44 protein-coding genes are annotated in these 57,671 nt (G+C 53.5%); 26 read left to right on the top strand and 18 right to left on the bottom strand.

Annotated features, from left to right (window positions below; all coding sequences use genetic code 11):
- The first annotated feature begins 27 nt into the window (after nucleotides 1-27).
- Nucleotides 28-3,216, top strand: coding sequence for a SusC/RagA family TonB-linked outer membrane protein (locus tag F0P93_RS25960; RefSeq protein ID WP_150880645.1), 3,189 nt, complete (start codon nucleotides 28-30; stop codon nucleotides 3,214-3,216).
- Between the two features lie 22 nt (nucleotides 3,217-3,238).
- Complete coding sequence (locus tag F0P93_RS25955) at nucleotides 3,239-5,014, top strand: RagB/SusD family nutrient uptake outer membrane protein (RefSeq protein WP_150880644.1); 1,776 nt, start codon at nucleotides 3,239-3,241, stop codon at nucleotides 5,012-5,014.
- 180 nt (nucleotides 5,015-5,194) lie between these two features.
- Here F0P93_RS25955 and F0P93_RS25950 read toward each other — a convergent pair whose 3' ends face one another.
- Complete coding sequence (locus F0P93_RS25950) at nucleotides 5,195-6,295, bottom strand: hypothetical protein (protein WP_150880643.1); 1,101 nt, start codon at nucleotides 6,293-6,295, stop codon at nucleotides 5,195-5,197.
- A 170-nt stretch (nucleotides 6,296-6,465) separates the two neighbouring features.
- Between F0P93_RS25950 and F0P93_RS25945 the strand changes: the two genes are divergently transcribed.
- Together F0P93_RS25945 and F0P93_RS25940 are read left to right on the top strand one after the other, a co-directional pair.
- The gene (locus tag F0P93_RS25945; protein WP_150880642.1) at nucleotides 6,466-7,080 is read left to right on the top strand and encodes a Cj0371 family chemotaxis-regulating polar lipoprotein; all 615 of its coding nucleotides are present in this window, start codon (nucleotides 6,466-6,468) and stop codon (nucleotides 7,078-7,080) included.
- A gap of 134 nt (nucleotides 7,081-7,214) precedes the next feature.
- On the top strand, nucleotides 7,215-7,775 hold the full coding sequence (locus F0P93_RS25940) for a hypothetical protein (RefSeq protein ID WP_150880641.1): 561 nt from the start codon (nucleotides 7,215-7,217) through the stop codon (nucleotides 7,773-7,775).
- On the opposite strand, the gene meaB is transcribed toward F0P93_RS25940, so the two are convergent.
- The 6 genes from meaB to accC all read right to left on the bottom strand — a co-directional run bounded on the left by meaB (nucleotide 7,776) and on the right by accC (nucleotide 13,754).
- On the bottom strand, nucleotides 7,776-8,750 hold the full coding sequence (gene meaB, locus F0P93_RS25935; protein ID WP_150880640.1) for a methylmalonyl Co-A mutase-associated GTPase MeaB: 975 nt from the start codon (nucleotides 8,748-8,750) through the stop codon (nucleotides 7,776-7,778).
- Between the two features lie 105 nt (nucleotides 8,751-8,855).
- Nucleotides 8,856-9,536: a 2-C-methyl-D-erythritol 4-phosphate cytidylyltransferase gene (locus F0P93_RS25930; RefSeq protein ID WP_150880639.1), complete on the bottom strand. Its 681-nt coding sequence runs from the start codon at nucleotides 9,534-9,536 to the stop codon at nucleotides 8,856-8,858.
- A gap of 82 nt (nucleotides 9,537-9,618) precedes the next feature.
- Entirely contained in the window at nucleotides 9,619-10,662 is a 1,044-nt protein-coding gene (gene queA, locus F0P93_RS25925) for a tRNA preQ1(34) S-adenosylmethionine ribosyltransferase-isomerase QueA (RefSeq protein ID WP_150880638.1), read from the bottom strand.
- A 187-nt stretch (nucleotides 10,663-10,849) separates the two neighbouring features.
- Nucleotides 10,850-11,221, bottom strand: coding sequence for a hypothetical protein (locus F0P93_RS25920; protein ID WP_150880637.1), 372 nt, complete (start codon nucleotides 11,219-11,221; stop codon nucleotides 10,850-10,852).
- 138 nt (nucleotides 11,222-11,359) lie between these two features.
- Entirely contained in the window at nucleotides 11,360-12,028 is a 669-nt protein-coding gene (locus F0P93_RS25915; protein WP_150880636.1) for a 3-keto-disaccharide hydrolase, read from the bottom strand.
- 226 nt (nucleotides 12,029-12,254) lie between these two features.
- Nucleotides 12,255-13,754 carry an acetyl-CoA carboxylase biotin carboxylase subunit gene (gene accC / locus F0P93_RS25910; RefSeq protein WP_150880635.1) on the bottom strand — a complete coding sequence of 500 codons (1,500 nt, stop codon included), beginning with the start codon at nucleotides 13,752-13,754 and terminating at the stop codon, nucleotides 12,255-12,257.
- 224 nt (nucleotides 13,755-13,978) lie between these two features.
- On the opposite strand from accC, the gene F0P93_RS25905 reads away from it, so the two are divergent.
- A complete protein-coding gene (locus F0P93_RS25905; protein ID WP_150880634.1) occupies nucleotides 13,979-15,289 on the top strand; it encodes an aminotransferase class I/II-fold pyridoxal phosphate-dependent enzyme in 1,311 nt (436 codons plus the stop codon).
- Nucleotides 15,290-15,447: 158 nt separating this feature from the next.
- A complete protein-coding gene (locus tag F0P93_RS25900) occupies nucleotides 15,448-15,627 on the top strand; it encodes a BF3379 family histone-like protein (protein ID WP_114408473.1) in 180 nt (59 codons plus the stop codon).
- Between the two features lie 79 nt (nucleotides 15,628-15,706).
- Here the strand turns inward: F0P93_RS25900 and F0P93_RS25895 are convergent, their stop codons facing one another.
- Nucleotides 15,707-16,114 (bottom strand): MaoC family dehydratase, encoded by a 408-nt coding sequence (locus F0P93_RS25895; RefSeq protein ID WP_150880633.1) that lies wholly within the window; start codon nucleotides 16,112-16,114, stop codon nucleotides 15,707-15,709.
- A gap of 16 nt (nucleotides 16,115-16,130) precedes the next feature.
- Entirely contained in the window at nucleotides 16,131-16,562 is a 432-nt protein-coding gene (locus tag F0P93_RS25890; protein ID WP_150880632.1) for a YybH family protein, read from the bottom strand.
- A gap of 157 nt (nucleotides 16,563-16,719) precedes the next feature.
- Between F0P93_RS25890 and F0P93_RS25885 the strand changes: the two genes are divergently transcribed.
- Together F0P93_RS25885 and F0P93_RS25880 are read left to right on the top strand one after the other, a co-directional pair.
- Nucleotides 16,720-17,595, top strand: a complete 876-nt coding sequence (locus F0P93_RS25885; RefSeq protein WP_150880631.1) for a diacylglycerol/lipid kinase family protein — start codon at nucleotides 16,720-16,722, stop codon at nucleotides 17,593-17,595.
- Nucleotides 17,596-17,704: 109 nt separating this feature from the next.
- Nucleotides 17,705-18,052 (top strand): translation initiation factor, encoded by a 348-nt coding sequence (locus F0P93_RS25880; protein ID WP_150880630.1) that lies wholly within the window; start codon nucleotides 17,705-17,707, stop codon nucleotides 18,050-18,052.
- A 105-nt stretch (nucleotides 18,053-18,157) separates the two neighbouring features.
- On the opposite strand, the gene F0P93_RS25875 is transcribed toward F0P93_RS25880, so the two are convergent.
- Nucleotides 18,158-19,648, bottom strand: a complete 1,491-nt coding sequence (locus F0P93_RS25875) for a peptide MFS transporter (protein ID WP_150880629.1) — start codon at nucleotides 19,646-19,648, stop codon at nucleotides 18,158-18,160.
- A 138-nt stretch (nucleotides 19,649-19,786) separates the two neighbouring features.
- Here F0P93_RS25875 and F0P93_RS25870 point away from each other — a divergent pair, with 138 nt between their 5' ends.
- Nucleotides 19,787-20,428 carry a peptidoglycan DD-metalloendopeptidase family protein gene (locus F0P93_RS25870; protein ID WP_150880628.1) on the top strand — a complete coding sequence of 214 codons (642 nt, stop codon included), beginning with the start codon at nucleotides 19,787-19,789 and terminating at the stop codon, nucleotides 20,426-20,428.
- Here the strand turns inward: F0P93_RS25870 and F0P93_RS25865 are convergent, their stop codons facing one another.
- On the bottom strand, nucleotides 20,429-21,013 hold the full coding sequence (locus F0P93_RS25865) for a hypothetical protein (protein WP_150880627.1): 585 nt from the start codon (nucleotides 21,011-21,013) through the stop codon (nucleotides 20,429-20,431). It abuts the gene before it with no gap.
- A 120-nt stretch (nucleotides 21,014-21,133) separates the two neighbouring features.
- Here F0P93_RS25865 and F0P93_RS25860 point away from each other — a divergent pair, with 120 nt between their 5' ends.
- The gene (locus tag F0P93_RS25860; RefSeq protein ID WP_150880626.1) at nucleotides 21,134-21,853 is read left to right on the top strand and encodes an SIMPL domain-containing protein; all 720 of its coding nucleotides are present in this window, start codon (nucleotides 21,134-21,136) and stop codon (nucleotides 21,851-21,853) included.
- A gap of 18 nt (nucleotides 21,854-21,871) precedes the next feature.
- A complete protein-coding gene (locus F0P93_RS25855) occupies nucleotides 21,872-22,825 on the top strand; it encodes a polysaccharide deacetylase family protein (RefSeq protein ID WP_191908920.1) in 954 nt (317 codons plus the stop codon).
- Nucleotides 22,826-22,886: 61 nt separating this feature from the next.
- Here F0P93_RS25855 and F0P93_RS25850 read toward each other — a convergent pair whose 3' ends face one another.
- Nucleotides 22,887-23,480, bottom strand: coding sequence for a DUF4136 domain-containing protein (locus F0P93_RS25850; protein WP_150880625.1), 594 nt, complete (start codon nucleotides 23,478-23,480; stop codon nucleotides 22,887-22,889).
- A gap of 222 nt (nucleotides 23,481-23,702) precedes the next feature.
- Between F0P93_RS25850 and F0P93_RS25845 the strand changes: the two genes are divergently transcribed.
- Both F0P93_RS25845 and F0P93_RS25840 read left to right on the top strand, forming a co-directional pair.
- Entirely contained in the window at nucleotides 23,703-26,171 is a 2,469-nt protein-coding gene (locus F0P93_RS25845) for a zinc-dependent metalloprotease (RefSeq protein WP_150880624.1), read from the top strand.
- A 190-nt stretch (nucleotides 26,172-26,361) separates the two neighbouring features.
- Entirely contained in the window at nucleotides 26,362-27,777 is a 1,416-nt protein-coding gene (locus F0P93_RS25840) for a hypothetical protein (RefSeq protein ID WP_225309646.1), read from the top strand.
- Nucleotides 27,778-27,854: 77 nt separating this feature from the next.
- Here F0P93_RS25840 and F0P93_RS25835 read toward each other — a convergent pair whose 3' ends face one another.
- Both F0P93_RS25835 and F0P93_RS25830 read right to left on the bottom strand, forming a co-directional pair.
- A complete protein-coding gene (locus F0P93_RS25835; RefSeq protein WP_150880623.1) occupies nucleotides 27,855-28,496 on the bottom strand; it encodes a YceI family protein in 642 nt (213 codons plus the stop codon).
- A 51-nt stretch (nucleotides 28,497-28,547) separates the two neighbouring features.
- Nucleotides 28,548-29,603 carry a ligand-binding sensor domain-containing protein gene (locus F0P93_RS25830; protein ID WP_225309645.1) on the bottom strand — a complete coding sequence of 352 codons (1,056 nt, stop codon included), beginning with the start codon at nucleotides 29,601-29,603 and terminating at the stop codon, nucleotides 28,548-28,550.
- Nucleotides 29,604-29,846: 243 nt separating this feature from the next.
- On the opposite strand from F0P93_RS25830, the gene F0P93_RS25825 reads away from it, so the two are divergent.
- Nucleotides 29,847-31,232 carry a sialidase/neuraminidase family protein gene (locus F0P93_RS25825; protein WP_150880621.1) on the top strand — a complete coding sequence of 462 codons (1,386 nt, stop codon included), beginning with the start codon at nucleotides 29,847-29,849 and terminating at the stop codon, nucleotides 31,230-31,232.
- A 106-nt stretch (nucleotides 31,233-31,338) separates the two neighbouring features.
- Here the strand turns inward: F0P93_RS25825 and mdh are convergent, their stop codons facing one another.
- Entirely contained in the window at nucleotides 31,339-32,274 is a 936-nt protein-coding gene (gene mdh / locus F0P93_RS25820; protein WP_150880620.1) for a malate dehydrogenase, read from the bottom strand.
- A gap of 169 nt (nucleotides 32,275-32,443) precedes the next feature.
- Between mdh and F0P93_RS25815 the strand changes: the two genes are divergently transcribed.
- The 3 genes from F0P93_RS25815 (at nucleotide 32,444) to gatA (ending at nucleotide 34,818) form a co-directional block, all read left to right on the top strand.
- Nucleotides 32,444-32,878 carry a YkvA family protein gene (locus F0P93_RS25815; RefSeq protein WP_138991384.1) on the top strand — a complete coding sequence of 145 codons (435 nt, stop codon included), beginning with the start codon at nucleotides 32,444-32,446 and terminating at the stop codon, nucleotides 32,876-32,878.
- Nucleotides 32,879-32,962: 84 nt separating this feature from the next.
- Nucleotides 32,963-33,172, top strand: coding sequence for a Sec-independent protein translocase subunit TatA/TatB (locus F0P93_RS25810; RefSeq protein WP_114408458.1), 210 nt, complete (start codon nucleotides 32,963-32,965; stop codon nucleotides 33,170-33,172).
- 203 nt (nucleotides 33,173-33,375) lie between these two features.
- Nucleotides 33,376-34,818, top strand: a complete 1,443-nt coding sequence (gene gatA, locus F0P93_RS25805) for an Asp-tRNA(Asn)/Glu-tRNA(Gln) amidotransferase subunit GatA (RefSeq protein WP_150880619.1) — start codon at nucleotides 33,376-33,378, stop codon at nucleotides 34,816-34,818.
- Between the two features lie 237 nt (nucleotides 34,819-35,055).
- On the opposite strand, the gene F0P93_RS25800 is transcribed toward gatA, so the two are convergent.
- Nucleotides 35,056-38,883: a PVC-type heme-binding CxxCH protein gene (locus tag F0P93_RS25800; protein WP_150880618.1), complete on the bottom strand. Its 3,828-nt coding sequence runs from the start codon at nucleotides 38,881-38,883 to the stop codon at nucleotides 35,056-35,058.
- 205 nt (nucleotides 38,884-39,088) lie between these two features.
- Here F0P93_RS25800 and F0P93_RS25795 point away from each other — a divergent pair, with 205 nt between their 5' ends.
- The gene (locus F0P93_RS25795) at nucleotides 39,089-40,987 is read left to right on the top strand and encodes a cyclic nucleotide-binding and patatin-like phospholipase domain-containing protein (protein WP_150880617.1); all 1,899 of its coding nucleotides are present in this window, start codon (nucleotides 39,089-39,091) and stop codon (nucleotides 40,985-40,987) included.
- A 204-nt stretch (nucleotides 40,988-41,191) separates the two neighbouring features.
- Nucleotides 41,192-41,887: a lipid-binding SYLF domain-containing protein gene (locus F0P93_RS25790; protein WP_150880616.1), complete on the top strand. Its 696-nt coding sequence runs from the start codon at nucleotides 41,192-41,194 to the stop codon at nucleotides 41,885-41,887.
- Between the two features lie 50 nt (nucleotides 41,888-41,937).
- Here the strand turns inward: F0P93_RS25790 and F0P93_RS25785 are convergent, their stop codons facing one another.
- On the bottom strand, nucleotides 41,938-42,714 hold the full coding sequence (locus F0P93_RS25785; RefSeq protein ID WP_150880615.1) for an NUDIX hydrolase: 777 nt from the start codon (nucleotides 42,712-42,714) through the stop codon (nucleotides 41,938-41,940).
- Nucleotides 42,715-42,843: 129 nt separating this feature from the next.
- Between F0P93_RS25785 and F0P93_RS25780 the strand changes: the two genes are divergently transcribed.
- From F0P93_RS25780 to F0P93_RS25765, 4 genes are all read left to right on the top strand, one after another.
- Nucleotides 42,844-46,617 carry a ThuA domain-containing protein gene (locus F0P93_RS25780; protein ID WP_150880614.1) on the top strand — a complete coding sequence of 1,258 codons (3,774 nt, stop codon included), beginning with the start codon at nucleotides 42,844-42,846 and terminating at the stop codon, nucleotides 46,615-46,617.
- Nucleotides 46,618-46,678: 61 nt separating this feature from the next.
- Nucleotides 46,679-47,053 carry a hypothetical protein gene (locus F0P93_RS25775; RefSeq protein WP_150880613.1) on the top strand — a complete coding sequence of 125 codons (375 nt, stop codon included), beginning with the start codon at nucleotides 46,679-46,681 and terminating at the stop codon, nucleotides 47,051-47,053.
- Between the two features lie 201 nt (nucleotides 47,054-47,254).
- Nucleotides 47,255-50,590 carry a glycosyl hydrolase gene (locus F0P93_RS25770; RefSeq protein WP_150880612.1) on the top strand — a complete coding sequence of 1,112 codons (3,336 nt, stop codon included), beginning with the start codon at nucleotides 47,255-47,257 and terminating at the stop codon, nucleotides 50,588-50,590.
- A 73-nt stretch (nucleotides 50,591-50,663) separates the two neighbouring features.
- On the top strand, nucleotides 50,664-51,956 hold the full coding sequence (locus tag F0P93_RS25765) for an alpha/beta hydrolase family protein (RefSeq protein WP_150880611.1): 1,293 nt from the start codon (nucleotides 50,664-50,666) through the stop codon (nucleotides 51,954-51,956).
- Nucleotides 51,957-51,994: 38 nt separating this feature from the next.
- Here the strand turns inward: F0P93_RS25765 and F0P93_RS25760 are convergent, their stop codons facing one another.
- Entirely contained in the window at nucleotides 51,995-52,120 is a 126-nt protein-coding gene (locus F0P93_RS25760; protein WP_150880610.1) for a helix-turn-helix domain-containing protein, read from the bottom strand.
- Nucleotides 52,121-52,400: 280 nt separating this feature from the next.
- On the opposite strand from F0P93_RS25760, the gene F0P93_RS25755 reads away from it, so the two are divergent.
- From F0P93_RS25755 to F0P93_RS25745, 3 genes are all read left to right on the top strand, one after another.
- Nucleotides 52,401-53,018: an RNA polymerase sigma-70 factor gene (locus tag F0P93_RS25755; protein ID WP_150880609.1), complete on the top strand. Its 618-nt coding sequence runs from the start codon at nucleotides 52,401-52,403 to the stop codon at nucleotides 53,016-53,018.
- Nucleotides 53,019-53,102: 84 nt separating this feature from the next.
- A complete protein-coding gene (locus F0P93_RS25750) occupies nucleotides 53,103-54,095 on the top strand; it encodes a FecR domain-containing protein (RefSeq protein ID WP_150880608.1) in 993 nt (330 codons plus the stop codon).
- An 11-nt stretch (nucleotides 54,096-54,106) separates the two neighbouring features.
- Nucleotides 54,107-57,628, top strand: a complete 3,522-nt coding sequence (locus F0P93_RS25745; protein WP_150880607.1) for a SusC/RagA family TonB-linked outer membrane protein — start codon at nucleotides 54,107-54,109, stop codon at nucleotides 57,626-57,628.
- Nucleotides 57,629-57,671 lie beyond the last annotated feature (43 nt).

The following is a 57,671-nucleotide window of genomic DNA, read 5'->3' as shown; positions in this document are numbered from 1 at the left end:
TTTACCATCTCTAATCTCTCTTTCTCTATGAACAAGCTTCTACAATCGAGTAGTCAGGCCAGGCGCATGATCCTGTTCATCGGTATTTTCGGACTGGCTTGTTTGGCAAACGAAGCCAAAAGCCAGAGTATTTCGGGACGCATTACGGCGTCCGAAACCGGCGAAGCCCTGCCGGGCGTCAGTGTGGTAATCAAAGGCACGACGCAAGGCACCACAACGGATAATGCGGGGAAATACACCCTCAAACTGCCTGGTGCCAACGCGTCGCTGGTGGTGAGTTTTATCGGGTATCTGAAGCAGGAAATTGCCGTGGGAGGGCGCTCGACCCTCGACATTGCCCTGGAAGTCGATACCAAGGCCCTGGAAGAAGTGGTCGTCGTGGGCTACGGTACGCAGGAAAAAGTGAACCTGACGGGAGCTGTGGGGATTGCCGACAGCAAACGGCTTCAAAACCGGCCGATTGCCTCGGTGGGTGAGGGGTTGCAGGGCGTGATTCCCAACCTGAACATCGGGGTCCGCAATGGTGACCCGGCCCAGCCCATCACCTTCAACATCCGGGGCTACGAGTCGATCAACGGCGGTTCGCCCCTCATCCTGGTCGACAATGTTCCGATGGATCTGAACCGGGTCAATCCCAACGACATCGAAAGCATCAGCGTCTTGAAAGATGCGTCTGCGGCCGCCGTTTACGGGGCACGGGCGGCCTTCGGGGTAGTGCTGGTGACGACCAAAAGCGGGAAAAGCGGGAAGATCAACGTCTCGCTGAACACGCAGTTTTCGCTGGCAAAACCCATTTTTAACATGGATGTCGTCACCGATCCCTACCAGTTTGTGCAGGCCCGGAATCAGGCCAACATCCGTTCGAGCGGGGTTCCGGCCTACGATGACGACATGGTGGCTGGCACGAAAGCGTTTTCGGAAAATCCGGCCACGGCACCCCAGTGGAAAGTGGTCAACGGCGTTCTCCGGTTTTATGGCTACAACGATTACCAGAACAGCATCATGACCGATTATGCGCCCACCAGCCAGCACGATCTGTCGGTTTCGGGCGGTACGGACAAGGCGCGGTACCTGGTGTCGCTCGGCTACTTTTCCAAAGACGGATATCTGCGCTACAACAACGAGAAGTTCAAACGTTACAACATGTTGATGAAGGCGGATTTTGAAGTCAACGAATGGCTGAAACTGGACAGCAAAGTGATCTTCAATTCGCAAAACAGCGACAAACCGCACTTCTACAACTGGGACGTCAACATCAACTCGCTGGCGCGGGTCAACCCCATCGCGGCCATTCAATTCCCCGACCTCGAGTATTACATTACGCCGGGCGACCGCGAGAAATACGCCCCCTACATCGGGAAATACTTCGGCGGCACCAACTTTTTTCCGTATCTGCTCGACGGCGGGCGGACGACCTTCACCAACAACGACCTCTGGCTGACCCAGGGCGTCACCCTGACGCCTTTGCGGGGGCTCAAAATCCGGTCTGATTTTTCCTACAACATTTTCAGCCGCAACTACCAGGACGTACAGAGCAAGGTCGATATTGTGGATGCAAACCTGTTGGCGGCTAATTTACTAAGCAACGGATTTAGCGGGGACGACTGGATTCGGAACGAGAACGAATACAACCAGTATTACGTCTTCAACGCCTATGCCGAATACAAAGTCCCGTTGCCCACCAATCACAACCTGACGACGATGGTCGGCTTTAACCAGGAACGGGGGATCAACCGCTACACCGGAGCGCAGGCCCGCGCCCTGATTACGCCCCAGGTCATTGATCTGAATGCGACGACGGGAACGCAGCAAACCTTCGGGAGCAAGTCGCACGTGGCCTTGCGGGGTGCTTTTTACCGGCTGAATTACAATTACAAAGAGAAATACCTGATCGAATTCAACGGTCGCTACGACGGCACCTCCCGGTTTCCGAAAGACAGCCGGTTTGGCTTTTTTCCCTCCGTGTCGGCGGGCTGGCGGATCAGCAACGAAAAATTCATGGCCGGAACCGGAAGCTGGCTCGACAACCTGAAACTACGCGCTTCGTACGGAACGCTGGGCAATCAGTTGCTGGGTACCAACTACTATCCGTACGTGGCCACGATGGGGACGGGGCAGTCGCCGTACATGTTCACCAATGCCCTGATTCCGTTTGTGTCGGCTGCCGGACTGGTGAGTCCGTCACTCACGTGGGAAACGGTTGTCTCCAAAAATATCGGTCTGGATGTGACGATGCTGCGCGGACGGCTGGATGCGTCCCTGGACGTGTACACGCGCGACACGAAAGACATGCTGATGGATGTGTCGTACCCGGCGATTCTGGGAACCGCAGCCCCGAAAGAAAACGCAGCCGATTTGCGGACCAACGGCTGGGAGTTGTCGCTGACCTGGCGGGATAAGTTCAAAAGTGACTGGAGCTACGATGTTACGCTGGCATTGTCGGACTGGACGGCGGAGATTACCCGGTTCAATAACCCCACCGGTGCCTTGCCCAACAACAGCAACATTTACTACGTCGGTCAGAAGCTGGGCGAAATCTGGGGATTTGAAACCGCCGGTATTTTCCAGACCACGGATGAGGTGGCACAGGCTCCCAAGCAGACCAACATCGGGGCCAACTGGCGTCCCGGCGACATCCGGTATAAGGATCTGAACGGCGACGGCAACATCACCTTCGGAAAGAACACCCTCAGCGATCCGGGCGATCGGAAAGTGATCGGGAACACCACGCCCCGGTATTCGTTCGGGCTCAACGGCGGGATTGGCTACAAGGGCGTTCGGCTGACGCTGTTCTTCCAGGGCATTGGCAAAAAAGACCACTGGCCAACGTCTGACAACTGGACCTGGTTTTTTCCCTACAACGCCGGACACGTTGAGAAATACTACATCACCGACACCTGGACGGAAGACAACCGGGATGCGTATTTTCCAGCGGCACACATTTCGACCAACGACAAAAAGAATGTGCAGGTGCAATCGCGGTATTTGCAAAGTGCAGCCTACATCCGTCTGAAAAACATTACGTTGAGCTATGAACTGCCCCAGGGCCTGATGAAGAAAATCGGTATTGGGAGGGCCCAGATTTTTGCAACGGGCATGAACGTGTGGGAGTACACCAAAATGCGGAAACCGCTCGATCCCGAGACGATTCAGTCGGCCGCCATCGAATACCCGATGCAGCGCATTTCTACCCTGGGGCTCAATGTTTCCTTTTAATGACCGATAAACGACGATCCATATGAAAAAATATAGCATTTTATCCGGCTTTTTCGTGGTTGCCGCCTTTCTGTTCAGCGGTTGCAATGACGAGTTTCTCGAACGGTATCCCCTGGATCGCATCACGAACCAGACGTTCTGGAACACCGAAAATGACCTGCGGGTCTACAACAACAGCCTGTATGATCTGGCGCGGAACGACGACAACGTCCCGATTTTACACGGTCATTACAACGGCTTCGACAGCCACTGGGCGAGCATCTGGTTTCAGGATGAGTTTGCCGACAACATGGCACCCCGCAATGCCCGGCACAATCTTTTTCAGCAGGTGCGCTCCGGGAAGCATACCGTTCCGACCGACCCCCAGCAGTTTGGCTACAAAGGCTGGAATTTCGTGCGGGCTATCAACGTCGGTCTGGCTAATTATGACAAAGCTGCGGTTGCTCAAGCGATTAAAGACCGCTACATTGCCGAAGCCCGGCTTTTCAGAGGGTGGTTTTACGCCGAGAAAGTGTCGAAATTTGGGGATGCACCATTTGTGGAAAAAGAACTGACGGTGGACTCTCCCGAACTGAATGCCGCCCGAACGCCCCGCGAAGAGGTGATGAATAAAGTGCTGGAAGACCTCAACTTTGCCGCCACCAAACTGCCCGATAGCTGGGGCGACGGCAACGCTCCGGGTCGCCTGAACCGCTGGTGTGCGTTGCTGGTGAAGTCGCGGGTTTGTCTGTTCGAAGGCACCTGGCGCAAATACCACGGCGGCACTGACCCCACCAAATGGCTCCAGGAAGCGGCCAATGCGTCGAAAGAATTGATGGACAAGGGACCCTACCGGTTGTATAGCACCGGGAATCCGCAAACCGACTACAATGCCTACCACCGCGTGCTGAATCTGGCGGGCAACCCGGAAGTACTGTACTGGCGGAAATACCAGTTGGGCGTGTTTACCAACCACGTGCAGTCGTATTTTGAATATGCCGGGGGAGCCACCAAAAGCCTGGTCGAAGATTACCTCTGTACGGATGGGCTGCCCATCACGCTGTCTCCGCTTTACAAAGGCGACGATAAAATTGAAGACGTTTTCGAAAACCGGGACCCGCGCCTGCGTCAGACCATCCTGCATCCTGACGATGCGGCCAAGTACAAATACCATTTGGCCGACGGGCGTCCGTATCCCCGGATTCAGGGCATGGAAGGCGGGTATGTGTCGACGACGGGCTACCACATCATCAAGCATTACAACGCGGATGACATGATCGGAAAAGCGTTCGATACCGCCGAATCGCCCGCCATCATTCTGCGTTTTGCCGAAGCGTTGCTGAACTACGCCGAGGCCCAGGCCGAACTGGGGAAAATTACCCAGGCCGATCTCGACCTCAGCATCAACAAACTGCGCGACCGCGTGGGCATGGCGCGGCTGGACATGGGCAAGGTGCCGGTCGATCCGCGTTACACGGCGGACGGTATCTCTCCGCTGATTGCCGAAATCCGGCGGGAACGGCGCATCGAACTGTTCATGGAAGGTTTCCGCTATAATGACCTCAAACGCTGGAAACAGGGCAAGAAACTGCTCATTCCGACGCTGGGAATCCGCTGGGACGCTGCCGCAATTGCCCGGTATCCGAAGGCCAACATCAAAACCGCCGTTGATCCGGTTTCCAAAAAAACCTACATCGATGTGTATCAGGGAACGGATTGGGCCAACCCGGTTTTCGACGAAACCAAGCACTATTTGTGGCCCATCCCGCTGAACACCCTAGCCCAGAACCCGGCCATCAAGCAGAATCCGGGCTGGTAATCGGGGATCTTTGATCGTAGTACAAACCGGCCGGGCCTCTGATCAGAGGCCCGGCCGGTTACGTTCTGCCCCGCGTTTGCCCCTCAGCCCCCTAAAGGGGGAGCCTGGAGCACGAGAAAACACCCCCTTTAGGGGGCTGGGGGGCAAAATGTCGGCTTGAGTCGATTCTAATTCAAGAACCTAACAGCCCCGCGAATACACCAGATACTCGACGAGCAACGCCAGCGAATGCGCTTCACAGGTCCAGTCCATCCGAACCAGCCGGGATTGCGCCATGCGGTTGAGGAGCGGATTTTGGGAAGCCGTCAGCATCCCGGCAATGAAAAAGGAATAATCCCGGATGTCGGTTTCAGGAATGGCCCGAACGTCGATGCGGGGCGGTTTTTCGCCCAGTTGCAGCAGAGAAGTCGAGACAATGACCTGATCCATCACCGGCAAACCGTCTTCGAGCATCTGGTAGGCATCCCGGATAAGAAACCCTCGAATCGACTCCAGCGGTTCCGGCCGGAAAGCCGCCAGCAAACCGGCTACGTGGTACAGAATGAGCGTGGCGCGCGGATACGAATGCGAACACCGGAACGGCTCCTGCCGATACCGCCCCGTTTCGATGACCGACCGGATGAAGGCCAGGCTGTCGTCATCGTGCTGGTTGAGCGGCAATTCGTACTGGAAAATGCAGAATAGGAGGTTGCACAACACGCTGGCGTCGAACTCAACGGGCATATTTTTACCAAACCAGGTCGAATAGGCCCGGAGGTTGACGTAATCGGCGTAGGTGTCTTCCACCTGCCGGGTGGCCAAATTGGCGTGTTCCATCAGTTTGTGTTTCAGCCAAATCAAATCTTCGCGCGACGGATTGCTGGTGAGGTAGACCATCGCCGTATCGTCGGCATCGTCGGGTAACCGGAAGTGGTCGATGCGGTGGAGCAGGTGCCCGTTGGGAAAATGTCCCGATGGTTGTCCCCGTTTCGGTGTTTTGTAAAAATTATAGGTTTTTAAACCGTCTTTGTTCTGAAAATCAGGATAGTGCTGAATGGCTTTTTGAACCATACCGTCCACCTTTTCCTGTAAAACCGGTGCCAGCTTCGGCCGAATCTGTTGCAGGGTAAACACCGTAATGGCTGTAAAAAAGACGTTGGTATCCGGGCGGCTGTAGCCCATCAGCAGCGGATTTCGCCGGTAGGAAGGCAAAAGCCCCGGTGGAAAAAATGGATTGTTTTCCGACTGAAGGGCCGAAATCCGGTGGAGTAAATGTTCGATCAGGGCGTCGCGGTCAGGCATGATTCACAAAAATAGGGCAACTCCCATTAAATTTACGCGCCGATGGTTCGGGTTCTGTTCATAATTCAGAAAAGGAGGCTCTTACGATCTTTTTTCCTTTCATCCGGTAACTTCTTGCAACCACCCGGTCTTCTCCGTAGTTTCGTCTATACGATAGCGCTTTCCAGCTCATGACACCACTTCGAAAACACAGCATTTTACGCCGGGTAAAAGACATCACCCTCAGCACCACTCTGAGCATTGCATTGCTAAACGGCACGGTACTTTTGCAAAGTTGTGGTGGTTCCAATGACGCGGAAACGGAACAATCCGACCAGACAGCGTCTTCGGACCAATTCGGAAAAGGCGTGCGGACGTATATCACCGAAACCAGTCCGGGCAATTTCAAAATTACGGATGAGGTGCAGGTCGATCCGAAACAGGCCGGTGCCATTGTCAACTACGCCGATGGCCACCGCGACACCCTAAGCGTTCAGGCGGCCAAGCGGCTGGTGCAGTCCGATTCGTCGACGAGCCGGTATTTTAACAACCCATCCACCTACCACCACGGCAGCGGTTTGTCCAGCGTCTTGCTCTGGGGCAGTCTGGGCTATATGCTCGGCCGGTCGACAACGCCCCGGTTTTCCAACGAACAGCAATACCGCTCCGGCGTCTACAGCAGTCCACAGACCTACGAACGCGCCAACCGGGTCGGCAGCACCATAACCAGCTCGCGAATCAGCCGCCCATCCGGTGGCCGCAGCGGCTTTTTTGGTGGTGGTCGTTCACGCGGAGCGTCATCGTAATAAAATGATACAGTTTACGGTTTTCCGTTTACGGTATTTGGTGGACGACGCGTGCTGATCCGAACAAGGTAGCTCCGATACCACACCGAATACCGTAAACGGAAAACCGTAAACCGTATCACAACCTGAATTCTATGAAAAAAACGTTTATCTATAGTGCGCTGTTGGCGACAGTGCTTTCTTTAAACGCCTGCCAGAGTAAACAACAAACGTCGGAGGCAACCACCCCGGCCGATACCTCCGAAATTCTCCCGAACCGGGTGGACTCGCAACTGGAAGTGCCGGTGAGCGACTGGCTGGAAAAGCTGGTGGGGCCGGAAGACGGCCTGTTCCGGGGCGTCAACCTGGGCGATGCTGTTTCGGTGGTAAAAGAGAAGGAAAACGTGGAGCCCTTCGAAGAAGATGCCGCCCATGTTGGCTACACCATCGACTACCCGAATCTGGAATCCACGGACATTCAGTATTTCCTGGATAAAGATAAAAAAGTCATCCGGATCGATGTCGATATATACCTCAATAACCGGACGTCGGTCGATACGCATCGGAAGGAATTGACGGCCTATTTCACCCAAAAATACGGCAGTCCGGTTCAGCAAACCTGGAGTGCCGCCGGAAACCGGATCACGCTGACGGATGTCTCCAAAGGCAAAGACTTTGGCTTGAAGCTGACGTTTGGAGGGAAATCGAATGCGTAGTCAAGGTTGATCCAACAGCAGCCGGGCAGCTTGCAGCGGCAAAACCGCCCCTTTCCGAACAGCTTCTTCCACGTCGGCCAGTCGTTCACGCAGCCCCGGCTGGTTGTAAAACCGGGTTTCCAATTGCTGGCGAATGGTGTTGTGCAGCCAGTCGAGGTTCTGCTGCTGCCGGTTTCGGTCGCGGTGGCCGTTTTGGGTGAGCTGCGTCTGATGATTGTTAATGATGTGCCAGAGGTCAGCAATGCCCTGATTCTGGAGGGCTGAACAGGTCAAAACCGGTGGCGTCCAACTGGTGGAAGCGGGCGGGAAGAGGTGAAGGGCGTTCTGGTAGTCGAGCCGGGCGCGTTCGGCTGCGGCTGCGTTGTCGCCGTCGGCTTTGGTGATGGCAATGGCGTCGGCGAGTTCCATGATGCCGCGTTTCATGCCCTGCAGTTCGTCGCCCGCACCGGCCAGCATCAGCAGCAAAAAGAAATCGACCATGCCGTGTACCAGTGTTTCGGATTGTCCCACGCCCACAGTTTCGATCAGAATCACCTCAAAACCGGCGGCTTCGCAGAGCAGCATCGTCTCCCGGGTTTTGTTGGCCACACCGCCCAGCGAACCGCCCGAAGGCGTCGGGCGAATGTAGGCCCGTGGGTCCATCGAGAGCGTTTCCATGCGGGTTTTGTCGCCCAGGATGCTGCCGTGCGACCGTTGGCTGGTTGGGTCGATGGCCAAAACCGCCACTTTTTTGCCGGAATCCGTGAGGTGCTTGCCAAAAGCTTCGATGAAGGTACTTTTGCCGACGCCCGGAACCCCCGTAATCCCGATCCGAACCGACTGCCCCGTTTGCGGCAATACCTGCTCCAAAACCGCCAATGCCAGGGCCTGATCGCTTTCCAGCTGACTCTCCACCAGCGTAATGGCGCGGCTGAGAACCAGCCGGTCGCCAGCGCGGATGCCGGCAATGTAGTGATCGGGCGGGAATCGATGCATGGTTGTAACAAGAAAGACAAGAGAGCCGCGACGGCGGACCGTTTAGACAAGAGAGTAAAGAAACCGGAAAAGAGCGTCTTTACTCTCTTGTCTTTCGTCTCAAGTCTACTCAATTGAGCGTAATTTCTGTTCTGAAATCTCCAAATCTTCGGGCGTCGTGATCTTGATGTTGTCGTAAGAACCGTCGATGAGCGTAATTGGATATCCGGCATACTCCACCACACTGGCGCAGTCGGTAAAAAAAGACTGTTCCGAGGCTCGAAAAGCGTCTTTGAACAGGATCAGTTGAAACGTTTGGGGCGTTTGGATCAGCCGGTAACTCGTCCGGTCGACGGCCAGGCTGCTGCCATCGGGCTGAACGAGCCGAACCGAATCTTTCAGCGGGACGCAGGCAACGGCACTGCCCGTTCGGTCGGCGGTTTCGAAACCGGAACGGATCAGTTCCGGCGTCACAAACGGACGAACGCCGTCGTGAACTGCCACCAGACCGTCGGCTGCCCGAATTTGTTCCAGCCCGTTCCGAACCGACTGAAACCGCGTCTTGCCGCCCGGAATCACCAAAACCGGCTCTTCGAATTGATACTGACGACAGAGGGCTTCCCAAACCGGAATCTGTTCAGCCGGCAAAACCACCAGAATCTGTACAGCAGAAGAATAAACACGAAACCGCCGAATGGTGTGCATCAGAATGGGCAAACCGCCAATCGGCAGAAACTGCTTCGGCATAGTCACACCCATCCGGCTACCACTCCCTCCGGCGACAATGATGACGTAACGGTTACGCATGGAACGAGATTAAAGAGAAAAGACAAGAGAGTAAAGACCTACTTTTGAAGTCTTTACTCTCTTGTCTCACGTCTCTTGTCTATCAAAGAATCAACATCGCGTCGCCGTAGCTGAAGAATTTGTATTTCTCCTGAATGGCTACTTCGTACGCTTGTTTGATCAGATCATATCCACCAAAAGCGCTGGTCATCATGATCAGAATGGATTCCGGCAGATGAAAATTGGTCAGCAACGCGTTGGCGATTTTAAAATCGTAGGGCGGAAAAATGAACCGATCCGTCCAGCCTTCGACCGATTTCAGCCGCCCATTGGCCGACACCGACGACTCGATGGCTTTCAGTGAGGTCGTTCCAACGGCGCAGACGCGCCGGTTGTTGTCCAGTGCTGTGTTGACGATGCCTGCGGCCGAATCCGTAATCGCGTAGTTTTCGGAGTCGGTTTTGTGTTTCGTCAGATCTTCCACGTCAACCGTCCGGAAGGTTCCCAGGCCCACGTGCAGCGTAATCGGTGCAAAGTGGATGCCTTTGATTTCCATCCGTTTCATGATGGTTTTCGTGAAGTGCAAACCGGCCGTCGGAGCGGCCACGGCGCCCACGTGCTGGGCGAAAATGGTCTGGTACCGGTCGCGGTCGGAGTCTTCGGTTTTGCGTTTGATTTCGCGGGGCAAAGGCGTTTCGCCCAGTTCATCAATGGCTTTCATGAACTCTTCGTGTGAGCCTTCAAACAGAAACCGGATGGTTCGGCCGCGGGAAGTCGTGTTATCGATTACTTCCGCCACCAGATCGCTGTCACCGAAATATAATTTATTTCCTACCCGGATTTTCCGGGCCGGATCCACCAGAACGTCCCACAACCGCATTTCACGGTTCAGTTCGCGCAGCAGAAAAACTTCAATTTTAGCACCGGTTTTTTCTTTATTACCGTAAAGCCGTGCGGGAAACACCTTGGTGTTGTTGATGACCATCACGTCTCCGTCACCAAAATACGACAGAATGTCGGAGAACTGTTTGTGTTCGATGGTTTTCGTTTTACGATCAACAACCATCAGCCGCGCTTCCCCACGTTCGGGCGGATACAAGGCAACAAGACTTTGGGGTAAGTCAAACCTAAATTCGGACAGCTTCATACGGTCAAGAAAAGAGCATCTCTCTCAAAAGAGCGCAAAATTAGCAAAAAACAGTTAGCAGTTGACGATGAGCCGATTGCGTTTGGTCGGTATTTTTAAAAAAATACGATAAATGCCGTCGGGTCGTCAGCAAATATACGTTGCGCGGGGGGGCGATTGCAAGTATATCGTGGAAAGGGCTTCCTGTCTACTGCCCGTTTGACCCGAGTCCGACCCCGTGAATGGGCTTTACGGAGCCTTCCAGATTGGTTTCCGGCCGCTCGGCGAGCGAAAATTTTTGCATCAACTCGGGCGTTACCTCGTTGGAATAAGTGCCTTGGGGTGACACAAAAACGCCTTTCATGCCGTTGGCCGTCGAAATGGCGTACAGGGTCATTTCATCGCCGGGATCGGAGGTGCCTTCAAAACGGTGAAATTCATCGACGGTAATTTCGTCGCTTTTTATTTTTAAGCCAGAACCACTTTCTTCCAGATAATCGCGTTTTGGCTCAAAATCGTGCGTGTAGCCGCGCTCGCGCAGACTTTCCATCGCTTCCGTCAGGGTTTCAAAATGATGCATGGGGTTTCTCGTTATTTGATACCTAAGAAACCCGGAAGCGCGGAAGATGTTTTTTTTAATGATGAATTATGAATGATGAACGATGGATTGTGTGCTTCCGCCAGTTTATCGTTCATCATTCATAATTCATCATTCTTTTTAGTCCGGCAACACTTTCACCATAATATCCTTGTAATAGACTTTACTCTTAGGGTCGTGGGCCTGCAGGGCGAAGGTGCCGCTGCCGATTTTGCGGTCGGCCATGTCTTTGGGACGATCAACGCCTTCCGGTTCGGTGTATTCGTTGACCACCTTGTCGTTGATTTTGATGGTCACTTTTTTGCCCTGAACCATGATTTCCTCCGTATACCACTCATTGTCTTTGACATACGTCTCTTTTACATCCTGAATGGCATACAGGCTGGCGGTCCGGCGCCAGTCGGTGTGTGAATTGTTCACCTGCACCTCGAAGCCTTTTTTAGGCCAGCTTTCTTCCTGATACTGCGTATGGAAATACATGCCGGAATTGGAACCGGGCAGGGTCATCACTTTGGCTTTGAACTGGAAATTTTTGAAGTTGTGGTCGTTGACCGGTCCCATGTAGAAAAGGTGTCCAACGGGCCCATTCACCGCAATAGCTCCATCCTCGATTTTGAAGGAGTCGGCATTTTTGCCCACTTTCCAGCCGTCGAACGTTTTTCCATCGAAGAGGCTGATCCATCCTTTCTCGGCTTTGGGCGATGAGGCCGATTTGGACGCCGTCATGGATGATTTTGAACAGGCTCCCAACAGGAGCACTGCACTGCAAAATACCAAAAGGTTTTTCATAGGGTTTATTGGAAAAGGAATTTGTTTTCTGCGCTAAGTTACACAACCGTTGTAATTACTTCATTTCCTGTCCGGCGATTGTTCGGATTTTTTAGAAACAGAAGAGGAAATGAAAAGAATTTTAAATGTAAAATGATGAATGTAAAATGTAAAAATAGCTAAGCGCTCTCGAAATACTTTTACATTTAATATTTATCATTTTACATTTGAAATTTCCGACGTCTGGTCAACCCAGCCGCCTTTCCTTCCACTGACTTCTTTTCGGCTCGGGGGCAACGACCTCCGGGGCGGTTTTCTGCTGACGGTTTTGAAACAGCCAGGCTGCCAAAACACCCGCCAGTTGGGTTTCTTCCAGACTGGTTTCGGGCGTCAGTTTATCGGGTGTAAAATAATGATTGACAAAATGGGTGTCGAACTGCCCCGACCGGAAGGCGTCGTGCTGCATCACAAACCGGCAGAACGGCAGCGTCGTTTGCACCCCCGTAATGCGGTATTCGTCGATGGCGCGGATCATTTTCTCGATGGCTTCGGCGCGGGTGGCACCCGTTGTCACCAGTTTGGCAATCATGGGGTCATAATAAATCGGAATGGCCATGCCCTGTTCAAAACCGTCGTCGACCCGAACGCCGTTGCCCTGGGGGCGCACGTAGGTTTCCAGCGTCCCGACATCGGGCAGAAAGTTGTTGGCCGGATCTTCGGCATACACCCGGATTTCGATGGCATGACCGTTGATTTTCAAATCCTCCTGTTTGATTTCCAGCGGTTTCCCTTCGGCGATGTAAATCATCTGTTTCACCAGATCGATGCCCGTAATCTGTTCCGTCACGGGGTGTTCGACCTGAAGCCGGGTATTCATTTCCAGAAAATAGAAATTCAGTTGGTCGTCGACGATAAATTCCACCGTTCCGGCCCCGTAATAGCCACAGGCCCGCGCCACCTCGACCGCGCAACGACCCATCTCGGCCCGAATTTCCGGTGTCAACACCGACGATGGTGCTTCTTCCACCACCTTCTGGTGACGGCGCTGAACCGAACACTCGCGCTCGAAGAGGTGAATGATGTTGCCGTGTTGATCGCCCAGCACCTGAATTTCCACGTGCCGGGGCGACGTAACGTATTTTTCGATAAAAACCGACCCATCACCGAAGGCCGACGTGGCTTCGCTGACGGCACGGTTCATGCCTTCGTCAAACTCCGCGTCGTTTTCCACAATCCGCATTCCTTTGCCTCCTCCGCCCGCACTCGCTTTGATCAGAATCGGATAACCGATCTGAGCGGCCGTTTTCCGGGCGTCGTCGCGATCCGTAATGGCTTCGGGGGTGCCGGGAACCATCGGAATATTATAGGACGCAACGGCCGCTTTGGCCGCCAGCTTACTGCCCATCACTTCGATGGATTCCGGTGACGGCCCGACAAAAATCAGCCCGGCGTTGCGGACGGCGCGCGCAAAACCGGCGTTCTCCGACAAAAAACCGTAGCCCGGATGAATGGCGTCCGCGCCGGTCTGCCGACAGGCTTCAATGATGGCATCAGCCCGCAGATACGACTCGGAAGAGGGGGGCGGGCCCACACACACGGCCTCGTCGGCATACCGGACGTGGAGTGCCTGCCGGTCGGCTTCGCTGTAGATGGCTACGGTGCGAATGCCCATTTCGCGGGCGGTTCGCATGATCCGCAGGGCAATTTCACCGCGGTTGGCGACGAGTAATTTCTGAATTTTAGCCATTGAATGTGAATCGTTGGGTATTCGGATTTCGGTGGCAGAAGGGCCTTGTTGCAGCAGATAACCGAACAGGAATGCCCCTGCAAAAATATACTTCTCGCTGCCTGCTCCTAATTTCCGGCGGTAATTTCTAAAACCAACCCCGCTTTGCGGTTGACAGATTTTAATTTACTTTTGTACTAATGTGGTTAACAAACTCATTATAAACCGGTAAATAGCGCAATAAAGTGGATTTATTTGAGAAATTACGCACCAACCTCGGACCCATCGGTTCGTCATCGCGGGAGTATAACGCGCACCATTATTTTGCATTTCCCAAGCTGGAAGGCGAGTTAGGGCCGCACATGGTGTTTCGGGGGAGGAAGATGCTCAATTGGAGTTTGAATAATTATCTGGGGCTGGCCAACCATCCCGAAGTCCGGAAAATCGATGCGGAAGCGGCTAAGGATTGGGGTCTTGCGTACCCGATGGGCGCCCGGATGATGTCGGGTAATTCGGATCTGCACGAAGAACTGGAGAAGCAATTGGCCGAGTTTGTCGGCAAGGAAGACTCATTCTTGCTCAATTATGGCTACCAGGGGGTGATGTCGGCCATCGAAGCCGTAGTCGATTACCGGGACGTGATCGTCTATGACGCCGAATGTCACGCGTGTCTGATCGATGGTATTCGGTTACACAAAGCCAAGATGGGCGAATACTACAAGTTCAATCACAACGATATCGATAGTCTGGAGAAAAACCTGCAACGGGCCACCAAAAAAGCCGCTGAAAAAGGGGGGGGGATTCTGGTCATTACCGAAGGCGTATTTGGCATGTCGGGTAAAGTCGGCATTCTGAAAGAAATCGTGGCTCTCAAGGAAAAATATGATTTTAAATTGCTGGTCGACGACGCCCACGGTTTTGGAACCATGGGGCCGACGGGGGCTGGTGTGGGTGAGTTGCAGGGGTGTCAGGATGGCATCGACCTGTATTTCTCGACCTTCGCCAAGTCGATGGCGGCCATTGGCGCGTTCATTGCCGGTGACCACGATATCATTATGTACCTGAAGTATAACATGCGTTCCCAAACGTATGCCAAGGCCTTGCCAATGCCCTACGTCGTTGGAGCCATGAAGCGGCTCGAACTCATCAAAACCCAACCGGAACTCCGCGAAAAACTGTGGCAGAACGTACGGGCGATGCAGGACGGTCTGCGGGCGCGCGGGCTCAACATCGGGGATACGACCTCGCCGGTGACGCCGGTTTTCCTGCACAGCGAAGGCGGTGTTCAGGAAGCGGGGGTGCTGGTTCGCGACCTGCGCGAAAACATGGGCGTCTTCTGTTCCATTGTTGTCTATCCGGTGGTTCCAAAGGGCGTGATCATGTTGCGGATCATTCCAACGGCCGCCCACTCGCTCGAAGACGTCGACTACACGCTGAAAGCCTTCAGTGAGGTGTCCGAAAAACTAAACCGGGGATTTTATCGTGAAAATGCCCATCAGGTCCTGATTGATTCTGCTCTGGTGCCCTCAGAAGTCGCAAAAACGGTGGCGGAATGACCGTTTAGTAAGGAAACGTGCTTTATTTGGATTTTTCCAACGTTTTTTTTGACGGTTTTCTTGCGCTGAATCATAGAATGCGTATATTTCGTCAAAAACGCGGTTTTTGAGCGTTTTAGGGCATTTTTCACAACTTTTTAACCCCCATACGAACTGTTATGGCACGTTTCGATGAAATAAAAAATCTGGTCATGTCTTTGGAAGGCGATTTCGAGAAATTCTACGAAAAAGGCAATCAGGCTGCTGGCACCCGCGTACGGAAAGGCATGCAGGATCTGAAGACGCTGGCTCAGGAGATTCGCTCTGAAGTGCAAGGTCAGAAAAATGCAAAAGAGTAAACAACAACTTACTCCAAACCAAACAAGCCCGGCGATCCACCGGGCTTGTTTGGTTTTTGGAGGGGAATGAATCCGGCGTTCAGGATTTCTTATACATCAAGGTCGCCACGCCCCGCGTCGTTAGCTTACCGGTTTGGGCATCCTTGATTTCGGTTGATACTTCCGCGATGTGTTTGTCCGGATTGGTGGAAACCACCGTAAAAACCGCTTCATAGTCTGTATCGACAAACATGGGGCGCAGAAAGTCCAGTGTTTGTTTCAAATACACCGAACCGTGTCCGGGAAATTGGGTTCCCAGGATTTTGGTGAACACACTGGCCCCCAACATGCCGTGAATAATGGGTCGTTTGAAGGGCGTCTGGCTGGCAAACTCCGCGTCGAGGTGCAACGGATTGTCGTCGCCGGTAACGCGCGCAAACGCTTCGACGTCGGCTTGCGAAAAGCGAAAGGCATGCCGGTGAACGGCGTTTAATTCAAAAAGAGTCATAAAAACGAAAACGTGATTAGCTGGAATGGTCGCTAACGATCACCCATTGTCCGTTAATTTTTCGCCAAAGTAACGTAAAATGTCCTTCTGCATCGCCGACTTTTGGGCGGGTCAGGTGAAATTTTCCAATTACGTAGGCCACATTTTTAGCCTGAAACTCCAGTTTCAGAATGGTAAACTTCAGCGTTCCCATGGCAGCCCGATCCGGATACCGGCGTTTGTAATTACTCAACGTAGCCTCGTAGCCGTACGTAATGCCCACTTTGCCGATAAACGTCAGCGAGTCCGACTTCCAGTAGCCGTTCATGAAAGCCGTGGTATTACCGGCATTCCAGTCGGCGGTTTGGCGATCCAGAATGGCCAGAATCGCTTTCCGGTCGGCGGGTGTCTGGGCCTGAGAACCGGTGATGACGAACAAAAAAAGAAAGAAGCCGACTAGTTTTTTCATTTTATCCCGTACTTTGATGGCCTATAATTTCCCCAATACTAATGAATAAAATTCGCAAATTTTACGAGGAATATAAGCCTTACATCTTTTCGGATGGCTGGTATTATATTTTTATCATCGTGTTCATTCTGATCCTGTTTATTTTCTTTTCCTGACCGTGGCGCAACCAACTTTGCTGGCGATTGTCAATCCCCTGTCGGGGACGGCTTCGGTACAAAAAAAGCAGCAATGGATTGAATTTCTGTTGAAAATAGCCGTCGATGCTGGTTTTACACCCGAAGCACGCTTTACAACGCATCCCGGACACGCCACCGAGCTGGCCACCGAAGCCGTTCGGCAAGGTATCCGACGGGTGGTGATCATCGGGGGCGATGGCACGATGAACGAAGCCGCCCGCGCACTCCTCAACACGCAAACCGCCCTGGGCATCGTTCCGGTGGGTTCGGGAAACGGGCTGGCGCGGCATTTACAGTTGCCGTTGAATCCGAAAAAAGCCATCGAACGGGCCGTTCAGGGCCGCCCGGTGGTGATCGACAGCGGACGGATCAATGAGCACGCTTTTTTTTGCACCACGGGAATAGGTTTCGATGCGCATGTGGCCCGGGAATTTGCCCGTCAGCCCATTCGGGGGTTGCCCACCTACATCCGAACCACCTACCGGGCGTTCTGGAACTACCAGCCTGCGACCTACGAAATTGACGGGAAACCGCAGTCGCTCTTCTCCCTGACCGTGGCCAACGCCGGGCAGTTTGGCAACAATGCCTGGATTGCCCCCCGGGCCAACGTCGCCGACGGGTTGCTGGATGTCTGTCTGCTAAAACCGTTTCCCCGCAGCGCGGTGGGCCTGCTGGCGTGGCGGCTTTTTAACAAAACCCTTGACCAGTCGAACTACCTGACGTTGCGGCCCGCCCGGTCGGTGGTGGTGAAAGGAGCGGAGCCGCTGTTGATCCACGTCGATGGAGAACCGTTGCTGCTGGACACCGACATGGCCACGGTGCAGGTGGTGCCGTCGAGTTTGCTGGTGATTCGGTAGACGGTTTCGTCGTAGCTTTTTGGTCGCGTAGCGACCGGATATTTGTAGAATATGAAGGTGTATTCTCTTCATCGGTCGCGTAGCGATCGAACAAAAATGACTAAAAACGATGAGTAAGAAAAATAACAACGATAAATCCCGCTTCGGAATCGTCTATTCAACGGATCCAAATTATGCCTACCAATCCGGCGCTTCCGAAGCGAAAACGCTGAAACCGGAACAGCAGAACCTGAAAATCTGGCTCGATCGCAAGGGGGGCGGGAAGGTCGTGACGGCCGTCCGGGATTTCATCGGCACCGATGCCGACCTGACCGAAGTGGCCAAACAGCTAAAAACCGTTTGCGGCTCCGGCGGTTCGGCCAAAGATGGCGAAATCCTGATCCAGGGCGACCACCGCGACAAAGTCCTGGCCTGGCTCACGGCGAAGGGGTATAAGGGGAAGAAAGCCGGTGGCTAAATTAAAAGTGAAGAGTTAAAAATTAAAAGTAGGCTGACGCAAGCAGAATACGAATGCGTCAGCCTACTTTTAATTTTTAACTCTTCACTTTTAACTCTTAACTCTTTATTTCACCCCTCCCAGCCAGCTTTTTAGCGGTTTGTAGAAGAGCAGGATCAGGAGGGCGAAGCCGAAGCTGAAATAGACGACGCTCATGAACATGGCGGGCATCTGCTGAACATTCCCTTCGTCGAAACCGCCCGCAAACAATCCGGCGATCAGGTTGCCCAGTGAGGTGCCGACAAACCAGATGCCCATCAACTGACTGAGGTAGCGTTTGGGAGCCAGTTTGGTGAACGAACTCAGCCCCACGGGACTCAGGCAAAGCTCGCCCAGCGTATGAAACAGGTACGTAAAAGTCAGGAAGATCGGGGAGGTGAGCTGGCCGGTCAACGCAATTTTGGAAGCCACCACCATCACCAGATACCCCAGTCCCAGCAGAAATAGCGCGACGGCGAATTTGAGGTGGGGCGCCGGATTCTGGTTGCGGTTTCCCAGATAAATCCAGAGCGCGGCCAGAATTGGGGAGAAGATGAGAATGAACGCCGGGTTGAAATTCTGGAACCAGCTCGAGGGCATTTGCCAGCCAAAAAGATTCAAATCCGTATACCGGTCGGAGAAAATCTGGAGCGACGAGCCCTGCTGTTCAAAGCCCGCCCAGAAGACGGCAGAACCCAGGAAGAATACGAACAGAACACCCACCCGCTTTTTCTCAACGAGGGTTAAGCCGCCCGCCAGCAGAATGAACAGAAAATAACCGACCGCCGTCAGCGTAATGATCACTCCGGCACCTTTGGCTAATCCCTGTGCAGTGGTCAGATCCAGAATACCCGTAAACTGCAAAAGGGCGAGGATGGCCGCGAGGCCCACCACAAAAAACAGACTGCGGTTTTGGTTGCCAGTATCGGTAGACGCTTCGGCTTTGGCCGGGACATTTCCGTAGTCGCTGAGGTATTTCTGACCGAAGATCCGGAAAACCACCAGGCCGAACAACATGCCGACGGCAGCCGCCCCAAACCCGTAGTGCCAGCCTACTTTCTGCCCCAGATAGCCCACAATGGTGATTCCCAGAAAGGAACCCATGTTGATACCCATGTAGAAAATCGAAAAAGCCGCATCGCGCCGGGCACCACCTTCGGGATAGAGTTCACCAACGATGGAACTGATGTTGGGTTTCAGCAAACCCGTTCCAATGGCAACAGTGGCTAAACCGATGTAAAACAAGGCACTCCCGGCCGGAATGGCCAGCAGAACATGCCCGAACATGATGACAAAACCGCCGTACCAGATGGATTTTCGTTGCCCTAGAATGTTGTCGGCAATCCAGCCACCGGGCAGCGAAAGGAGGTACCCTGAAGCCGTGTATAAACCATAGATGGCGGCTCCTTCCATTTCGCTGAGGCCCATGCCGCCCCGGACGTTGTCAATCAAAAAGAGCAGCAGAATGGCCCGCATGCCGTAGTAACTAAACCGCTCCCACATTTCGGTAAAAAACAGGACATAGAGGCCCGTAGGATGTTTGGCGGAGGTGGCGGCAGGGGATGCGGTGGCTTGCATTCGGCGGTTTAGGTTGATGAGTGAGTATGAGAACGAAAATTCGGTGTTTTTTCAGGATTCAGGACATTAAATATAGAGGATACGCCGGAATCTCCCAAAAGTTGTACGGGTATTGCCAAAACTGACCAACTTTGCACAATGATTCTGCCCTTCGATTTTCGCACCGATCCGTACCTGGTTCTGGACTTTACCGCCCAGAATTCAGAGCTGGACAGCCTTGACCTTACCAATACGGCGGTTTTTACCAACTATGTTTTTGGGAAACTTCGCCGACAGGGTGCCGTGGTGGGCGTGGGCGGTTACAACGAACACCGGGTTATTTACCGGCGCAGTCCGCACTTTAATCAGGCCGAAGCATCCCGTTGCATTCATTTGGGAATTGACCTCTGGGCCGAAGCCGGAACGCCGGTTTTTGCCCCGCTCGACGGCGTGGTGCACAGTTTTCAGGATAACAATCAGTTCGGCGACTACGGCCCTACGATTATTCTCGAACACCGGCTGGATGAAAAACCGCTTTTTGCGCTTTACGGGCATCTCAGCCGTTTGTCGCTGTGGGGGTTGGCGGTAGGGAAGCTTTTCAAAGCCGGGGAGAAAATCGCTGAAATTGGCCCATATCCCGAGAACGGCGACTGGCCTCCGCACCTGCACTTCCAACTGATGACCGATTTATGGGGTCATACGGGAGACTTTCCGGGCGTTTGCTCGCTGGCGGATCGGGAACGGTACCTGGCAATATGCCCGGATCCGAACCGCTTGTTGCAAATACCGGGATTGGAGTAATTATTTTTCGGTAATCGAAATGATGATGTCGTGGGGGGCCGGTTCGTCACCACCGAAATACGGATAGAGCCGGTAGCGTTGATTGCTTTGCACAATGTTGCAGCCCCGCGCAATGATGGTCTCCTTTCCTTTGAAGGTGAAGACATAGTTGCCGCCTACGATGCTGATCTGATAATCCGCAGGCTTGTTGAGCTCAACGGTGCCGAGTTCTTCCGAAACGCGCTCGCCGTTGCGGTAGCAATACGCATAAATCCGGAGGGCTTTGTCCCGCCAGTTCCAGCCAAACCGGGCGCTGGAGGTGTTGTGTTGAACATTACAGTCCGAAAAACCGTATAATTTGTTAATGTCGTGCTGGTTTTCGGGAATTTTGTTGGTATAAACGGCGGAACTGTCGAAAATGGCGCTGAACGACAAGGTGGTTTTGGCGGTATACGAAAAGTCGTTGTGATCGGCGTAATTGCCACCAGCTTTGATTTTGTACACGGTGGTGACCGGCGCGGTAGGATCATCCGGTTTTCCGGAAGGAACTTTGCACCCGTCAAGCCCGATCAGGCCCAGTACTGTCAAAAGAATAAAATAACGCATTACCAGGTTGATCCAGAGAATCTTAAAACAAGTGTGAGGTGTGAATGGTTTTGGGCAATCAAAAATAACGAAATGATCACTTATTCAAAAACGGTTAACAACAAGTAATCTTTTATAACCATGCGTAAACTTAGTTTTTTTGTATTAAGCGTATTGAGTCTTTTTTCACCGGCTGTTGCGCAGACACCGGATCTGCCCATAAACCGGATTGTGGTTTTGGGCGACGCTGAGCTGGAATTACCGGCCGATCAGGTTCGCATCACCGTCACGCTGCAATTTTCGGACCCGACCGACGCCCGGAAAGCGTATGTCGCGCACCAGGCTGCCGAAAAACGGCTAGTGAAGTTACTAAAAGATTACCAGATTGACGAGAAAGAGATTCGGTATACCTTATTGCAGGTTCAGAAAAATGACGGGTCGATCTACCAGAGCGGCCAGCAGAAGCCGGAGGTCATCACCAATCAGCAGGTCATTTTTGAGTTGAATAAACCGGAACGGTATCCGGATTTGCAACTGGCGCTGATCAATGGCGGATTCAACCGCTTTCAGGCCGGCTATCGTTCGACCAAACAGGAGGAAAGTAAAAACAGCGTGCTGGAAAAGGCCGTTGATGTAGCCCGCGCCAAAGCGGTCATTCTGGCCAAAGCTGCCGGACGGACCTTGGGCGTGGTGTTGAGCGTTCGGGACACGGAAGAAACCGACCCGATTTTGCAAAGAAGGTATTCGGCTGGTGGAATGATGTTGGAGGCTCGGGCCAGTTACGATGGCGGTGGTTTACTCGATATTCCGCAGACGATCCGGATTCCGGCGCAGGTGAAAGTGACGTTTGAATTGAAGTGAAAAACCGGAATCACGGGTATGCGCCGATTTGGCATCCTTCTTTTCGGGCTGTTTTTTTCACTCCCGGTTTTGGGACAATGGTCGTCGTACAAGGTTTTTTTCGGGACTACTACGGACCGTCAGATTCTCCTGCGGCAATGGTCGCAAAACGGCCAGTGGCGGTATTGGGCGGTCAATCCGATCACCCTCGAAACCGCGATTCTTGCTCTGCCTACAGCCAGCGTTCGGGCATTGCCGTGGTCGAAAATTGAGCAGCAGTTTCAGCAAACGCCCTACATCCGGGCGTTGCAGGCTGAGCGAAACCGTGACGGTTCGTTGCAGGACGCAGGTATTGAACGGGCCGATACCACGGAGCGCGGGTTTAGCCTGACCATCGATTTGTGTCCGTCTTCCAAACCGCTGATCCGGTCGGTTTTTGAACAATTGATTGCTGCTTTTGAGCCGGAAGAAAAACCGGTTCCGGTTACCATCACCATCACCGGTCTATGGATGCAAAGTCACCCGCAGGATCTGGCGTATTTGAAAGGATTGGTGAGCCGGGGCGATTTGGCCATTACGTGGGTCAACCATTCGTTCCATCATCGGTACGATTCGCGGTTGCCCTTGCCCGTTAATTTTCTGCTCGAAGCGGCAACGAATCTGAACGACGAGGTGCTGCTGAACGAACAGGCGATGCTCAAAAATGGCTTGGTCCCGTCCATTTTCTTTCGTTTTCCGGGGCTGGTTTCCGACAAAACCGTCTTCGACCGGATCCTGGCATTCGGGTTGTTGCCCATCGGCAGCGACGCCTGGCTCGCCAAGAACCAGCAACCGAAGCAGGGCAGTCTGGTGTTGATTCATGCCAACGGCAACGAGCTGCTGGGCATTGCGGATTTCATCCGACTGATTCAGCAGAAGGCGGTTTCAATCCGCAACAAAACGTGGTTGCTGTATGAACTTCCAGCGAGTGTGGCCGATTCGGAAAAGAGATAAACCTAAAACCGGCCCGTTCACGGAAACGAACGGGCCGGTTTTAGGTTGAAAACAGATTTTGCTAGACCGCTTTGACCGGATATTCTTTCATGATTTTGTGAATGCCCTTCGACACTTCTTTCTCGATATGCGCTGGATTGTCGACGGCCCCGGCAATGGTTCCGCGCCAGATCAGTTGTTTGGAATGAGCATCCACAATGTCCAGAATCAGCATCCCTTCCGTGTACTGGACGTTGTGAAAACCGGTGTTCCACTGGTAGGGCCAGTTGCCAAAACCGTAGGGCATATACCGCCAGCCACCGCGAAACCCAAAAGGATAGAACATGGGTGTCAGCGCGGGGCCATTGGAAACGGTTTGCGTTTTTTTCTCGGTATACGTATGAAAACCGACCAGAATGTCCGGGTTTTCAGGCAGCAGGGTGATGTTCCGTTTGGTCAATTCGTCCGTGACGGTATTTTCGATATTTTGGGTAATCAGCGGGCTGCTGTAAATCGGATTTTTGCCGACCTGAATATCGGGCGTACACCAGGCGAAGGTTTTGAATTTGCTGAAATCAACGGAGCGATCGTAGTCGGTCGTAACACCCTGTGCGTAAGAAAAAGAGCTGAGTCCCCCTGCCAGGAGGAGAACAGCGAAGGCGATGATGCGTTTCATGGCTTCTTTTTTAGTTGAATGCGTTGGTCTGTTTGACGCAGGAAAGGTGAAAGGCCCGGATTAAGCCGAATTCAAAACGGAATTAAATGATCGTTAAATCGGGCTTTTTACGGACGTTCCCGTGGGGTAATGGTGAGTCATTCAAAAAGGAAAAACGGATCGAAGTCCGTAGGGACAAAATGGTGCTTTTTTGTATGTTTAGGTAACAAACTAGCCAAACGAATGAAATACCGTCTACTCCTGTTTTGTCTCCTGTTTTTTATTCGATTAGTACCAGCTCAGACGCCGGCGGGTACCTCGCCAACGATCTCCGCGTTCACCAGCGGCATGGAAAAGCAACCCGGTTTTATGACCTTTTACTGGGATGCGAAAAAAGGAAAGATCTGGCTGGAGATCGACAAATTCGATACCGAACTCCTCTACTACCCGACTCTGGCGTCGGGCATTGGTTCCAACGACATCGGCCTGGATCGGGGGCGGCTGGGGCAGGAACACATCGTTAAATTTCAACGCACCGGCCCCAAGGTGCTCATGGTCGAACCGAATTACCAATACCGCGCCATCACCAGCGACGCCCTCGAACGCCGGGCGGTCGAAGAGTCGTTTGCGCAGTCGGTGCATTGGGGGTTCGACATCGCGGCTGAAGAAAGCAACCGGGTGCTGGTCGATCTGACGCCGTTTCTGATGCTCGATGCGGTGGGAGCGGTGCAGGCCATCAGCCAGACGCGTCAGGGGACTTTCCGGCTCGATGCCAGCCGTTGCGCGATGTATCTGCCGCATTCCAAATCGTTTCCGCAAAATACCGAGTTTGAAGTAACCATCACGCTAACCGGCGACACGCCCGGTGCGTACCTGCGCTCGGTGGTGCCGACGCCAACCGCCGTGACGATGCGGCAGCACCATTCCTTTGTTCAGTTGCCGGAAGCGGGTTATAAAGCCCGGGAGTTCGATCCGCGCATCGGCTATGGCGGTATTGAATACTTCGATTACGCAACGCCCGTCAGCCAGCCGATCATCAAGCGGTATATTTCGCGGCACCGGCTGGAAAAGAAAGACCCGAAAGCGGCTGTCAGCGAAGCCGTTAAGCCCATTGTCTATTACCTCGATCCGGGTACGCCCGAACCGATCCGCACGGCCTTGATGGAAGGCACGGCCTGGTGGAATCAGGCGTTTGAAGCCGCCGGGTACAAAGATGCCTTTCAGGTAAAACTGCTCCCCGCCGATGCCGATCCGATGGACATTCGCTACAACCTGATTCAGTGGGTGCATCGTTCCACGCGCGGCTGGTCTTACGGAGCGAGTATCATCGACCCGCGAACGGGTGAAATCATCAAGGGAAAAGTGACGCTGGGCTCGCTGCGGGTGCGGCAGGATTACCTGATTGCGCAGGGACTGGTCGGCAACTTCGACACCGATACGTCGCACGTATCCGAAATGATGCAGATGTCGCTCAACCGGCTGCGGCAACTGGCCGCCCACGAAGTGGGCCATACACTGGGACTGCCCCACAACTACATCGCCAGCACCCAAAACCGGGCGTCAGTGATGGATTATCCGACGATGGTGGCCAAAGTAAAAGGCGCGGCCATTGATCTGTCGGATGCCTACACGCTGCGCATCGGCGACTACGACAAATGGAGCATCATCTGGGGCTACCAGGATTTTCCGGCGGGAACCAACGAGAAGCAGGAGTTGAACAAAATCGTTCAGCAGATGCACGCCAAAGGGCTGACGTTTTTGACCGATCAGGATGCCCGGCCCGAAAGCAGCGCCCACCCGGCCACGCACTTGTGGGACAATGGCGGCAATGCGGTCGATGAATTGAAGCGCACCATGGAGGTTCGGCGGGTGGCTCTGGATCAGTTTAACGAAAAGAAAATTCCGGCAGGAACGCCCATGGCAACGCTGGAAGAGGTTTTTGTGCCGATGTACCTGTTTCACCGGTACCAGGTCGAAGCGGCCGCCAAGGTGCTGGGCGGACAAACGTACACCAATGCGTTGCGGGGCGATGGACAGCCGGTTTTGTCGGTGGTTCCGGCGAGCGAACAACGGCGGGCGCTGGATATTTTACTGGCTACGATGAGTTCGGCGACATTGGCTGTTCCGCCCTTTCTGCTAAAATCCATTCCACCGAGGCCGTTCCGCTACAGTCCCAATTCGCGGGAGGTGTTCAAACGCCGGACGGGCATGACATTCGATCCGCTGGCTCCGCCCGAAGCAGCTGTTTCAATGACGTTGCGGATGATGCTCAACCCGGAACGCTGCGCCCGGCTGGTCCACCAGCGAGCCTTCGACCCGGCCCAACTCGGGCTGGAGGAGGTTTTAGACCAGCTTATTAAAGCGGTTTACAAACGACCGATCGACAAATCGTACAATGGCGAGCTAAACCGAATGACCAGTTTGAAGGTAGCAGAACAACTCATTGCGTTGGCCCAGAACAAAGAGGCCGACGGTTCGGTGCGGGAGTTGGCGCACCGGTCGGTGTTGCGCATCAAAACACTGGTTGGTCCTGCGGTGGCAGGTGGCACTTCTTACGGCCTGATTTCGCACCTGATTCAACAGTATGAGCAGAATCCGGCGGAGGTGCCTGCCCCTTCCGTCCTGGCTGCGCCGGATGGAGCGCCCATCGATCCCGGCCAGGAATGGCTGGAGTCGTTGCTGGGCGAACCCGCCTGCGAGTGGGTGCGGTAAACGCATTTTAGTACGGTTTAAGCCGTATTCAATCACATTTTAGCAGAATTAAAGACCGAACCGCCTACTTTTGGGGGTTCGGTCTTTGTTTTTTTTGGAAAAGAGAGCTGAGACAAGAGAGAAAAGATCCAATACTTTACAGGTCTTTTTTCTCTTGTCTCAGCTCTCACGTCCTTTACACCACCTCCTGATGAGAAAAATACTAGCTATTCTTTGTTTCGTAAGCAGTCAGTCGATTTTCGCTCAACCATCCGCCGATTCGCTGGCTTCGGCCAAAACCGCCCGACCCAAACCGGTACCGGAGAAAAATGAGTTGAAATACAACCTGAACGAGTCGGGTTCCCACTTTTTCAAAGTCACGTTTCTGAACCAGACCTGGCTGCGGCTCAACCAGAGCAATCCCGGCACGACGGTGGTCGGTGACCCCAAAGACCAGACGTTCGACATTGGCCTGCGCCGGACCCGGATTCAGTTATTCGGTCAGCTCAACGACCGGGTTCTGGTGTATTTCCAGTTTGGGATGAACAACTTCAATTTTCTGAACGCATCTCCCGCTTTCAACACCACCGGAACGGTTTCGAACCGGAAAGTGCAGGCGTTTTTTCACGATGCCGTGGCGGAATACCTGGTTTTCAAGGACCGGGATTATCTGAAAATCGGGGGCGGTTTAACCATTGTGAACGGCTTGTCGCGCTTCACGCAGCCCGGCGTTAGTTCGATCCTGTCGATGGATGTTCCGGTTTTTGCCCAGGCGACGGTCGATCAAACCGACGAGTTTGCCCGGAAACTGAGTCTGTACACCCGGGGGCAGGTCGGCCGGTTCGACTACCGGGTGGCCATCAGCGATCCATTCCCGATTCAGACCAACGGGGCGGCACCTCCGGCGCTGGGACCCAACGCCAATTTTGCGCTGAAAGGCCACACCAAGCAGTTTCAGGGCCTGTTACTGTACCAGTTTTTCGACAAAGAGGCCAACCAGACGCCGGGCTACATGACGGGAACGTATTTGGGGAAAAAGAAGATTGTCAATCTCGAAGCCGGTTTTATTTCGCAGAAAAACGCCGTCTGGCATACCGGCACCACGGCGACCGATACCGTTTACCAGAACCTGAATCTGTGGTCCGTAGCAGCTTTTCTGGACATGCCGGTCAACCGCGCGAAGGGTTCCGCCATCAGTGCGTACCTCGGGTATTTCAACCTCGACTACGGCAAAAATTACCTGCGCTACAATGGCATCATGAACCCCGCCAGCGGCACCACGCAGTCGGTTGGCGGATTGGGCGGGACACAGGGCAATGCGTTTCCGATGTTCGGAACGGGCAGTGTAATTTATGCACAAGCCGGGTATTTGTTCCGGCAGGATTTGCTGGGCAACCACGGAACGCTGATGCCCTACGCGCAGGCCCAAATTGGCGACTACGACCGGGTGAACCAAAGCGTGGGTGTTTACAACGTCGGCCTGAACTGGCTGATCAAGGGCCACAATTCCAAACTAACGCTCGACTATCAAAACCGCCCGTACTACATCGCGCTTCCGGCCACCGGCCAACTCGACGCGCAGGGACGGCGTGGTCAGCTTGTCCTGCAATACCAGGTCTTTATTTAAGCGACCAAGGATGAAAATCAAAAAGAGCGGCTCGCAAGACCGCTCTTTTTGATGCGAGTACAAAAGGATTCAGGTGTTTATTTTCGTGCTACGATCTTTATATGGAGTTCGATATCATCCGAAACTGTTTGATCCGCTAAATTATCGTAAAACTTTCCTGATCTGTAACGGATACTCCAATTTGTTCGATCAATAATCAACTTGCCATTCGCTTTTACAATGCCATCCTGAACTTCCATTCTGGCCGGAAAAGTAACCGGGTGTGTGACCCCTTTAATGGTCAGATCACCTTTAACGATAGTGTGACCTCTCAATGATTCAATCTTGGTAATTGCGATAGTAGAAATAGGGAATTTTTCGACATCAAAATAATCAGGCGATTTTAAGTGTTTAACAGGCGTGTTTTTACTTGCCTTGTCTTTATATTCAATTGAATGCATGTCTATTTCAGCTGTACCACCCATAAGTTGACCGTTTTCAATCATTAATTCTCCTTTTGATAGATGGACATACCCTACGTGTTCTTCGTCAATATCAAATAACATTGAACCTTTCCATGTTATAACACTTTCAGTCGTATCTATACTATATTTTTGTCCCCGGGATACGGCGCTTGCTGATGCATTGTTTTTATTGTCCTCATATGAAGTTCCACCGCAACCGAAGAAAAAAAGGGCAATGATTAAAAATAAGTAACTGATTGATAGCTTGTTGTTCATACTCCAGAAATGATTATAATCGACAAATGATGTTAAAATCAGCAATACGAATTACTTCAGATTCTCTTTACTTTTAAAATCCGTGATGGTCTTTCCATCGTAACGATATACGCCGTTCAGGGATCCAAACCAGATACTTCCATCGCTAGCTTCCAAAATCCCACAAAGCATTTTCTTTATTGATATTATTTCGGTTACAGTGGGGTTTTTATTGTACAACGACTTTTGATCATATCGGAAAAGTTTCCATTCCCCGACCCCATTGGATTTTACTGCACCAGTAGTCCAAATGTTTCCATTTTTATCTTCGATTATAGCAGAAGTACCCTTCTGGTTAATTTTGGTAAAGACCCTGCCATCATAGCGCCAAAGACCAGTTTTAACGATCAGCGTATCGCCTTTTCTGTCTTCGATTATCGTTGCCCCGAACCAAATAGCACCCTTTTTATCTTTGGTCATACCCCAAACGTTGTTGAAAGTTTTACCGTCTTGATTTCTGAAAACAGTAAATGTTTTTCCATCATAAAAACAAGCCTCTTCCCTTGTGCCAATCCATAATTTCCCGGTTTTGTCTTCCAGTATAGTAGTAATAGCGTTATTGGGCAGTCCGTCTTTCGTTGTAAAATTTTGAAAGGATTTTCCACCTGCCCGGCTGGGATCGTAACGACTTATTCCTCCGCCAGTGCCGAACCAAATGATGCCTGCTTTATCTTCATAAATAGACATAACCGCATTATTGGCAAGCCCCTCCCTGGTTGTAAAATGTTGAAAGGATTTCCCATTGTAATGATAAACCCCTGAGTCAGTAGTAGCGAACCAAAGATTTCCGCGTCGATCTTCCAGAACGTCCCAGTATCTGCGCGGACCTATTTTACTGGCGATATTGGTAAACGATTTTCCATCATATCGAAAAACACCACCCCTTGATGCCGCAATCAAAATGTCTCCGTTTCCAGCTTGCTTTACATTCCGAACCATTGTGTTAGGCCCGTAGGAAGTGACCGTGTCTTTGATCGTATCTTTTGGGAGGTCTGTTTTTTTTTGTCCTCCACAGGAAGTGCAAAAAACAAGCGTCAATAAAGCACAAGCGTATACGAGTTTAGTCATTTCTCTTTTTGTTTTTAGGGACTTCAACAAAGCTAAAGGCTGTTATCCCGGCGTCTGTCAAGAGCCTGTAAAAGAAGGTTAATGTAATGTTAAAGTTTTTTGTGCGCTGTTTTCTAACAACGATCCAGTGTAGGCCTGATTCAAAAAGGAAGAATAATATCACAAATGAAGATAAAAGTAGTAGAACGCTGAAAGCGTGGCGTCTAACTTTGTCTATGAAGGCATTTTAGAAACACGAACACGATGGAAATAAACGCTACCGGGAGCTCATCACGAAGAAATTTTCTGCAAAAAACCGCTCTGCTGGCGGCCTTGACGCCGAAGCAATGGGGACGTTCTGCCGCTGAAACGGAACCGGCCAGTCTGGTCGAACCTGGCGAAAATGTCCCGGAAATGGTGGAAGCAGACGGTCGGTTACGCCTGCGTTTTGGTGAAGAAAAGGTGATAGTTCCGAAGGGATTACAGCCGTTCATGCTGGTGACCAAAACCGGCGCGATCATCGTTCAGGCGCAACTGCCGGAAAAACCGTTTCCATCGCCCCGGATGCACTACGAACGGGCAATGGGAACGTACATTTCCCGCGATGACGCCAACACCTGGACGAACATTCCGCTGAAACCCGGAGAAAACGGTGTGAATCTGGAAGGGGGCGGTATTCAGTTGAAGGACGGTACGCTGGTCGCGCTGGATACGTACATCGTACCGGGAAAAAAAGAAGGGCAGGGGATGGGGCAATTGTATACCTCCCGGGATGACTGGCAGACGCTGGGAGGGCCGGTGGACGTTCCGTTCGATCTGCCGGGGGCTGATTTTTACGCATCCAAAGACGACGGCGGTCACCCGCACGAAGCGCAGCGACTGCACCGCCGGATCCTGGAAATGCCCAATGGGGATCTGTTGACCACGTATTACGGGTGGACCAAAGAGGACCGGACGCCTTCGACCTACATGGCCAGTATGATGAAGACCCGGGTCTTGCTGGTGCGTTCGACCGATAAAGGGAAGCACTGGAAACAGGTTTCCACCATCGCCGTTGGCCCCGACATCGGTACGGAAGGACTCGACGAACCCGTCATTGCCCGGATCAGCAAGGGACCCAATGCCGGGCGGCTGCTCTGTTTCATGCGGACCGGTCGTGAACTGCGGGAGTCGTTTTCGGATGACAACGGAGCGACCTGGAGCGCCCATCAGCCCCGGATTTTTGCCGGGCTGGATATCTACCGGACGGAACTCTGGGTCGACTGGCTCCGAAACAAAACCGACTCCAAAGGAAAACCGCTCGATGAGGGCAATCCTGACGAACTTCGGGGCGCGGTGGTGGACCCTGATTTGATTGAGCTTCGGAGCGGCTTGCTGGTGGCGGCATTCGGGGTTCGCGTTCCGCAGAAAGCGTGCTGGAAGTACCCCGAGCATTCCTGGAATGGCAACTACCTGGCGTTCAGCCAGGATCACGGGAAAACCTGGCCTAACGTAGTCCGGATGACCTCCGGTGTCATGACCACCCATTACATGGCCATTGAGGAAATGAAGACCGATAATAAAGTGTATGTTGCCTATGACCTGGGAGCCTGGGGAAAAAGCCCGCGAAATGCCGTTGGGCGTACTTTGGAGATAACGATCAAGTCCTGAGACCCTTACTACTAAATAGCCCGTTCACTTGCCGCCCCTAAATCCCCGATACGAAAAAAGGACACCATCACGGGCGTCCTTTTTTCGTATCAGGAAACGGGATTTTTTACAAGTCCAGCGTTTTCAGAATGTCGTTCATGTTCCGAACGGCGTCGGCCGACTTGTTGAAAGCCGCCTGCTCGTCTTCGTTGAGGTCGAAATCCACGATGCTTTCCCAGCCATTGCGGCCGATGACCACCGGCACGCCGAGGCAGATATCCGACTGGCCGTATTCGCCTTCCAGCAGAACGCAGCACGGAATGACGCGTTTCTGGTCGCGAACGATGCTCTCGACCAGGGCTGCACCGGCTGCACCGGGCGCATACCAGGCCGAGGTGCCGATCAGTTTGGTCAGCGTCGCTCCGCCCACCATCGTGTCGGCGGCTACTTTTTGCAGCGTTTCGGCATCCAGAAACTGGCTGACCGGAACCCCTGAATACGTCGCCAGACGCGTCAGCGGAATCATGGTCGTATCGCCGTGTCCGCCGATCACCACGCCCTGCAAATCATTGGGCGAACACTTCAGCGCCAGCGACAAATACGTTTTGAAACGGGCCGAATCCAAAATTCCTCCTAATCCGATTATACGGTTTTTGGGGAGTCCGGACGACTTCAGCGCCAGGTACGTCATCGTGTCCATGGGGTTGGAAATGATGACGAAAATAGCGTCTGGAGAGTGTTTCAAGATATTTTCGGTAACGCCTTTCACGATGTTGGCGTTGGTACCAATCAGGTCTTCACGGGTCATTCCCGGCTTGCGCGGAATCCCCGATGTAATCACGACAACATCCGAATTGGCGGTTAATTCGTAATTATTGGAGGAACCGGTGATTTTGACGTCACAGTCCAACAACGTAGACGCCTGAAGCATGTCTAAACCTTTGCCTTCGCTAAGACCCTCTTTGATGTCCAGGAGCACAACCTCCTCGGCTAATTCACGTCGGGCGATGTTATCGGCACAGGTCGCTCCGACGGCCCCGGCACCTACTACGGTAATTTTCATAGAGTTAATGGTTTATTAACTGACAACTGTTTTGAACGGTACAAAAATAGGAGAGCCGGGGGACACTGGTACTGTAAATAGAAGCTTTTTTTTACAGAATAAGACAATTGGGGTAGAAAATGTGTTATTAGGGTGTCCAGCTATCCAGGGACTTTAGATACCATCAACTATGGCAAACCGTCGCTTATTAACGGCCATCCTGAGTTCATTTTTCTTCCGGCGCTCCACCGCGAAAGCGTCGCGGTACACCCGAAGTGGGAAGAGTATGCTTGATTTACTGCACCGTGTGGCCGAGAAAACCCGCGTTCTGGGCGTAGGGGCCAGTTACTCGGCGGCCAAAGACCAGATCAACATTCTGGTCCGGATGGTGCGGGCGTATGCCAAAGGCGAATACCGGGCCATTTCCGGCAAAACGCTGCTGCGGATGGTCGCGGTGCTGGTGTATTTTGTGTCGCCACTCGACTTTATTCCGGACGTGTTGCCGGTGCTGGGCATGACCGACGACATTGCCCTGATTCTGTGGCTGGTCAGTTCCATATCCGACGATATCAACCGGTTTACCGAGTGGGAACGCAATCATGCGTCATCGATTAAAATTGGGTGAAATCGTTTTTTTAGTACACAATAATTTCGTAATAATCGTTACTTTTGTAAAGAGTTTCTGCATACACTCATAACTCATACTATCATGGCATTACTCACAATTTATGCATTTTTAGGCTCACTCGGCGGAACGGAACTTCTTTTGATCGGTCTGGTGATCCTGTTATTCTTCGGTGCAAAACGGATTCCTGACCTGATGAAGGGCCTTGGCAAAGGCATTAAAGAATTTAAAGACGCTACCAAAGACGTTCGCGAAAACATCGAAGAAGGACTTCGCGATACGAATGTGAAATAAGGAATGATGCCTTGTAAAGGAATTATAAATGAAAAATGCTAAATGATGAATGTAAAAGTTTTGGAAGGCAATCTACTTTTACATTTTACATTCATCATTTAATATTTTACATTCCTTTTCATCATTTCAAAAGATTTTCAGACAACAGCTCGGCCTGAACGGTCGTTCTGTTGTCTCTTTTTTTCTACCAGCCGTACTTTGTTATGCCCGTAAAACCGTACGATTCCCTTTCTGACATCCAGCGCGATCTGGCCACTGGATCAATTACCTGTCGCCAATTGGTGGAGCATTACCTCCAGCGAATTGACGAGCACCAGCACCTGAATGCGTTTGTCGCGGTGTATGCCGACGAAGCGCGGCAGCGGGCGGATGAAGTGGATGCGAAATTGAAAGAGGGAAAGGCGGGTCGGCTGGCCGGCATGGTGTTGGGCATTAAGGATGTACTCTGTTACAACCAGCACGGCGTTCAGGCGGGAAGCCGGATTCTGGACGGGTTTGTGTCGCAGTTTACGGCCACCGCCGTGCAGCGGGTCATCGACGAGGATGTCATCATCATTGGCCGTCAGAACTGCGACGAGTTTGCGATGGGCTCCTCCAACGAAAATTCGGCCTTTGGTCCGGTCCGGAATGCGGATGATCCCGACCGGGTGCCGGGCGGTTCGTCGGGCGGTTCGGCGGTGGCGGTTCAGGCGGGGCTGTGTCTGGCTTCACTGGGGTCGGATACCGGCGGTTCGGTGCGTCAGCCTTCGGCCTTTTGCGGCACGGTAGGCCTGAAACCCACCTACGCCCGGGTGTCGCGCTGGGGTCTGATTGCCTACGCATCGTCCTTCGATTGCATCGGTCCGATTACGCACACCGTCGAAGATGCGGCTTTGCTGCTGGAAATCATGGCCGGCGCCGACGACTTCGACAGCACCGTGAGCCGAAATGACATTCCGGCGTATAGCCAGCAACTGACGCTAAACCGCCCGTTGCGGATCGGCTACCTACGCGAAGGCGTCGAAAGCGAAGGGGTTGATCCGGTTATTCGGCAGAAAACCCAGGAAGCTCTAAACCGTTTGCGCGAGCTGGGGCACACCGTCGAACCGGTGGATTTCCTGCTGTTGAAACACATTTTGCCTACATATTACATTCTGACTACCGCCGAGGCCAGTTCCAACCTATCCCGGTTTGACGGTGTCCGGTTTGGCTACCGTAGCCCCGACGCCACGGATCTGGAGTCGCTCTACAAAAAATCCCGGACCGACGGTTTTGGCGATGAAGTTCGTCGCCGGATTATCCTCGGCACCTTTGCCCTCAGTTCCAGTTACTACGACGCTTATTACACCAAAGCCCAGCAGGTTCGCCGGTTGATCAAGGATGAAACCGATGCGCTGTTTGCCCACTACGATCTGATCGCTTCCCCCGTAACGCCCACAACGGCTTTCCGGATTGGTGAGAAAGCCAGCGACCCGCTGCAAATGTACCTCGCCGACATCTTTACGGTGCAGGCCAACGTAGTGGGTTGCCCCGCCATTTCCATTCCGAACGGCACCGACGAAAACGGCCTGTCCATCGGTTTTCAGTTCATGGCGGCTCCCTTCCGCGAAGCCGATATGCTGGGGGCTGCCAATCAGTTGACGAAATTACAGGCCGTCGAAGCGTAGCCTGTCTTTCTTTCGTCGCGGGTAACGTCTTTTAGTAACCAGGGCATTTTGCCCCGTCAGGGGCTGAACAGCGCAGCGTCGGTAGCCAGATTGTTTTCCGCGTTCCCCGCGTGTCTTTGGGTATACAAAATTCCCAACACTGGCTGCGTGCCCAAAGGCACGCAGCGGTCGAAATGTCCATCGCTATCTACCGACGCTGCGCTGTTTGATCCCTTCGGGATAATAAACCGGATGACCTTACTTTTTCGCCTGTTTCACCGGCGCAGTTGTCCGCAGGAAAGCCACGAGGTCAATGACTTCATCTTCCGTCAGGGCATCGAGCAAACCGGTGGGCATCATGGAATTGGGCGTCACTTCGCGCGACTGCACATCCGATTTGTTCAAAACCACCGCATCCTGGCCTACGACCCGCAGGGTGAGTTGCCGTTCGTTTTCACCGGCCACATTCCCGGAATACGTGCGCCCGTCGCGGGTCGTCACCACCACCATCTTGTAATCGTCCTGAATTTCGCCACTTGGATTGAGAATATTACTGAGCAGATAATCCACATTGCCCCGGTTTGATCCCGTAATATCCGGCCCAATGCTGCCGCCTTCGCCATACATCTTGTGGCAAGGCCCGCAGGTGCGCTGAAACACCAGACGTCCTTTGACGGTATTAGCACTCAGCAACGCCCGGTCAGTGAGCAGTTTCTGGTAGCGGGTATACGCTTTTTCGTCGATACCGTGCTGCTCGATCGGCCCCCAGATTTCGACAAAACCGCTGCCCACCACCCGCAGCAACTGCCGGGCGGCATAGGTCGGCACATCCCGTTTCGGAATCTTGTTGTTTTTCAGCGCCTGTGCCAGTTGCCAGCCGTATTTTGGGCGGGACGACATCGTTTGCACCACCTGAAGTTTATCGGCGGGACTGAAATCCGCATACCGGGCCAACAGCAGTTCGCCCAGCGATTCACGGTCATACCCGGCAATGGCGCGGATGGTTTCGCTGCGCAGATTCGGCTCGTTCAGCAACGCGGGCAATTCTGCCAGGAGTTCGGGCCGTTGCTGACCCGCAATGGATTTCAGGGCTTTGAGCCGTTGGTCGAGGGGCGCTTTCCGGTCTTTCAGCGTCACCAGCGACTTCCGGGCGGTTTCGGTATCGCCAAACTGCTGGCCCACCTGCTGGGCGAGCGGGGCGGTTTTGGGATTGGCTTTTAATTTGGCGTAAACGGCTTTCCAGTTGGCCGGGGTTGCCAGATCCGTGCGTCCTTCCAGACCGTCGCGCATGCCTTCCAGCAGGCTCATCTGTGTTTTGGGCGATTTCCCGAGCGCCGTAATCAACGTTGGCGTTTGGTCGGCATCCACGATTCGACGGGCAATAAACCGGGCTACCATCGGAATTTCGCAACGGGCCGCGAGGTCTAACGCCCGGGCCGGATTGGTTTTGACGAGCGGTTCAAAACCAAACCAGATCATTTTGGGCAAGTTGTGATCGTTCTTGTCCTCGCCGTGGGCCATCAGTTCCCCGGCGATTTTCCATTGCGATTCCGTGTCTACCCGTTGCAGGGCCGACGCCAGATAAAGCCGAACCACCGCCGAGGGGTCTTCGCGGGCCATCCGAACCATTTTTTCCTGAACATCCGCTGATGGAGCCTTGTCTTCGCACAACAACTGAACGGCCCAGGCCCGAACGTGGGCGTCCTTGTCGTCCAGGACTTTCGTGAGTGCTTTTTCATCGAAACCGCCGGTAATGTGCAGCGTCCACAAGGCCCGGAGCCGCCAGTCGGCGTTGGCATTCGTCTCGAATAGCTGGCGGAGTTGTGCGTGGGTTTGACCACTGAGTTTCCCCTTTGCAGCCCGGTTTTGCAGAATAACCCGCGCCCGGCGAGCGTGCCAGTCGCTCTTGACGGTTTGCAGATTGACCAACTGCTGATCGGTCATTTTGGTCAGGTCCGAATACCGTCCCGTCCAGTTTTCAGCCAATGAGTTTTTGGGCATGACCCGGAAAATCCGGCCGGTTTCGCCGTTCAGGACTTCCTTCCCGCAAATGTCGGCATCGTGCCAATCCAGCACATAAAGCCCGCCATCCGGCCCGACTTCCATGCTGAAACCCACCCACTGCGCGTTGTTGGCCTGTAAAAAATCGGCCCCGTGGTGGCCGACGAAGCCCGATCCTTTGGGTTCCAGCACATCCGCCAGAATGGCGTGTTCGTGGATATTCGCCATGAAGATCCGGCCCTGCTGCGAGGCCGGAAAGGCATCGGACTGATACACCCGCGCCCCGCCGTGGGCTGATCGGTGGCTGTGGTCGGCGATGGTTTTGATGTCGTTATAGACGTACGGGTTGAAATGCTGCCCGCCCTGCCGGTGGTAAATACCGCCCGGAATGACGTGCCAGAGGTGCGGAATGACGCAGGCCGTCATAATAAGTTGCCCCTTCGCATCGTAGTCGATACCCCACGGGTTGCTGAAACCGTGAGCCACGACCTCAAACCGGTCTTTGGTGGGATGATAGCGCCAGACGCCCCCGTTGATGTCGACGCCTTCGCCCTGCAAAATGTCTTCGGGAAACGGATCGTTGTGTTTATACAGCTTCCCTTTGCCGTTCGGTTTCCGAACCTTCGACGGGGTGGCAAAGCCCTGCAAACCGTAGAGCCAGCCGTCGGGGCCCCAGTGCAGGCTGTTCAGGGTTTCGTGCCGGTCGCGGATGCCCCAGCCCGTCAGCCGAACTTCAATGTCTTTTTGGTCGGCCCGATCGTCGCCGTTGCGATCCGGAACAAAGAGCAGGTTGGGGGGCGCACCCAGAAACAGGCCGTCGAAGCCCACTGCCATCGCGGCCGGGAACGGAATGCTGTCCAGAAATACTTTTTGGCTGTCGGCCACGCCGTCGCGGTTGGTGTCTTCCAGAATCAGAATGCGGCTGTTTCCGGCTTTGGAAAAACCGTATCCACGCGATTCGTAATCGCGGTTTTCGGCCACCCAGAGTCGTCCGCGGTCATCCCAGCAAAAAGCCATCGGTTGAGTCATCATCGGTTCCGACGCCCAGACGTTGGCCTGGTAGCCGTCGGGCATCGTCATGCTTTCAACCGCGGCCTGTGGGGTCAGAAACTTCGCTGCCAGGCCTTCTTTCTGAGCAATTCCCCAGAGCGAGGCCGTCGAGTTCACCCCACTGAAATTGCTCCAGGTTTTGGTTAGTTCCACATCATTCAGCTCACCGGTGTAAACCACTACCTGATGGCGGATGATTTCCGTATCGCCTTTTTCGATTTTCCAGTCACCGGTTCGGGCGCGGGCGGGGCCGATGCCGAGCTGGTTATCGACCCGCCAGGTTTGGGGATAGCCTTTGTTTTCCGGGTGATCAAAAATGGCGATGTGGGCCAGGTCGGTCCGGCCTTCCACCTGCATTCCGGCATCGACCCACATGGCGCGCTGGCCTTCCGCTTTTTCGTTGCGTTGGCGGGCCGCATTGATCACTTCACCCTTGATGCCTTCGCGCCAGGGCATCCGCAGAAACAGCCCGCCGTAATCGTATTTACCTATCGTAATCTCGGAGATGGCTTTGCCTTTCCACTCCAGATCCAGCAGAAACTTTCCGTTCTGTTCGCGCATCGTCCAGTTCTGGGTTTCCCGCAGAACGGCCTCGCCTTTTTCGTCCAGCAAATCATACACTGTCTGCCACTTGACGTCGGTTCCGGTGGCTTTGGTCACCGTGGCCGAAACCCGGCGCCAGTAGTCGCCCTGCGGGTGGTGGAAATAATCCCGGCCATTGACGCGGGTAAAGCCCCAGTATAAACCGGTCTGGTGCTTGTGGTGGCCAGGGCTGTATTCGGTCAGAACGCCCTTGCCGTCGGGCGCGGTAATGGGGTGGAGGTAAGGCCGGAAATCGGGCCTGGCATTCTGAACCACAATCGGCTTTTGACCGTCGCTTCGGAAAACCGAAATCGTATTGGCTTTGACATCCTGTTTAATACGCAGCGGTTTTCCTGTACCGGGCGGTTGGCCAGACAACCCCGTTTGGGAGGGTTGAAAAAAGCGGGCAGACGAAAGAATGAGCAGACTGAGGAACAGAACAACTGATTTCATAACGGTTTAGGGGCCATAGGGCAATTAACGGCCCAATTTAGTATGAAAGCCGCTAAAAATTGCACAATACTCGACGATTAAACGCGATACTCCGGTTCGAATGGCTTTTATTGGGACCACGCGCACCGATCGCTGGTAAAACACTGGTTTGCATCTTATTTTGGGGCCGCTATTCCTTTATCCCTGTTTTTACTTTATTACTTCCATGCCCATCCAGCCTGATCCTTTCCAGAATAACCTGCTTTACAGCAGTCTGACCGAATTATTCGGTGATTTTGACGACACGGTTCTATCCACCATCACCCCGCTTCTGGAAGGGATCGAAATTCAGGGTGGTGATTGCCTTTTTCGTCAGGATGACCCCGGTGACTCGCTGTATTTTGTCATGAGCGGCCGGTTGCAGGCACTGGTGACGGAAGGCGGGGGGGAGTTTCGAAAGATCGGTGAAATTATCCGGGGTGAAACCGTCGGCGAAACGGCGCTCATTACCGGTGACCCCCGGAATGCATCGATTTTTGCGCTGCGGGATAGCAGCCTGGTCAGGCTCTCGAAAAAAGCGTTCGAGGAGGTCATCGCTCATCATCCAGCGGTGGCTTTGAACATGGCTAAACGCATTATCTACCGGCTGAAAAATACGCCCCTGCCGGGTAAATCCCACAAAAAGCCGGTCACGATTTGCCTGCTGGCCCTTCATTCGACCATCGATCTTGCGGGTATGGCTCGCAACCTGAACGAGCTTTTGCGCAGCAAAGGTAGCGTCTATCTGATGTCGGGCGACCGGATGAACGAGTTCTCCGATCAGGCCAATGAACGCCCGGATCGGGAAGCTGATCCGGCGCCTTTTCGTACGTTGTCCCGGTGGCTGGACCACCTGGAGTCGCAGTATGAATTTCTGCTGCTGGTAGCAGATCCGCCGGAACCCACCGGTTTGCTGACGGAATGGTCACAATTTTGCCTCCACCAGGCCGATGACATCGTGCAGTTTGCCGATGCGCAGCAGGCGTCCGATCTGACACCTCCAGAGATTCAACTGCATCATAAAGGGCTGATTACCGGACAGGTGGAAACCCTGGTGCTGGTGCATCAGGCCGATACCCTGATTCCCCGGCAAACGGCTGGCTGGCTGAGCAAACGCCCCCGGATTCGGGCTCATTATCACATCCGGGCTGGCTCCGACCGGGATCTGGCCCGGCTTAGCCGGATTTTAAGCAATACCGCCATCGGTCTGGTGCTGGCCGGGGGTGGTGCCCGAGGATTTGCGCACGTCGGCGTTCTGAAAGCACTTCAAGAACATGGTATTCCCGTCGATTTTGTGGGAGGAACCAGCGTCGGCGGCTTGATCGCCAGTGCGGTTTCGTTCGATCAACCGGCCGAAATCGTTCGGAAACACGCACGGAAAGGCGCTTTTTTCAACCCAACCAAAGATTACAACTGGTTGCCGATGATTTCGCTCATCCGCGGGCAGCGGATGGAACGGATGATCCGGGATACCGTTACGGAATTCCTGAACGACCACGAACCGGATCTGGAAGATAGCTGGTTGACCCTGTTTGTTGTTTCCAGTAATTACACGCAGGCGCGTGCGGAGGTACACACCCGTGGTTCGCTGGTCAAATACCTGAAAGCCACAACGGCCATTCCGGGCGTGTTTCCGCCCGTCATCGACGGTGATGATTTTCTGATCGATGGCGGAACATTCAACAATTTTCCGGCCGATGTGATGCGGCAAATGCCCGTTGGCCGAATCATTGGCATCGACCTGGTCGTTGAAAAATCGCGGAAACTGACCATCTCCAGCATACCCGGCCCCGCTAAATTGCTTCGTGACCGGTTTAGACCCAAAAAACTGCGGAAATTCCGCCTGCCTTCCCTGGCATCGATTATCCTCAATTCGACCTTGCTGTATAGCTCGTCGCAACGCAGCCAGATCCGGCAATATGTCGATCTGTATTTCAACCCCGATGTAAGCCGCTTTGGTCTGATGGAGTGGTCGGCTTTCGATAAAATTGTCCAGAAAGGCTACGAACATGCCATGATCGTCCTGAAAAGCAGGAGTGCCGACGAGCAGGCCATGTTTCGGGGAGAACCTTCCGAAGAGCGGTAACAACCCGGCGCGTCGCCCGCGGTTTTGCCGGTCGGCCTCACTTCGGGTCTTAAATTTCGTTAAAAAAGGAAACCGGGTACGATCGTTCGGTTGCGATTCGTTGACTACTGCAAAGAGTGTCTCACTCCATACAACCACCGATCGGTTGCCGGATAATCCGTTTCAGGGTCAAGGCAAACCGTAAACTTTACACTTGAAAGCATCATGAATTTCAAAGCATCCCTGCTCGCCGTTTTGATTGGTGGGTTCATTATCGCATCAACCCCGTTGATGGCCCAGTCGAATTCTGGTACTCCCACTCAGAAAGAAACCGCCAAACTCGAAGCGGCCAATACAATCGTAACGGAATTTAGCCAGATGAAGGAAGCCATACCCCGGCAACTCCTGGACCTTTCGGAAGGAATTGTCATTATTCCCAAACTGATCAATGCCGGTTTTGTGGTGGGCGGGAAAAGAGGCAAAGGCATTGCACTGGTAAAAAATAAGCAGGGCGACTGGAGTGATCCGGTTTTTGTAACCTTAACGGGCGGAAGTTTTGGCTTTCAGATCGGCGTTCAGGCGGTGGATTTAGTGCTGGTTTTTAAAAGCAGCAAGACGTTGCTCGACATGAGCAGCGGGAGTTTCACACTTGGCGGTGATTTGTCAGTGGCAGCCGGGCCGATGGGGAGAAGTTCAACCGCCAGCACGGATACTAAACTGGAAGCCGAGGTGTATTCGTATTCACGCAGCAAAGGGCTGTTTGCGGGCATCACCCTCAACGGGGCGGCCCTGTCGGTGGATACGGACGCCAATACCGCCTTTTATGAGGAGTTTAAAAACGCCAACACCTTGTTTAACAGCTTCGATAATACGTCCAGAGAAGTGCAGGATTTGAAAAGTACCCTGAAAAGTCTGAAGTAAAAAAACGGTCGGCATACCTGCCAAGGGACGCACGCCCGGCGCGTTCGCTCTTAGTAGGTATGCACGATTCCCTGTTTCAGGGCATTCTCATAGGCGTCCTTCTCAAATTGATACAGATACGGAGACCGGTGAGGACCAATGGCCCGCTGTTCCGCCAGTTTTTTGATCAGCCCCAGGCTCACGAGCTTTTTTGCAAAATTCCGCTGGTCCAGTTCCTTTCCCAAAATCGTCTCATACAGCGAGTGAATTTCCGACAGTGTGAATTTTTCGGGCAACAGATTGAGTCCGATCGGCTGGTGATAAATCTGGAGCCGGAGGGTTGCCAGTGCCTTATCCACCACCTCGTTCTGGTCGAATAAAAGCGGAGGAATGTCACTGATATCCCACCACCGGTAATCTGTCGTGAAAAAATCCGTCCGGACGCTTACCTTCGAGTAGTCCACCAAAGCAAAATAACCAATCGATAACGTTCGTTCGAACAGCCAGTTATCTTTCTCGACAACAAGCCCGTATTTTTCGGTAAACTCACGGGCGCTTCGCTCCTGAAGCCGGTAGGGCGAATCCCCAAAAACGTGGAACTGTTGCAGGAATAAGTCTTCCAGACCCGTTCGCTCCTGCAAGATGCGGTGGGCGGCCTGGCTCAGCGGTTCCCGCCGACGTATAAAACCGCCCGGCAGTCCCCAGCCATCCAGTCCGATCCATTTGTGGAGTAAAATTTTGAGTTGCTGATCGTGGTAGCCAAAGATGACCGGGTCGATGCTGAGGTGGGGCAGATACTGCTGATGGCCGTTTTTAACAAAGTCGTTTACTTCTTCTTCCGAGTTCATACGCCAAAGGTAAAAAAAAATATTCCGTAAAATTTACGGAATACAAAAAAGCATTCTACCTTTATTCCGTAAAATTTACGCTTTAGAGATTAGTTCAATTTTATACGGTAATCAGTCCATTCAAAAGCGATGAAAAAACGTATTACTTATTCCCTCCGTTGGCTGGCCGGGGTTGTGCTGGTGAGCTTTTTAGCCACCGGACTCTGGTCGTATGGGTTTGTTAAAGATCCACCCCGCATTCTGGTATTCAGTAAAACGCTGGCCTTTCGTCACGCTTCCATCGGGGCCGGTCAGAAAGCCCTGTTTCAATTGGGGAAAGAACAGGGATTTGTTGTCGATACGACGGAAGACGCGGGCCGCTTCAACGAAGAAAATCTGAAACGTTACCAAGCGGTCGTCTTTTTGAGCACCACCGGCGACGTGCTGAATGCCCAGCAGCAGAACGCCTTTGAACGCTACATCCAGTCGGGAGGAGGCTACATGGGCATTCACTCGGCAACGGATACCGAATACGACTGGCCCTGGTACAATCAACTGGCCGGGGCCTGGTTTGCCAACCACCCCATGCCCAACAACATCCAGAAGGGAACCTTTGTGGTAGTGGACAAAAACCATCCATCCACCCGGTTTCTGCCGGAACGTTGGGAACGGGAAGATGAATTTTACTCCTTCAAAAACATCAGTCCGGCGCTACATGTCCTGATGACGATTGATGAAAAAACCTATCAGGGCGGCACCAACGGCGACAACCATCCGATGGCCTGGTATCAGGAATTTGACGGCGGACGTTCGTTCTACACGGCGGGTGGCCACACCGACGCCAGCTTTTCGGAACCGCTGTTTCTGAAGCACCTGGGGGCCGGGTTGCACTACGCGATGGGGGGCGACTCGCCCAAACCGCTGGACTACACCAAAGCAAAAACGAAACGACTGCCCGAAGAAAACCGGTTTTCAAAAGTGGTGTTGGGCGAGAAACTCGATGAACCGATGGAACTGACCGTGCTGCCGGATAACCGCGTGGTGTTTGTGGAACGCCGGGGCAATGTTAAACTCTACAGCCCCTCGACTGGTAAGATTACCCTCATTGCCCATATTCCGGTGAACACCAAAGTCACCGATAAGGAGGGAAAAGTCGGTGAAGACGAAGGCGGTTTGTTGAGTCTGACGAAAGATCCCCATTTTGAGCAAAACCACTGGATTTACCTGTATTATTCGCCCGAAGGAAAAGAAGCCAAAAACAGCCTGGTCCGTTACGAGTTGAAAGGCGACGAACTGGTGATGAGTTCCAAAAAAGTCATCCTCGACGTGGCGACGCAACGCGAAATCAGCGGTCACGCGGGTGGTTCATTGACGTTCGACGCCCACGGAAATTTATACCTGTCGACCGGCGACAACATCAATCCGCAGCAATCCAACGGCTACAGCCCGGCGGATGAACGACCCGGCCGGTCGCCCTTCGATGCGCAGATGACCTCGGCCAACACGAACGATCTGCGCGGTAAAATCCTGCGGATTCATCCGGAAGCCGACGGTTCCTACACCATTCCGGAAGGCAACCTTTTTCCAAAAGGAACCCCTAAAACCCGCCCGGAGATTTACACGATGGGCCACCGGAATCCATTCCGCATCTCGGTAGATCCCAAAACCGGCTTTCTCTACTGGGGCGATATCGGTCCGGATGCGGGACAACCGGGCGAAAAGCGCGGCCCCGCCGGACAGGATGAAATTGGACAGGCGCGGAAAGCCGGGAATTACGGCTGGCCGTATTTTGTGGGCGATAATAAACCGTATTTTCAGTACGATTTTGCCACCGGCCAGTCCGGAGCGCTATACGACTCCGAAAAACCGGTCAACAATTCGGTCAATAACACCGGCTTAAATCAGCTGCCACCGGCGCAGAAAGCCTTCATCTGGTACCCCTACGCCGAATCCAAAGAGTTTCCGCTGATGGGGGCCGGTGGCCGTTCGGCAATGGCCGGGCCGGTTTTTCACCGGGACCAGTTCACCCAGGCGAAGCGACCTTTCCCGGATTATTACGACGGGAAATTAATCATCTACGAATGGATGCGCGGCTGGCTGATGGCGGTGACGCTGGACGCGAACGGAAACTACGCGTCGATGGAGCGGGTGATGCCCAGCTATAAGTTCTCCAATCCGGTGGATATCGAGTTTGGCCCGGAAGGCGATTTGTACATGCTGGAATACGGCAGCGGCTGGTTTACGCAAAACGACGACGCCCGGCTGGTGCGCATCGAGTACAACGGCGGCAACCGCAAACCGCTCGTTCAGGTAGCCACGTCCAAAAAAGGCGGATCGATTCCGTTCAAAGCCCGGCTTTCGTCGGAAGGCACTAGGGATTTTGACAACGATGCCTTGACGTATAGCTGGACGGTCACTTCTCAATCGGGAAACTCCAAACGAACCTTCCCGGTGGCAAACCCGACCGTCAGCTTCGACAAAGCCGGGATTTACAAAGCGACCTTAACGGTAACTGATGCCAAAGGCGGCCGCAGCAGCCGGACGGTGGAAATTATGGCCGGTAATGAAGAACCGGTGTTGACGTTCGAAACCAGAAACAGCAACCAGACCTTTTTCTTTCCGGGACAACCGTTTGCCTACGAAGTAAAAGTCCAGGATAAGGAAGATGGTAGTCTGGCGAGCGGAAAAATCAAACCCGCCGAAGTTGCTGTCAATATCGATTATTTAGCCGAAGGCTACGATCTGGCCGAAATTGCGCAGGGCCACCGCAGCGCCGATGCATCCGCGCAGGTCGTCAAAGGGCTGAAATTGATGGAGAGCAGCGATTGCAAGGCGTGTCACAGTGTCGATAAGAAATCGGTGGGGCCTGCTTATGAGCAAGTTGCTCTGAAATACAAAGGCGAAGCCGGTGCAGCCGAGCGTCTGGCCCAAAAAGTGATCTCCGGCGGCAGTGGTGTCTGGGGCGATGTCGCCATGAGTGCCCACCCCCAACTGGCCCAGGCCGATGTGCAGGAAATGGTGCGCTACATTCTGAGTCTGGCCGAAAAGAAGCAGGCGTCTCCCTCATTGCCGGTCAAGGGAAGTTATACCATGAATCTGCCCGAGGGTGATAAGGGCGAAGGCCGGTATCTGGTTCGGGCTGCGTATCGGGACAAAGGTAGTTCCGGTGTTCCCGCGATTACGGCCGAAAAAACGCTGGTTTTGCGCAGTGCGAAGCTCCCCGCCGGGAAAGCCGACAAGATCGAAGGCGTCATGAAATACGGCACCGTCATCATTGCCTCGGTCAAAAATTCGAGCATTGGGTTCAGTAACCTGGATTTAACCGGTATCGAACAGATCAAATTTACCGCTTCGGCACCGAAATCCCAGTTGAACGCAGCCGGTGGCACGATCGAGGTGCGGCTGGATGACCCAACGGGTAAACTCATCGGCGAAACCGCCTTCATTTCGCCCAGCGAGGGCGGGAGTGTTACCAGCATGCCCCCGCCGGTGGTGGCTAAACTGTCCTCGGCAACGGGATTCCACGATGTGTATCTGGTCTTCAAAAATGACAAAGCCCCCGCCGGGCAGTCGCTGTTCGTGGTGATCGATCTGGAGTTCCAAACGCGCCAGTCTGCGGAATCCAGCGCAAAACCGGCCTCGACGCCGGCGTCTGCGGCATCAGGTCCATCCCAGGATCTGGAAGCGTACGCGGGCAAATACAAGATGTCCGGGCTTCCGTTTGAGTACATCGAAATTACCCCCAAAGCCGGACGGCTGTCCATGAAGGCAGGTGATAAGGAAGGCGAGCTCACGCCCGGCCCGGGAGCCGATGAATTTAAAGGCGGAAATAACACCGTGTTCAAATTCAGCCGTGGTGCCGACCAAAAAGTCACCTCGTTAACCCTTGAGGTTCAGGGCATGTCGTTCAAAGGGGACAAGTAATAATGGGCTGATTAAGGCGGCTCAACCAAACCAACAATTTCACATTCAAACCAATCAAACCATGAAAAAAGGAAGCCTGTTTCTGTTCATTTTTCTCCTGAGCGTTTGCGCCCGGAGCTTTTCTCAAACCACAACACCCCCGGATTTTTTTGCAGGGAAATGGGAAATTACCATTATTGGCACTCCCAATGGTAATTCCACGCTGACGGCGGAACTGGTTCGGAAGGATGGCAAACTGACCGGTCAGCTCATCAATGCAACCGATTCGACGGCGAAAATTCCGATTACCACCCTCGATGAAAAAGGCGACAACCTGTCGATGGCCTTTACCGCTCAGGGCTATGATGTAACGATTGACTTGACGAAGGTGGACGACGACAACCTCAAAGGCACGTTGATGAACAGCTTTGAAGCCAAGGCAAAACGGCTGAAATAAAAACCGGTTTCGTTCGACCGTATTACCCCTGTGAGCAAGGAAGATGATGAACTTCGCCATCTACCTTGCTCACTTATTTTCCTTCTAAGCGGGAGCGTAAGAAATGATAAAAGGGTGACAAGTAATAATAAAGTCATACCGGCTTTTCGCACAAAGAAGCATCCAAAAGGCTCACTTCCAATACCCCAACGACCAATCTCTATGAAAAAAATGACGGTTTTGGCCTGGCTGCTCCCGGCTTTGGCCTTTGCGCAGCCTTCAGCGCTCCAAAAAGGCTTTCAAACTCCGCCCAATACCGCCAAGCCCCGCGTGTGGTGGCACTGGATGAATGGCAACATCACCAAAGAAGGCATCACCAAAGACCTGGAATGGATGAGCCGCGTCGGCATCGGCGGTTTTCAAAACTTCGACGCCAGCCTGTTTACGCCCGCCGTGACGCCTAAAAAGCTGGTGTTCATGACCCCCGAATGGAAGGACGCCTTCAAACACACTACCGATCTGGCCCAAAAACTCCAGCTCGAAATGGCCATTGCCGGATCGCCGGGCTGGAGCGTAACGGGTGGTCCGTGGGTGCCTGCCAGCGATGGCATGAAAAAGTACGTCTGGACCGAAACCCGCGTTCCGGGTGGTCAGCCGAACGCGGCCCGACCGTTTTCGGGGAAACTTCCCCAGCCGCCGAACACCACCGGCAATTTCCAGAACGTACCGCTCGGTGCCGCCATGCTCGGCGGTTCAGCGGGGAAACCGCAAAACTACTACGCCGATGCTGCGGTTATCGCCTATCGACTGCCGACGGCTGAGAAATTGTTGGCTTCGCTCAATCCGAAAATCACGTCGAGTGGCGGAACGTTCAGCCTCGCCGACCTGACCGATGGTGATCTGGCAAAAACCACCCTGCTGCCGCCGATGGAAGTGGGTCAGGACATGTGGATTCAGTACGCGTTCGACAGCCCGCAGACGGTCAAGGCGTTTACGATTGTGGGCGCCACCAGCGGGGGGGCATTGGCCGAATTCAGAGGAGCACCCGACAACCGGACGCTGAAAGTGAGCGACGACGGCGTTACTTTCCGGGATGTGGTGGTGATCCGGGGCAGTACGGTTCCCCAGAACACGATGAGCATTTTGCCCACAACCGCCAGATTCTTCCGGGTTACGTTTAAAACCCTGGAACCACAGGGCAATCCGTTTGCGGCCATGATGGGCGGAAGTGCGGCTCCGGGCAAACCGGAAGGTGTGCCGGTGGCGGAACTGGTGCTGCACAATACCGACCGCGTGGACCTGTTTGAAGAAAAAGCCGGTTTTAATCCGTGGAAAGAAAGTACGCACTCGCTCATAAAAACCGATGCCGACGCCATTCCGACCCAGGATGTGGTGGATCTGACCGCCAAAATGAGTGCCGACGGAACGCTGAACTGGACACCGCCGGCCGGTGGTGACTGGGTGGTCATGCGGCTGGGCTACTCGCTGACGGGCCGCAACAACCACCCCGCTTCGCCCGAAGCCACCGGACTGGAAGTGGACAAGCTCGACAACGTGGCTGTCCGGAAATACATCGATACCTATCTGGACATGTACAAGGAGGCCACCGGGGGCCAGATGGGCGCGCAGGGGCTGCAATACATGGTGCTGGACAGCTACGAAGCGGGCCACATGACCTGGACGAAAGCCATGCCGGAGGAGTTTAAGAAACGACGCGGCTACGACATCAAACCCTGGCTTCCGGTGCTGACGGGCCGGGTCGTCAATAGTGCCGAAGCCAGCGAGAAATTTCTGTGGGATTTCCGGAAAACCATCGGTGAGCTGATTGTTGAAAACCACTACGAAGTCATTGGCGATGCGTTGAAAGCCCGGGGGATGAAACGCTATACGGAATCGCACGAAGGCGGGCGGATTTATTTAGCCGACGGCATGGACGTGAAACGCAAGGCCGATGTGCCGATGTCGGCCATGTGGACGCCGGGCAGTCTGGCCGGTGGTGCCGATGAAGAAGTGCGCAGCGAAGCCGACATTCGGGAAGCGGCTTCGGTGGCGCACATTTATGGTCAAAACCTGGTAGCCGCCGAGTCGATGACCTCCGTTGGCAATGCGTTTAGCTGGCATCCCGAGAAACTGAAACGCACCGCCGATCTGGAAATGGCGTCGGGCCTGAACCGCTTTGTGGTGCATACGTCGGTGCATCAGCCGCTGGATGATAAAAAACCGGGTATCTCGCTCGGGCCTTTCGGGCAATACTTCACCCGGCAGGAAACCTGGGCCGAACAGGCCAACGTCTGGATGAGCTACCTGGGCCGGAGTTGCTTCCTGCTTCAACAGGGAAAACCGGTCGTGGATGTTTTGTATTATTATGGCGAGAACAACAACATCACCCAGCTCTGCACCCAGAAACTGCCCACCATTCCGGCCGGTTATGCTTTTGATTTTGCCAATGCCACGGTGGTGAAGACGGCGCTGCGGGTGGAAGGTGGAACGATGGTGACGCCAAGCGGTCAGCAATACCGCCTGATGGTGCTGGATTCGTCGGCAAGAACCATGACGTTGCCCGTGTTGAAAAAACTCGGTGAACTGGTTCAAGCCGGTATGCATGTGGCGGGTGTCAAGCCCGAGCGTTCTCCGAGCCTGAGCGACAACCCGGCCGAATTTACCGCACTGGTGAATCAAATCTGGACCCATCCGAATGTCTCGACCAAACCGGTGGATTCGGTGTTAAGCGCGATGAACGTCCCAAAAGACGTGGACATTTCCGGAGCCAAGGCCCGAATTCTCTATGTCCACCGCCAAACCGCTGACATGGACCTCTACTGGCTCGATAACCGCAGCGACAACCCGAACGCGGCCACCGTCAGCTTCCGGGTAACGGGTAAAGTACCGGAGTTGTGGAATCCCGAGACGGGCAAAACCGAGAAAGTGTCGTATCAGATCAAAGACGGACGGACGATTGTACCGCTCCAATTTGAGTCGTGGCAAGCGTATTTCATCGTTTTCCGCGACAAGGCGATGGTAACGTCCTATACCAAACCTGCCGTCACAGAATCGTCCGTTGTCAGTGTGGCGGGTGCCTGGAAAGTGGCTTTTCAGGAGGGGAGGGGCGCACCCGCGCAGGCTACAGTCAACACGCTGGCGTCGTTGACGGAAAATACCGATCCGGGTGTTAAATACTTTTCCGGTACGGCTACCTACGAAAACGCATTCGATGTGCCGAAAGTGACGAAAAACGCGTCGTACATCCTGGATCTGGGCGAGGTGAAGAACATCGCCGAGGTGATTGTCAACGGAAAAACCGTGGGGACAGTCTGGAAAAAACCGTTCCGCATCGACGTCACGCAGGCGCTGAAAACCGGTCGCAATACCGTACAAATCAAGGTCACGAACCTCTGGGTAAACCGCCTGATCGGTGACGCCCAGGGCGGTGTGACCAGCAAGATTACGTTCACGACCATGCCGTTCTACCGGGCCGATTCGCCCCTGTTGCCGTCGGGCCTGCTGGGGCCGGTTCGCGTGCTGGAAGCGACGTCGGATGCTGCAACAGTAAAACGGTAGCCTGCTGATGAATCCAAAACGATTTCGGTAGTTTCCCGAACGGATGGTCTTTACCGGGTAATTTCCAGAAGCGATGAAAAGACCCCTAACTATACTGCTCCTGATGGCGTTCCCGCTGGCGGTTCTGGCGCAGCAGCCAGCCGCTAACCGGCCCACGTTGGTGGCCGGAATTCCCGTCAATTATCAGGAAGACTCCGTAGGTTCGTACGAGCTTCCTGATTTATTGACGGGTGCCGATGGTCAAAAGGTTACGAATGCAAAGGCCTGGACCCGAAAACGGCGACCGGAACTCCTCAAGCTCGTGGAGGAACTCCAGTTTGGAAAAATGCCCCCGCGTCCGAAGGCATTGCGGTTTCACGCAGTTGATCCGGGAACGTCGGTTTTCAATGGCAAGGCGATTCGCAAACAGGTCACCGTGTATTTTACCAGCGACACCGCCGACCACACGATGAATCTGGTGATTTACCTCCCGAGCGCGGCCAAAAAACCGGTGCCTTTGTTGATGAATATTTCTTTTGTGGCTTACAATCAGCTCATCGACGATTCGGGATTATTGGTCGGCAGTATTTGGTCCAGAGAAGGCAAAAAAGTACGGGCCGATAAACCGACTCCCTTCGGCAAACTGAATGTGGAGCCGTTTCTGGAGGCCGGAATGGGTTTTGCCACCGTCTATTACGGCGATATCGAGCCGGATTTTAAGGAGGGGATTCAGTACGGTATTCGAAAAACGTATTTGAAACCGAACCAAACCGGACCGGCGGCCAATGAGTGGGGAGCGATTTCGGCCTGGGCCTGGGGCCTTAGCCGGGCGATGGATTACTTTGAAACGGATCAACAGATTGATGCGACCCGCATTGCCCTTCAGGGTGCTTCCCGTTTGGGGAAGGCGGTTCTCTGGGCGGGTGTCCATGATACCCGGTTTAAGGTGGTGGTCGCCAGCATTTCGGGCGAAGGAGGGGCGGCTTTGAGCCGACGCAATTTCGGAGAAACCATCGGACATATTACCGATCCCTCGCGGTATCTCTACCAGTTTGCCGCCAACTACCATACCTACTCTGACAAGGTGAACAGCTTGCCGATTGATGGGCACGTGCTGGTCGCCCTGATGGCTCCCCGGCCTTTACTCCTCCAGACCGGCAGCACGGATTACTGGTCGGACCCGAACGGGGAGTTCCTGTCGGCAGTGGCCGCAGCCCCGGTGTATAAACTTTTCGGAAAAACCACTCCGGAAACCACCGTCCTGCCCCCGGCGGAGGATACGTCTTTGCTGATGAATCACCTGGGGTATTTTATGCACGAGGGAGGCCATGCGGTTCTGCCCACGGATTGGCCGCGCATCATTTCTTACCTGAAAAAATACCTTTGACCTGGCGGACCATTTTCAAACCAACCCTCATTCGCCGATCACAAGACAGTCGTTCGTTCGCCAAGATACAGCTTTTCGGCAATTTGTCGGGCACTGGTTCCGTTGGCAATGCGTTGGATGACCCCGATTTTTTGCCCGGTCAAAACGGGGCCATTTTTTGGCATGAACGGACGCTACCGGTTTCGTTCTTTTTGGAAAGATTGCCTGCCCCTAAAAACAACTACAAATCACGGGGTACTTATGGCGTGGCATTTAAAAGAAACCCCGCTTATTCGATTAAGTGATTACCAGTTGAATTATTCTTGAAAAAATAAGTGTTAAATTGACAATATACTTGGCTTAAAGAGAATTTTTTATTGGAATAGTACGGTTTTAATGCCTACTTTAGCTATTGGTTAGAAAGCATTCCGTCTCGTTCATCGAAAATAGCCAACAGGTCAGTTCATGCGGATTCGAAAACTACCCATCCGGTTGGGTCAAGACGCTGAAAAGGAGATCACCCTGCGGTTGAAAGCGGGTGACGAAAATGCTTTTGAGGAAATTTTCTATCGCTACTACAAACACCTGCTCGCGATTGGAATCAAGTTTTTGAAGAATCCTGACCTGGCCGAAGATGCCGTTCAGGACATCTTTCTCAAACTCTGGGACCACCGCGACGCCCTGAACGAGACGTATTCCATTAAGAATTTTCTGTCGGTTTCCATGAAGAACCACGTCCTGAACGTGATTCGCAACCACCACCAGTCGATCTGGGAATACCTGTCGGTCGAAATGGAAGAACTCAACGGAGAAGATACTACCAGCGACGCGTTTCAGTTGCAGGAGTATGGCGCCATTCTGGAGCAGGGGATGCAGAAATTGCCGCCCCAACGGGAAAAAGTGTTCCGGTTGCGGGTGTTCAATGGCCTGGACAATGAACAGGTTGCCAGACAATTATCCATCTCGGTCAATACCGTCAAATCGCAGTTTTCACAGGCAACCCGGTTTTTAAAAGACTACCTCAGCAAACACGCCGACCTCGAAGGAATCCTGCCCCTGTTGCTCTTCTTTTTATTCCATTAATATTTTTTCTCCGATCAGTAATACTTTCGGCCCGCCCATGTGTATCTAATTAGGAATGAATAGAACATTTCCTAATCTCTATTAATGGATACACAACTTCTACAGAAGTATGTACGGAATGAGTGTACTCCGGAAGAAGCCCGGGCCGTCCTGGTGCATCTGGCGACGGTTAACGGACAACGCCAGTTGCAGCAATTGCTCGATGCTGACCTGACCGAACCGACTGCGCTCCCGCTCAATGCGGCAGAACGACTGGACGCCCAGCGATTGTTTAGCCGCATCCAGTCGACGAAGCGAAACACGGCCGGTTCCCGGACCGAATTGCCCTTTCGACCACTGAAACCGCGCTGGACCTGGATGGCTGCGGCTGCCATCGGCGTGCTTCTGCTGGCCACAGGTTCGCTTTTCTTCTACCGGAAAACCGCCACCCCCCAACTGCTTTCCCTGCACACCGACTTCGGCCAGACCCGCCGGGTGGTGCTGCCCGATCAGTCGGTCGTGACGATGAACGGAAACTCCTCCATCCGGTATGCTGAACACTGGCAAGCCGACCGACCCCGCGAAGTCTGGGTGGAAGGGGAAGCTTTCTTTGAAGTCGTTCACACCCAAAATCACCAGCGGTTTCAGGTGCATCTGCCCAGCCAGATGAATGTCGAAGTGCTGGGCACGCGCTTCAATGTCTACACCCGCAAAACCCAGACGAAGGTGGTGCTGAACGAAGGCCGTATCGAAATGCGGGTATCGGATACGCCCGGCAATCACCTGGAAATGAAGCCCGGTGAGATGTTCTACGCAGACACGCAAACAAAAGACTTTTATAAAAAGCCCGTCAATGCAGTGGCTCAGTCATCCTGGCGCACGAGCAAGCTGATTTTTGACGGAACGACCCTGGCTGAAATTGCGCAGCTTCTGAAAGACACCTACGGTCTGGAGGTCGAAATCCGGGACCGGGACTTGCTGCAGCAGAAGTTTTCCGGCACCATTCCGGGCCAAAATGCCGACACGATTCTGAAAGGGCTTTCCGGCCTCTTTGACTTAAAAATTACCCGAAAATCCAACTACATTCTAATTGAATAACCTATATACGCATGAAAAAAATAGTCTTGTTTCTGTGGGGAGTGCTAGTGGTCGGAACCCTGCCGACCCATGCTCAACTGATTGCCTCGAACGGGCACCGGGTAAAGCAACAGGAGAAAGACATAGCCGCGCCGGTGGTGACGCTCAAGGCGGCTTTGTCGGAACTGGAAAAACACTACCGGGTGTCCTTCATCTACCGGACGGATCTGGTCGATACGAAGGTGGTATTGAACGGACGGCGGGATCGGACGGTGGAAGAAGCACTGACGAATTTGCTGTCGGACAAAGGGTTGACTTTTGAGAAAATCCAGTCCAATTTCTACGTCATCGTGGCGAATAAGGAAAAAGGAACCCGGTTTTTTCGCAAAATAAACCAGATTGAAAAGAAAGCCTTCGAACCCCAGACCGGCGCAGAACCCGTAACCACTGCCGACCTGAACATCACCAAACTGGAACGGATCGGGTATTCGGTTCTTTCGGCGGAGCGGGTGTTGGAAGACATTCGCGGGAAAGTGACGGATGCTTCCGGTGATGGGTTGCCGGGGGTGAGTGTGGTCATTAAAGGAACGACCCGGGGAACCAACACGAACGGGCAGGGTGAATTTTCCATCAATGCTCCCGCCAATGCCACGCTGGTTTTTAGCTTTGTCGGCTACGCATCCAAAGAAGTGCAGGTGAACGGACAGACAACACTCAATGTATCGCTGGTGCAGGATGAGCGGGCGCTGGAAGAGGTGGTCGTTGTGGGGTACGGAACCCAGAAACGGGCTTCGGTAACGGGGGCGGTTTCGTCTGTAACTCCCAAAGACCTGACGGCCTTACCGGTAATCAGTGCCGAGTCGGCCATGCAGGGACGGGTGCCGGGGGTTCGGGTGGTCAACAACGGGAGCCCCGGCCAGTCGCCGATCGTGCGCATCCGGGGGGTCGGTTCCATCAACTACGCATCCGGGCCACTGTATGTGATCGATGGCGTGCCGTCGGGTGATCTCAACAACCTCGACCCGAAAGACATCGAATCACTGGAAGTGTTGAAAGACGCCAGTGCTGCGGCCATCTACGGTTCGCGGGCGTCGAACGGGGTGGTGATCATTTCGACCAAAAAAGGCTCGAAAGACGGAAAACTGCACGTGAGCCTGGATACGTATTTTGGAACCCAGAGTGCCTGGAAAAAACTGGATCTGCTCAACACGCAGGAATATATCCAGTATGCCACCGCCCTGCTGGGGAATGCCAAAATTGCGATGCCGTCTCGCCTGAGCAACCTGAACACGCCGATTTATACGGGAGCTACGCAGACGTTCGCCCAAACCGCCACCGACTGGCAGGATGTTTTGCTTCGCACGGCACCGATCCAGCAGCACCAGCTTTCGGTATCGGGCGGGAATAACGTATCCCGGTTTTTTACCTCCGCCGGGTATTTCGATCAGGAAGGGATTCTGATCGGGACCAACTACAAACGGGCGAACGTTCGGATCAACTCCGATCACCAGGTGACTAAATTCCTGACATTCGGACAGACGTTGATGTTGTCGTACGACAAGATGCGGGGTGAGCAGGGATTTGGGGGCGGTCGCACGGCGATCATGCAGGCCATCCGGAATTTGCCCTACTGGCCGGTTTCTGATCCGACGAAAGTCGGTGGTTATAGCTCCCCAACGGCGGCCGACGGATCGGATCCTGACAACCCGGTTCGGATTGCCTTGCAGGACCAGAGTTACACGCAACGCGTCAAGTTGCTGGGAACCCTGTTTACGGAAATCAAATTCACCAGTTTCCTGAAATACCGGTTCAGCTTCGGGGCGGATGTGGTGACCAACATCGGCAACAACATCTTCCCGATTTATAACGATGGCTACAAAAGCCGCGTGCAGAACAACATTCAGGACAATCGCGCGTCGTATTATTCACCCATCCTGACCAACCAGTTGACCTTCGACAAGACGTTTGGCAAGCACTACGTCAATGTGACTGCCGTCGCTGAAAAACAGAATTTCCGGAGTTCAAATTTGAACGGAAACGGTTTTCGCCCGAACAACGACATCGATGTGTTGCAGGGTATCTCGAATCCGGGTGTGACCAGCAGCCGCGACGAAAGCAGCCTGATTTCCTACATTGGTCGGGTCAACTACGATTATGCCGGAAAATACCTGATCAGTGCCTCGGTTCGCCGGGATGGATCGTCGCGTTTTGCACCGGGCAACAAATGGGGGACTTTCCCCTCGGCTTCTCTGGGCTGGCGGGTGAGTGAAGAAGCGTTCATGAAATCCGTTCCGGCCATTTCCGAACTGAAAATCCGGGGGAGTATCGGACAAACCGGTTTCAACGGCATCGGTAGCTACGCCTGGCAATCGCTGATTCAGGCCGACAATACCAACTATGTCTTTGGCGCGAACAAAGTGCTGGGCTCTTACTTCAGTGCACTGGGAAACACGGATCTGAAATGGGAAACCACCACCATGACCAACGTCGGGGTCGATCTGGGTTTGTTGAGTAACAAACTAACGTTCACGGCGGAGGTATACAACCGCAAAACCGACGGGCTGTTGCTGAACGTCCCGATTCCGAATTCCATCGGGTATTCGTCTCCGCCACTGGCCAACATCGGGAGCATGAAAAACTGGGGTTACGAGTTTCAGGTGGGCTATAACCAGAACGAAGGGGATTTTCGCTGGAATGTGTCGGCCAATATGGACGTGACCCGCAACCAGATCACCAGTCTGGCGACGCCGAGTGCCACGCTGTATTCCGGTCTGAACCAGGATTTTGGTGGGTTTGACATTACGAAAACGGAAGCCGGGCAGGCCATTCAGTCGTTCTACGGCTGGCAGGTAGACGGTATTTTCCAGACCGTCGATGAAGTGTTCAAGGCTCCCCGCCAAAACCGCCCTGACTCCCGGGAAGCCTACGACGCGACCAAACACACGTCACCGGGCGATATTCGGTTCAAGGACATCAACGGCGACGGAGTGATCGATGCCAGTGATCGGACCTACCTGGGTAGTTACATCCCGAAGTTTAGCTACGGCGTCAATTTGGGGGCCAACTACAAAAACTTTGACGTAACGGTTTATCTGCAAGGGGTTTACGGAAATAAAATCTACAACGGAACGAAAGTAATTGAAGAAGGAATGCTGCGCTTGTTCAATGCCGGTAAAGGCGTTCTGGATGCCTGGACGCCGACCAACACCGGTACCGATGTGCCCCGGGCCATCAGTGGTGATCCGAACAATAACAGCCGGACCTCCGATCGTTTTATCGAAAGCGGTTCGTACATGCGGGTGAAAAACATCAGCATCGGCTATACCATTCCGGCAACGATCCTGGGTAAACTCACCATGAATACGTTAACGAAAGCACGCATTTACGTTTCGTCGACCAACCTGCTGACCTTTACGAAGTACACCGGCCTCGACCCGGAAATCGGGATCAACGGAACGGCGGGTGACAATACCAAGTTGTTGACGAACGGGATCGACTACGGCCAGTATCCGCAGCCCCGGACGCTCCTGATCGGTTTGAATATCGGTTTCTGATCCAACCGGCGAAGTTTCAGTGAATAGATTTAAACGAAAGATT

Origin of the sequence: Larkinella humicola, from assembly GCF_008727875.1 — a bacterium.
Lineage (GTDB): Bacteria > Bacteroidota > Bacteroidia > Cytophagales > Spirosomataceae > Larkinella > Larkinella humicola.
Note: the sequence above shows the minus strand (reverse complement) of the source record. Positions and strands in the feature narration are given on the sequence as shown.

Bases quoted from the DNA above. Each gene is read 5' to 3' on its own strand.
- F0P93_RS25960 (WP_150880645.1), top strand. From the start codon at position 28: ATGAACAAGCTTCTACAATCGAGTAGTCAGGCCAGGCGCATGATCCTG.
- F0P93_RS25955 (WP_150880644.1), top strand. From the start codon at position 3,239: ATGAAAAAATATAGCATTTTATCCGGCTTTTTCGTGGTTGCCGCCTTT.
- F0P93_RS25950 (WP_150880643.1), bottom strand. From the start codon at position 6,295: ATGCCTGACCGCGACGCCCTGATCGAACATTTACTCCACCGGATTTCG.
- F0P93_RS25945 (WP_150880642.1), top strand. From the start codon at position 6,466: ATGACACCACTTCGAAAACACAGCATTTTACGCCGGGTAAAAGACATC.
- F0P93_RS25940 (WP_150880641.1), top strand. From the start codon at position 7,215: ATGAAAAAAACGTTTATCTATAGTGCGCTGTTGGCGACAGTGCTTTCT.
- meaB (WP_150880640.1), bottom strand. From the start codon at position 8,750: ATGCATCGATTCCCGCCCGATCACTACATTGCCGGCATCCGCGCTGGC.
- F0P93_RS25930 (WP_150880639.1), bottom strand. From the start codon at position 9,536: ATGCGTAACCGTTACGTCATCATTGTCGCCGGAGGGAGTGGTAGCCGG.
- queA (WP_150880638.1), bottom strand. From the start codon at position 10,662: ATGAAGCTGTCCGAATTTAGGTTTGACTTACCCCAAAGTCTTGTTGCC.
- F0P93_RS25920 (WP_150880637.1), bottom strand. From the start codon at position 11,221: ATGCATCATTTTGAAACCCTGACGGAAGCGATGGAAAGTCTGCGCGAG.
- F0P93_RS25915 (WP_150880636.1), bottom strand. From the start codon at position 12,028: ATGAAAAACCTTTTGGTATTTTGCAGTGCAGTGCTCCTGTTGGGAGCC.
- accC (WP_150880635.1), bottom strand. From the start codon at position 13,754: ATGGCTAAAATTCAGAAATTACTCGTCGCCAACCGCGGTGAAATTGCC.
- F0P93_RS25900 (WP_114408473.1), top strand. From the start codon at position 15,448: ATGGCACGTTTCGATGAAATAAAAAATCTGGTCATGTCTTTGGAAGGC.
- F0P93_RS25895 (WP_150880633.1), bottom strand. From the start codon at position 16,114: ATGACTCTTTTTGAATTAAACGCCGTTCACCGGCATGCCTTTCGCTTT.
- F0P93_RS25890 (WP_150880632.1), bottom strand. From the start codon at position 16,562: ATGAAAAAACTAGTCGGCTTCTTTCTTTTTTTGTTCGTCATCACCGGT.
- F0P93_RS25880 (WP_150880630.1), top strand. From the start codon at position 17,705: ATGAGTAAGAAAAATAACAACGATAAATCCCGCTTCGGAATCGTCTAT.
- F0P93_RS25875 (WP_150880629.1), bottom strand. From the start codon at position 19,648: ATGCAAGCCACCGCATCCCCTGCCGCCACCTCCGCCAAACATCCTACG.
- F0P93_RS25870 (WP_150880628.1), top strand. From the start codon at position 19,787: ATGATTCTGCCCTTCGATTTTCGCACCGATCCGTACCTGGTTCTGGAC.
- F0P93_RS25865 (WP_150880627.1), bottom strand. From the start codon at position 21,013: ATGCGTTATTTTATTCTTTTGACAGTACTGGGCCTGATCGGGCTTGAC.
- F0P93_RS25860 (WP_150880626.1), top strand. From the start codon at position 21,134: ATGCGTAAACTTAGTTTTTTTGTATTAAGCGTATTGAGTCTTTTTTCA.
- F0P93_RS25855 (WP_191908920.1), top strand. From the start codon at position 21,872: ATGCGCCGATTTGGCATCCTTCTTTTCGGGCTGTTTTTTTCACTCCCG.
- F0P93_RS25850 (WP_150880625.1), bottom strand. From the start codon at position 23,480: ATGAAACGCATCATCGCCTTCGCTGTTCTCCTCCTGGCAGGGGGACTC.
- F0P93_RS25845 (WP_150880624.1), top strand. From the start codon at position 23,703: ATGAAATACCGTCTACTCCTGTTTTGTCTCCTGTTTTTTATTCGATTA.
- F0P93_RS25840 (WP_225309646.1), top strand. From the start codon at position 26,362: ATGAGAAAAATACTAGCTATTCTTTGTTTCGTAAGCAGTCAGTCGATT.
- F0P93_RS25835 (WP_150880623.1), bottom strand. From the start codon at position 28,496: ATGAACAACAAGCTATCAATCAGTTACTTATTTTTAATCATTGCCCTT.
- F0P93_RS25830 (WP_225309645.1), bottom strand. From the start codon at position 29,603: ATGACTAAACTCGTATACGCTTGTGCTTTATTGACGCTTGTTTTTTGC.
- F0P93_RS25825 (WP_150880621.1), top strand. From the start codon at position 29,847: ATGGAAATAAACGCTACCGGGAGCTCATCACGAAGAAATTTTCTGCAA.
- mdh (WP_150880620.1), bottom strand. From the start codon at position 32,274: ATGAAAATTACCGTAGTAGGTGCCGGGGCCGTCGGAGCGACCTGTGCC.
- F0P93_RS25815 (WP_138991384.1), top strand. From the start codon at position 32,444: ATGGCAAACCGTCGCTTATTAACGGCCATCCTGAGTTCATTTTTCTTC.
- F0P93_RS25810 (WP_114408458.1), top strand. From the start codon at position 32,963: ATGGCATTACTCACAATTTATGCATTTTTAGGCTCACTCGGCGGAACG.
- gatA (WP_150880619.1), top strand. From the start codon at position 33,376: ATGCCCGTAAAACCGTACGATTCCCTTTCTGACATCCAGCGCGATCTG.
- F0P93_RS25800 (WP_150880618.1), bottom strand. From the start codon at position 38,883: ATGAAATCAGTTGTTCTGTTCCTCAGTCTGCTCATTCTTTCGTCTGCC.
- F0P93_RS25795 (WP_150880617.1), top strand. From the start codon at position 39,089: ATGCCCATCCAGCCTGATCCTTTCCAGAATAACCTGCTTTACAGCAGT.
- F0P93_RS25790 (WP_150880616.1), top strand. From the start codon at position 41,192: ATGAATTTCAAAGCATCCCTGCTCGCCGTTTTGATTGGTGGGTTCATT.
- F0P93_RS25785 (WP_150880615.1), bottom strand. From the start codon at position 42,714: ATGAACTCGGAAGAAGAAGTAAACGACTTTGTTAAAAACGGCCATCAG.
- F0P93_RS25780 (WP_150880614.1), top strand. From the start codon at position 42,844: ATGAAAAAACGTATTACTTATTCCCTCCGTTGGCTGGCCGGGGTTGTG.
- F0P93_RS25775 (WP_150880613.1), top strand. From the start codon at position 46,679: ATGAAAAAAGGAAGCCTGTTTCTGTTCATTTTTCTCCTGAGCGTTTGC.
- F0P93_RS25770 (WP_150880612.1), top strand. From the start codon at position 47,255: ATGAAAAAAATGACGGTTTTGGCCTGGCTGCTCCCGGCTTTGGCCTTT.
- F0P93_RS25765 (WP_150880611.1), top strand. From the start codon at position 50,664: ATGAAAAGACCCCTAACTATACTGCTCCTGATGGCGTTCCCGCTGGCG.
- F0P93_RS25760 (WP_150880610.1), bottom strand. From the start codon at position 52,120: ATGCCAAAAAATGGCCCCGTTTTGACCGGGCAAAAAATCGGGGTCATC.
- F0P93_RS25755 (WP_150880609.1), top strand. From the start codon at position 52,401: ATGCGGATTCGAAAACTACCCATCCGGTTGGGTCAAGACGCTGAAAAG.
- F0P93_RS25750 (WP_150880608.1), top strand. From the start codon at position 53,103: ATGGATACACAACTTCTACAGAAGTATGTACGGAATGAGTGTACTCCG.
- F0P93_RS25745 (WP_150880607.1), top strand. From the start codon at position 54,107: ATGAAAAAAATAGTCTTGTTTCTGTGGGGAGTGCTAGTGGTCGGAACC.